This is a genomic window from Streptomyces sp. BR123 (genome assembly GCF_013401435.1).
Lineage (GTDB): Bacteria > Actinomycetota > Actinomycetes > Streptomycetales > Streptomycetaceae > Streptomyces.
Genome location: NZ_JACBGN010000022.1, coordinates 1 through 47,857, shown reverse-complemented (window position 1 = coordinate 47,857; position 47,857 = coordinate 1). Strand labels below are relative to the sequence as shown.

Below are 47,857 nucleotides of genomic sequence, written 5' to 3'. Positions count from 1 at the left end.
GCAGATGTGTATAAGGGACAAGCCCGGCCAGCCCTCGTACGGCCAGGTCCCGCAGCCCTCGTACGGCCAGGTCCCCGGCCAGGTCCCGCAGCCCTCGTACGGCCAGGTCCCCGGCCAGCAGCCGCAGCCCTCGTACGGCCAGACCCCCGCCCCCTACGGGCAGCAGCAGCCCTCCTACGGGCAGGTCCCCGGCCAGCAGCCGCCCCCGTACGGCCAGATGCCCGGCCAGGGCGCCCCGCACGGCGTGCCCGCGGCGGCCGGACCCGGCCTCGGCGCCGCGCTGCAGCCGTACAAGGAGGTGCCCACCGGCGCCCGCTGGACCTCGCAGAACCAGCAGCTCATGCGTGTCGACCTGGCCATGGGCGGCCAGCCCGTCCTCGCCCGCCAGGGCAGCATGGTCCTGTACCAGGGCAAGGTCGACTTCAGCTACAAGGGCGCGGGCTTCGCCGGCCGCATCGTCGGCAACGCCACCGGCCAGGAGATGCAGCTGATGCGCTGCAGCGGCCGCGGCCAGGTCTTCCTCGCCGAGAACGGCGCGCACCTGCACGCCGTCGAGCTCCAGGGCGACGCCCTCTGCGTCTCCTCCGAGAACGTCCTCGCCTTCGACGAGTCCCTCCAGTACGAGGTCCGCCGCGTCGAGGGCCACGGGATCCCCGGCGGGGCCCTGTTCACCATGCAGTTCCACGGCACCGGCACGGTGATCGTCAAGACGCACGGCACGCCCGTCGTCCTGCCCGTCACCCCGACCACCTTCGCGGACGCCAACGCCATCGTCGCGTGGTCGGCGGCCTCCCAGGTGATCGTTTCCAGCCAGGTCCGGGTGCGCCGCAACGCCTACCCCGGCCACAGCGGGGAGAGCGTGAACCTCCAGTTCCGCGGCGCTCCCGGCAACTTCATCGTCGTCCAGCCGTACGAGGTCTGAGGGAGCCCGTCATGAACGCAATGAACCAGCAGCTCGCGGGCTACGCCCCCACCCCCGTCACGGCCCGCATGGAGAACCACGGCCGCGCCATGCTCAAGGTCGCCATGCAGAGCGGCCAGGACCTCTTCGCCCGCACCGGGTCGATGGTGGCGTACGAGGGCTTCATCCAGTACGAGCCCAACCCGCCGGCCATGCGCCAGATGGCCTCCCAGTGGATCACCGGCGAGGGCGCCCCGCTGATGAAGTGCACCGGCGACGGACTGCTCTACCTCGCCGACTACGGCGCGGACGTCGTCGTGGTCAACCTCGACAACGACGCCCTCTCCGTCAACGGCACCAACCTGCTCGCCTTCGACGCCCACCTCCAGTGGGGCGTCGAGCGCGTCAAGGGCATGGCCAAGTTCGCCGGCCAGGGCCTGTTCAACGTGCAGATCGCGGGCACCGGCTGGGTCGCCATCACCTCCCGGGGCACCCCGATCGTCGTGGACTGCGGCCGCGGCGACGACGAGACGTACGTCGACCCGGACGCGCTCGTCGCCTGGTCCCCGAACCTCAAGGTGAAGGGCAAGCGCAGCTTCAAGGCCTCGTCGATGATCGGCCGGGGCAGCGGGGAGGCCTACCAGATGGCCTTCTCCGGCCAGGGCATCGTCGTCGTACAGCCCAGCGAGGACAGCACCGACCGGCTCCGGACGCGGGGCTGAGGGGGAGCGGACAGATCATGCAGAGCTCACTTTTCGGCTACGCCGAGCAGCAGTCCCAGGAGCGGTACACCGTCCAGAACCCGCAGCTGTTGCGGGTCACCCTGGCCGGATCCGACGACGTGCTCGCCCGCAAGGGCGCCATGGTCGCCTACCAGGGCATCGTCGACTTCGACGGCGAGTACCAGAGCGGCAACCAGCGGGACGCCCGCAGCCGCACCGGCGAGGGCCTCGATCTGATGCGCTGCTCCGGGCAGGGCACGGTCTACCTGGCCAACCTGGCCCAGTACGTGCACGTCGTCGACGTCGACCACGAGGGCCTCACCGTCGACAGCAGCTACGTCCTGGCCATGGACTCCAGCCTGCACCCCGAGGTCATCGCGGTGGACAGCCAGTACGGGATCTCCGGATCCGGCAAGTACCAGCTCAACATCACCGGCCGAGGGAAGGTCGCCCTCATGACCTCCGGGCAGCCGCTGATGATTCAGGTCACGCCCGACAAGTACGTCAACGTGGACGCCGACGCCATCGTCGCCTGGTCCACCTCGCTCCGCGTGCAGATGCAGGCCCAGACCCACTCCACCGGCGTCTGGCGCCGCCGAGGCAACACCGGCGAGGGCTGGGAGCTCAGCTTCCTGGGCACCGGATTCGCCCTCGTGCAGCCGAGCGAGGTGCTGCCACCGCAGAACGCCCAGATCGGCCAGGGCGCGGCCGCGCAGTTCGGCATGGGCCAGCACGGCGCCCACGGCCAGAACCAGAACAACGTCTGGAACTGATCCCGGAACCCACTCCGGAACCTCCCGGAACTCCGGAACCTCCCGGAACTCCGGGGCATCCCGGCCTTCCGAGGCATCCCGGAGGGCCGGAGGCGAGAGGCAAAGAGGGGCGGCTCCCCGCGCGGGGAGCCGCCCCTCAAGCCGCCCGTACGGGCGTCACAGCCGCGCCCGCGCCGCCTCCACCAGCCGTACGACCGAGGTGTCGGCCACCGCCGGCACCTCCTCGTACGGGAACCAGCGCAGGTCCACGGACTCCTCGCTGATCTCCGCCACCGCGCCCGCCGGGGCCAGCGCCGCGTACTGCACGTCCAGGTGCCAGTTGCACGGCGCCGGGATCGGGTGCCGGTCGAGCCGCAGCGGGCCGCCGGGCAGGAGCGCCAGCCCGGAGCCGATGCCGGACTCCTCTACGGCCTCCCGCAGCGCGGCGTCCTCGAGCGTGGCGTCCCCGGGTTCGCAGTGGCCGCCCATCTGCAGCCACATGCCGAGCTTCTTGTGCAGCGTCAGCAGCACGCGGCCCCGCTCCGGGTCGACCACGAGCGCGCTGCCGGTGACGTGCCCCGCCTGGCAGGGCTTGTAGACCCCTTCCGGATGCGCCGCGAGGTGCTCCAGGTAGACGTCCCTCAGGGCGCGCTGCTCTTCGTCCCGGCCCTCGTACCCCTTCAGGACGAGGACCGCGTCTTCGTGGAGGCTCACTGCTTCCCCTCGCCCTTGCCGTCGGCCTGCCCGCCCTGGTCGCCCTGGTCACGCCGCTCCGCCGCCTCGCCGAGCATCTTGTCGATCTCGGAGAAGTCCAGCTGCTCGCGGTGGACGAAGCCGTCCGGGTCGTCGAGGTCGGAGGCGGTCGGCAGCATGTCGGGGTGCGCCCACAGCCCGTCGCGGCCGTCCATGCCGCGCGCGTCGGTCAGCGAGGCCCACAGCCGGGAGGCGTCCCGCAGCCGGCGCGGGCGCAGCTCCAGCCCGATCAGGGTCGCGAAGGTCTGCTCCGCCGGGCCACCCGAGGCACGCCGCCGGCGCATGGTCTCGCGCATGGCGTCCGCCGAGGCGAGCCGGGGCTTGGCCGCCTCGTGCACGACGGCGTCCACCCAGCCCTCGACCAGCGCGAGCGCCGTCTCCAGCCGGGCCAGGGCCGCCTTCTGCTCGGGGGTGTCCTGCGGCTGGAACATGCCGCCCTGCAGGGCCTCCTGCAGCTGCTCCGGGTTGGTCGGGTCGATCTGGCCGACCACGTCCTCCAGCTTCGAGGTGTCGACCTTGATCCCGCGGGCGTAGCCCTCGACCGCGCCGAACAGGTGCGAGCGCAGCCACGGCACGTGCGCGAACAGCCGGGCGTGGGCCGCCTCGCGCAGGGCCAGGTACAGCCGCACCTCCTCCGACGGCACGCCGAGGTCCTTGCCGAGGCCCCCGATGTTCAGCGGCAGCAGCGCCGCCTTGCCCGCCGGGCCCAGCGGCAGCCCGATGTCGGTGGAGCCGACGACCTCGCCGGCGAGCACGCCCACGGCCTGGCCGATCTGCTGGCCGAACATGGCCCCGCCCATGGAGCGCATCATGCCCAGCAGCGGGCCCGCCATGGCCTGCATCTCCTCGGGCAGCACGCTGCCCATGGCCGCGCCGACCCGCTCGGCGACCGGGTCGACGAGCTCCTTCCACACCGGGAGGGTCGCCTCGACCCACTCGGCGCGGCTCCACGCCACGGCCGTGGTGGCTCCCGAGGGCAGCGAGGTCACGTCGTCCAGCCAGTGGTCGGCCAGCCGCATGGCCTCCTCCACCGCGGACTTCTCGGCGATGCCGACGCTGGTGTCCTTCACGCCGTCCGGCGTGCCCTGGGAGACCGTCCGGCGGGCGATGTCCTTGGCCATGTCCCAGTTCACGGGACCGCCCTCGTAGCTGAGCATCTGGCCGAGCTGCTGGAAGGCCGCGCCGAGGTCGGCGGGGTTCATCGAACCGAACATCGCGGCGAACGGGTTGTCGGCACCGCCCTGGCCGCCGGCGCCGCCGGGCAGGCCGAAACCGGCGAACCCGAACGGATTCGGGCCGCCCTGGCCGCCCTGGTTGCCCTTCTTCTTGCCCTCGTCGCCGCTCTCCGGCTCCTCCGGCGGAAGGCCGAATCCGAATGGGGTGTCGCTCACGGGTTTCCTCGGCTCGTAGGGCCGCCGGCGGGTGCCGGCGGGCAAGTGGTCCCACAACACCAACCAGCGTAGACACCGGACCCGGTTCCGGGCTCGATGCTCCGCCGACTCCTGGGCTGCGGCAGGATGGACATCACCTGGTGGGTACGCGTTACGACACGTCCCCACTGAAGACAACCGCTGGAGACGCCTGGTGAGTTCCCCGGATCCGCAGTTTTCGGATAAGCACGGCCGAGCGCCGCACGGCGCCGAGGACCGCCCTGAGCACGGTGAGGGCGTTCGCCAGCCGCGTAACCAGGCGGCCGTGCGCCGGCCCGGTCCCGTGATCGCCGTGACCGGCGCCGCATCCGGGGTCGGCGCCGCGCTGGTGCAGCGCCTGACCGCGTCGGACGAGGTCAAAGAGGTCGTCGCGATCGACGAGCGGCGCGGCGACTGCGCCGCCGCCCTGTGGCAGGTCCTGGACGTACGGGACCCTGCCATCGCCGAGAAGCTGCGCGGCGCGGACGTGGTGGTCCACCTGGCGCTGGACCTCGATCTGGAGACCGACCCGGCGGCCCGTACGGCGTACAACGTGCGGGGGACCCAGACCGTCCTGACGGCTGCCGCCGCGGCCGGGGTGCGGCGGGTCGTGCTGTGCACCTCCGCGATGGTGTACGGGGCGCTGCCGGACAACGACATCCCGCTGTCGGAGGACTCCGAGCTGCGGGCCACCGCCGAGGCCACGGGCGTCGGCGACCTGCTGGAGATCGAGCGGCTGGGCCGCCGGGCGCCGCGCGCGCACCCGGGCCTGAACGTCACCGTGGTCCGCCCTGCCGTGCTGGTCGGCGGCACGGACACGGCTCTGACCCGCTACTTCGAGTCCCCGCGCCTGCTCGTGGTCGCCGGATCCCGCCCGACCTGGCAGTTCTGCCACGTCGACGACCTGGTCAGCGCCCTGGAGTACGCAGCCCTGGAGAAGGTCGAGGGCGAACTGGCGGTGGGCTGCGAGGGCTGGCTGGAGCAGGACGAGGTCGAGGAGCTGAGCGGCATCCGCCGCATGGAACTCCCCTCGGCGGTGGCCCTGGGCGCGGCCGCCCGGCTGCACCGGATCGGCCTGACCCCGTCCCCCGCGGGCGACCTCGCCTACACCATGTACCCGTGGGTGGTGAGCGTCAGCGGGCTGCACGCGGCGGGCTGGCGGCCGCGCTGGACCAACGAGGAGGTGCTGGCCGAACTGCTCCAGGAGGTCGCGGGCCGGCACACGGTCGCGGGCCGCCGGCTGGGGCGCAAGGACGCCACCGCCGCGGGCGCCGCGGGGGCGACGGTCGCGCTGCTGGGCGCCGCCGCGGTGGTCCGCCGGGCCCGCAGGCGGCGCGGGATCTGACCGCGCCCGCGGGCCTGCGCGCCCCGCGGATCCGGGTACCGGACCGGCCCCGCGGACCCCGCCGCGGCCCCGCGCACCCGCCGCGGCGGCTCCGGCCCGGCGGTGTGGTTCCGTCTGCCGTCCCCGGCGGCACCCCGACGGTGCGGTCCTGTAGGAGGCTCCACACCCCTGCCCCGTACAGCCGGTCGAACCGGCTATACCGCGACGGGAGGGCGGTGGTGCACGATGGCTGCATGGCACCGCACTTCGACCACCCCGGCGAGCAGGCCGCACCGGACCCGATCCGGCTGCTCGCGATCCGCGAGACCCCGCTCTCGATCGACGAGGTCTTCCAGGCAGTCGGCGACGACGCGACGGGAGGGACGACGCTCTTCGTCGGCACGGTGCGCAACCACGACGGCGGTGCGGACGTCGACTCGCTCGGCTACTCCTGCCACCCGACTGCCGAGGCGGAGATGCGCCGCACAGCCGAGCGCGTGGTGGCGAAGTACCCGGTACGGGCCCTGGCGGCCGTGCACCGCGTCGGCGACCTGGCCGTCGGCGATCTCGCGGTGGTCGTGGCCGTGTCCTGCCCGCACCGCGGCGAGGCCTTCGAGGCCTGCCGGATGCTGATCGACGACCTCAAGCACGAGGTGCCGATCTGGAAGCACCAGACGTTCTCGGACGGCACCGAGGAGTGGGTCGGCGCCTGCTGACCCCCGGCCGCGGCCGTGCCGGTGCGGGGGAGTACTGTCCCACCCGTTCGGCCGCGCAACACGCCCTCGATTTGCGTAACCCCCCCACGGGCAGGAGCGTTGAAGCCACAACGACAGGCACCTTTTCCACGGGGCTGGGAGGCACGTCCATGGCATCACTGGCGTGGTTGCTGATTCCGCTGTTCGCCGCCATCGGAGCGGCGATATGGGGCAGCTGGGCGGCCCGCGACCGCACCCAGGGAGACATATCCGAGCTCGCGGGGTACGCACGATTCCGCGAGGCCATGGACAAGGTCGACCCGAGCAGGGCGAAGGCGGCCGCACACTCCGGTTCCGACCCGGTCTGACGCTCATCCGGCGTCCCGCGGAACCTCCACGGACCCGGGCTCCCGCATGCCCGCGGACCGGCCCCGGCGGCCGTCCGCCAGGCCCGTCCCGTACTGTCGGTCCCATGCCACGCCGCACCGCGACGATGCTCGCCGCCACCCTCATGCTGTTCGGGCTGCTCTGCGCGGGGGTCTTCATCAAGGTCCCGTACTCGGAGATGAGCCCCGGGCCGACCTGGAACACGCTGGGCGACAACCGCGGTGAAGCCGTCATCAGCATCGGCGAGCACCAGACCTACCCGGCCACCGGGCATCTCAACATGACGACCGTCCGCGTCACGGGCGCGGACTACGACATGAACCTGATCGAAGCGGTCTACGGCTGGCTGTCCGGCGACAACATCGTCGTCCCGCACGAGACGCTCTATCCGGACGGCAAGACGGAGGAGCAGTCGACCCAGGAGAACGCCGAGGAGTTCAGCCAGTCCCAGGAGACCGCCAAGGTGGCGGCCCTGAAGCAGCTGGGCGTCGACGTCCCCACCCGCGTCGTGGTCGCGTCCGTGGTCAAGGGCAGCCCCTCGGAGGGCAGGCTGCACGCGGGCGATGTGGTCCGGGCCGTCGACGGAAGCCCCGTCGGCGCCCCCGGGGACGTCGCGAAGCTGGTCACCAAGCACAAGGCCGGCGAGCCGGTCGAGTTCACGATCGTGCCCGCCGCGGAGGCGGCAGAGGCCCAGAAGGCGCACCGCGAGCCCGCCGGCACGACCAAGATCACGATCACCTCGGCCAAGGCGGAGGGCGACGGCCACGCCATCGTCGGCATCCGGGCCGGCACCGCCCACACCTTCCCGTTCCCCATCGACATCCGGCTGGCCGACGTCGGCGGCCCGAGCGCCGGCCTGATGTTCGCGCTCGGCATCGTCGACAAGCTCACCCCGGGCGACCTGACCGGCGGGAAGTTCGTCGCGGGCACGGGCACCATCGACGAAACCGGCAAGGTCGGCCCCATCGGCGGCATCCAGATGAAGACCATCGGCGCCCGCAAGGCCGGCGCCGAGTACTTCCTGACCCCCGCCGAGAACTGCGCCTCGGCCGTCAAGAACGTCCCCCGCGGCCTGACCCTGATCAAGGTCGGCACCATCGGTGAAGCCCGGCAGGCGCTGGAGAAGATCGGCAAGGGGGACAAGGCCGGGCTGCCGCTCTGTGGCAAGCCCTGACCGCCGCCCCGCCCCGCTGCGCACGGGCCGGGTCGTGACGGTCCTTGCCGCCCGGTCCTACTGGAAGGTCGCGGCGAGCGCGTCGGCGAGCCCGGGCACCAGGCCCGCGCCCGTGAGGACCTCGGTGACGGAGTCCTTGTCGCGCAGCCGCACCGCGGACTCGCGCGAGCCGTCGCGCAGCACCGCCACCGTCAGACGCACCTCCTGGCGCTCCGGGTGCCCGGCGACCCACTTGGCGAGCTGCTTGTCGCCGAGCCCCTCCGGTACGGAGGCCTCCGCGGACGGCGGCAGCATCAGCCGCTCCACGGTCAGGGCGCAGCCGACGACCGCGTCGGGCCAGGCGATGGTGCCCAGGAACTTGTCGAGGGCAGTCCCCTTGGGCAGCTTGTCCTGCTCGATCGGCGTCAGGGAGGACCTGCCGGCGTCGTCGGTGTCGACGCCGAGCTGGTGCGCGAGGCGGGGCTCCTGCCGACGCAGCCGGGCCGTGTCGACCAGCGCGAACAGCCGGGCCGGCTGGTCCCAGCCGAGGCCGGCCGCGTATTCGTCGATCTCGAGGCAGGCGCGGGTCAGCGGGCCGGCCGCCATCGGAGTGCCGGGGGAGGGAGAAACGTTGGTCATGGACAACATCCTGCCTCGTTTCCACCCGCCGACGGGAACTGAGCAAAGCCTCAGTAAGTTTTCAGAGTGGGCTCTACGATCGGGGCCCAGCTTGTGACACGTAACCAGACTCAGCTTTCGAGGTGCGCACCTTGGCTTTCCAGATGCCGGACCGCGGCTCAGGCCCCTCGGGGCCACGGATGAGAGTCGGCCGCCCCTCCCGGCGCTCCCGCACTCTCCTGATGACCTTGGGGGTGCTGGCCGTCCTGGGCATGGCGTTCGTCATGTTCGCAGGCTTCTGGACGGACTGGCTCTGGTTCCGCTCCGTGAAGTACTCCACCGTCTTCACCACCACCCTGTGGACGAGGGTCGGCCTGTTCGCCGTCTTCGGCCTGCTCATGGCGGGCGCGGTGGGGCTGAACATCTGGCTGGCGTACCGGCTCAGGCCGCCGCTCAGCGCGATGTCGCTGGAGCAGCAGAGCCTCGACCGCTACCGGATGAGCATCGCCCCGTACAAAAAGTGGCTGCTGCCGGGCATCTCCGCCCTCGTCGGCATGATCGCGGGCGCCTCCGCGGCCGGCCAGTGGAAGACCTGGCTGATGTACGTGAACGGGGTGTCCTTCGGCAGGAAGGACCCGCAGTTCAAGCTGGACGTGTCCTTCTACACGTTCGACCTGCCCTGGTACCGCTTCCTGCTGGGCTTCGGCTTCGCCGCCGTCATCCTGTCGGTGATCGCCGCCGTCGTCGTCCACTACCTGTACGGCGGACTGCGCGTGACCAGCCCGGGCGCCCGGGCCACGGCCGCGGCGACCGGGCACCTGTCGGTGCTGCTCGGCCTCTTCGTCACGCTGAAGGCCGTCGCGTACTGGCTCGACCGCTACGGCCTGGCCGTGAAGTCGAGCGACTTCAAGGCCGCCGACAACTGGACCGGCCTGCGGTACGTCGACGCGAACGCGTACCTGCCGGCCAAGACGATCCTCGTCGCCATCGCCGCGATCTGCGCCGTGCTCTTCTTCGCGACGCTGTGGCGCCGCACCTGGCAGCTGCCGGTGATCGGCTTCGGCCTGATGGTGCTCTCGGCGATCCTGATCGGCGGGCTGTACCCGGCGATCGTGCAGAAGTTCCAGGTCCAGCCCAATGAGCAGGCGAAGGAAGCGCCGTACGTCGAGAAGAACATCAAGGCCACCCGGGACGCCTACGGGATCGACCAGTCCGAGGTGAAGGACTACCCGGGCGTCCCGCAGACCGACGACAAGGCCAAGCTGCGGCAGGCGGCCGGCACCAACGCCAGCATCCGCATCCTCGACCCGAACATCGTCTCCCCGGCCTTCCAGCAGCTCCAGCAGGTCAAGGGCTACTACGCGTTCCCGTCCACGCTGGCCGTGGACCGGTACAGCGGCCAGGACACCGTCATCGGCCTGCGCGAGCTGAACATCGCCGGCATCCCGAAGAACAACTGGATCAACGACCACTTCAAGTACACGCACGGCTACGGTGTGGTCGCGGCCAAGGGCACCACCGTCGACGACCAGGGCGCCCCCGACTTCACCCAGTCCGACCTCCCCTCCAAGGGGCTCTTCGGCACCGACTTCGAGCAGCGCATCTACTACGGTGAGCGGACGACGCAGTACTCGATCGTCGGCGGCCCGCAGAAGGAGCTCGACTACTCGGACGACAAGGGCGAGAAGGAGACCAGCTACCAGGGCGACTCCGGCGTCAACCTCGGCAATCCGGTGAACCGGGCGGCGTACGCGCTGGCCTTCAGCGAGCCCCAGATCCTCTACTCGGGCGCCATCGGCGAGGGCTCGCGGATCCTCTACAACCGCACGCCCAAGGAGCGCGTCGAGGCCGTCGCCCCGTGGCTGACCATCGACGGGGCCCCGTACCCGGCGGTCATCGACGGCCGCATCAAGTGGATCGTCGACGCCTACACGACGACCAACGGCTACCCGTACGCCTCGCGCACCACGCTGGGCCAGAGCACCGCGGACTCGCTGACCAACAGCCAGCGCGCGGTGGTCGCGCAGGAGAACCAGGTCAACTACATCCGCAACTCGGTCAAGGCCACCGTCGACGCCTATGACGGCACGGTCAGCCTGTACCAGTGGGACGCCGAGGACCCGGTCCTCAAGACCTGGATGAAGGCGTTCCCCGGCACGGTCAAGGCCAAGAGCGAGATCTCCAAGCCGCTCATGGACCACCTGCGCTACCCGCAGGACCTGTTCAAGGTCCAGCGCGAGCTGCTGACCCGGTACCACGTCACCGACCCGCAGACCTTCCTCAGCGGCAGCGAGGCCTGGGCCGTCCCGGACGACCCGACGACCAAGGCCGGCACGGCGGTTCCTCCGTACTACCTGTCGATGAAGATGCCGGGCCAGACGGAGAAGGACCAGGTCTTCTCGCTCACCACGACGTTCACGCCGAACGAGCGGGACAACCTCAGCGCCTTCATGGCGGTCAACGCCGACCCGGGCACCCGGGACTACGGCAAGATCCGCATCCTGAAGCTGCCGACCAGCAAGCCAGTCGACGGCCCGAAGCAGGTGCAGAGCAAGTTCCAGTCGGAGCCGAAGATCGCCGAGTCGATCCGGCTGCTGCGCGGCGGCGACTCCGAGGTCGAGTACGGCAACCTGCTCGCGGTGCCGCTCGAAGGCGGGATGCTGTACGTGGAGCCGGTGTACGTCCGCAGCGCCGGCCTGAAGTATCCGCTGCTGCGCAAGGTGCTGGTGACCTACGGCGGCCAGACCGCCTTCGAGGACACCCTGGACAAGGCGCTGAACGTGGTCTTCGGGGCCGAGGCGCCGACGACGCCCGTGAACCCGCCGCCGGGCGAGGGCACGGTGACGCCGCCGACCGCCCAGAACCCGACGGTCAAGGCGGCCCTCGCCGACGCGCAGAAGGCCATCGAGGAGGCCGACAAGGCGATGAAGGCCGGCGACTGGGCGGCCTACGGCAAGGCGCAGAGCGACCTCCAGGCGGCGCTGAAGCGGGCGATCGACGCGGAGGCGAAGGAGTCGGCCCCGAAGCCGGCGGGCTGAAACCGGTAATGGCTCGGTCCCGCGTCGTGATACGGTGGTTTCACCGACGCGGGGTGGAGCAGCTCGGTAGCTCGCTGGGCTCATAACCCAGAGGTCGCAGGTTCAAATCCTGTCCCCGCTACTGAAAGACGAAGGCCCGGATCCTTGGATCCGGGCCTTCGTCATGTCCGCGATCGATACATCGGGGCATGAGGTAGCCGGGGCGGGTGAGTTGGGCCGGGACCGTGTTTGACTTGTCTCTCTGTGGGCATGTCGACAAAACGCTGTAGTGACCTCACAGGCTGCGACATACCAGGTGTACGCGGGTAGCAGGTGATGCGACGATGGGGTATATGGGGGACAGGTCAACTCTGCTGGAGACAGGGCGGTTTGTGAGGGCGGCCGAAGCAGGGTCGGATGCAGCAGTCAAAGAGGAGGCTTGGGTCGTTAACGCGCAGACCCCACTGACCGATGCGGGTTTCGCGGAGGAGGTGTTCGCCGAGGCCGACACGGCCAGCGACACCGAGCTGGAGGCACGCCACCGGGTCGCGGCCGACCGCGGGGACCCCGGGGCGATGAGCGTCCTCGGAGCCCTGCTGCTGCGGCGCGGGGACCTTGACGGAGCCGAGCCGTACCTGCGCGGCGCCACCGCGGAGGGGGACCGCGCCGCCGCCAACAACCTGGGCGTCCTGCTGCTCCAGCGCGGCTACCCCGACGAGGCCGCCGACTGGTGGCGGGTCGCCGCCGTCGCCGGATCCGCCCCCGCGGCCCACGCCCTGGGCCGCCACTTCCGCGAGCGCGGGGACGAGCCCGCCGCCGAGTACTGGTTCCGGCAGGCGGCGGAATCCGGCCACGCCCTCGGCGCGTACGCCCTGGCCGACCTGCTGGAGCACCGCGGCGACAAGGGCATCGAGCGCTGGCTGCGGCAGGCCGCCGAGCAGGGCCACCGCGAGGCCGCGTACCGCCTGGCCCGGCACCTGCGCAAGGGCGACCCCGCCGAGGCCGAGCAGTGGTACCGGCAGGCCGCCGCGCGCGGCCACCGGCGCGCCGCCCTGCACCTGGGCGCGCTGCTGGAGGCCCGCGGCGAGCTCAAGGAGGCCGGGCGCTGGTACCTGACCTCCGCCAAGCAGGGCGAGGCGCGCGCCGCGTGCGCCCTCGGCTTCCTGCTGCGCGACGCCGGGGACGAGGAGAGCGCGATCGCCTGGTGGAACCGGGCCGCGCAGGACGGCGACGGCAACGCCGCCAACGCGCTCGGCGCCCTGCACGCCGCACGGGGCGAGACCGAGACCGCGGAGAAGTGGTACAGGATCGCGATGGACGCCGGCGATCAGAACGGGGCGTACAACCTGGCCCTGCTGTGCGCCGCGCAGGACCGGACCGCGCAGGCCGAGCAGTTCTACCGGCGGGCGGCCTACGCCGGCCACCGCGAGGCGGCCAACGCCCTCGCCATCATGCTGCTCCAGGTCGGCGACGCGGCCGGGGCCGAGCCCTGGTTCTCGAAGGCGGCCGAGGCCGGCAGCGTGGACGCCGCATTCAACCTCGGGATCCTCTTCGCGAGCCGTGACGACGACCGCACGGCACTGAAGTGGTACGAGCGGGCGGCCTCGGCCGGCCACACCGACGCCGCACTGCAGGTCGGCATCGCCCTGGTGCGCGACGGCGAGGAGCGGGCCGCCGAGCGGCACCTGCGGTGCGCGGCCGGCGGCGGCAGCGCGGAGGCCGCGTTCCGGCTGGCCGCGCTTCTGGAGTCGCTGGCCCCGCCGCCGGAGCCGCCGGCCCTGGGCGCGCCCGTCGGCGGCGGCGCCCGCACCGAGAGCGAGGACTGGTACGAGCGGGCCGCCGAGCAGGGGCACCGCCGCGCGCAGGTGCGGGTCGGGATGCTCGCCGCGGCCCGCGGCGACATGGCGGTGGCGGCGCGCTGGTACCGGGAGGCGGCGGAGGCCGGCTCCCGCAACGGCGCGTTCAACCTCGGGCTGCTGCTCGCGCGCGAGGGGAACGAGCCGGAGGCCGCCCTATGGTGGACCCGGGCGGCCGTGGCCGGCCACGGCCGCGCCGCGCTGCGCCTGGGGCTCCTCGCCGCCCGGCACGGTGACCTGGCCGAGGGGCAGAAGTGGTGCGTGCGCGCGATAGAGCTGGGACCGGCCGAGGTCGCGGAGCGCGCCGCCCGGCTGCGTGACGCGCTCGCCGACGAGCTGTCCGTGTAGGGCCGGTCCGGTGCCGCGTTCGTTAAGCGATTTGCATCTGCCGGGCGGCCTCGCGTAAAGTCAGGTTCACCGACGCGGGGTGGAGCAGCTCGGTAGCTCGCTGGGCTCATAACCCAGAGGTCGCAGGTTCAAATCCTGTCCCCGCTACTGATGGCGAAGGCCCGGATCCTCAGGATCCGGGCCTTCGCCGTTTCCGCCGGAAGCCGGATCCAGCACGCCGCGACCTGCATGAAGACACGGGAAAGGCCCGGGGGCAGCCGCTCCCGGGCCTTTCTGCCGTCGTCAGGCGCCGGAGCAGTCCGGGCACACACCGCGGTAGGTCACCTCGACCGCCGACACCACGAAGCCGAACCGCTCTGCGTCCGGCAGGTCGGCCAGCGGGTTGCCCGCCGGGTGCACGTCGCGGATCGCCCCGCACCGGGCGCACACCAGGTGCTGGTGGGGCTTGTGGGCGTTGGGGTCGTAGCGCTTGGCCCGCCGGTCCGTGGAGACCTCCAGGACCTCGCCGAGGGCCACGAGCTCACCCAGGGTGTTGTAGACCGTCGCCCGGGAGATCTCGGGCAGCTTGTCCACGGCGCGCGCGTGTACCTCGTCCGCCGTCAGGTGGACGTGATCACCGTCGAGCACCTCGGCCACGACGCGCCGCTGTGCGGTCATGCGCCATCCGCGGCCGCGAAGTCGTTCCAGCAGGTCACTCATGGACACCAGCCTAACAGCGGGGGACCGGGTGCAATTCCCGAGCCCGTACGGACTTGGATGCTTATTTGAATTAGACAGAGTCCATTGTAGGATCGGGTACGGCATTGGCCGAGGACAGACACAGGCCGGGACAGGACACGGCAGCAATGACGCAGGAGGCGCACGTGACGCAGGGACCGCTCACCACGGAGGCCGGGGCTCCGGTCGCCGACAACCAGAACAGCGAGACGGCGGGCGTCGGCGGTCCGGTCCTGGTCCAGGACCAGCTCCTGCTGGAGAAGCTCGCCCACTTCAACCGCGAGCGCATCCCGGAGCGCGTCGTGCACGCCCGCGGCGCCGGCGCCTACGGCACCTTCACCGTCACGGCCGACGTGACGCCGTACACCCGTGCCGCGTTCCTCTCCGGGACGGGCAAGGAGACCGAGGTCTTCCTCCGGTTCTCGACCGTGGCCGGCAACCTCGGGGCCGCCGACGCCGTGCGCGACCCCCGCGGCTTCGCGCTGAAGTTCTACACCGAAGAGGGCAACTACGACCTCGTCGGCAACAACACCCCGGTGTTCTTCATCAAGGACGCCATCAAGTTCCCCGACTTCATCCACACCCAGAAGCGCGACCCTTACACCGGGTCGACCGAAGCGGACAACGTCTGGGACTTCTGGGGCCTGTCGCCCGAGTCCACCCACCAGGTGACCTGGCTGTTCGGCGACCGCGGCATCCCGGCCTCGTACCGCCACATGAACGGCTACGGCTCGCACACCTACCAGTGGAACAACGAGGCGGGCGAGGTCTTCTGGGTCAAGTACCACTTCAAGACCGACCAGGGCATCAAGAACCTCACCCAGGCCGAGGCCAATGCCCTCGCCGGCGAGGACCCGGACTCCCACCAGCGCGACCTGCGCGAGGCCATCGAGCGCGGCGAGTTCCCCACCTGGACCGTGCAGGTCCAGATCATGCCGGCGGCGGACGCGGCGGCCTACCGCTTCAACCCGTTCGACCTCACCAAGGTGTGGCCGCACGAGGACTACCCGCCGATGGAGATCGGCAGGCTGGAGCTCAACCGCAACCCGGAGAACGTCTTCGCCGAGGTGGAGCAGAGCATCTTCAGCCCGGCCCACTTCGTGCCCGGCATCGGCCCGTCCCCGGACAAGATGCTCCAGGGCCGCCTCTTCGCCTACGGCGACGCCCACCGCTACCGCGTCGGCATCAACGCCGACCACCTGCCGGTGAACCGCCCGCACGCCACCGCGGCGCGCACCAACTCCCGTGACGGCTTCCTCTACGACGGCCGCCACAAGGGTGCGAAGAACTACGAGCCGAACTCCTTCGGCGGCCCGCACCAGACCGACCGCCCGCTGTGGCAGCCGCTCCCGGTCACCGGGGCCACCGGCGACCACGCCGCGCCGGCCCACTCCGAGGACGACGACTTCGTCCAGGCGGGCAACCTCTACCGCCTGATGTCCGAGGACGAGAAGGGCCGTCTGATCCAGAACCTGGCCGGCTTCATCGCCAAGGTCTCCCGTGACGACATAGCCGAGCGCGCGATCGACAACTTCCGTCAGGCGGACGGCGACTTCGGCAAGCGGCTGGAGGTCGCGGTCCAGGCCCTGCGCGGCTGAACCGGCCGCTTGCCGTAGGGGGCGGCGGGCCGGATCCCCGGAGGATCCGGCCCGCCGCCGTTCTCCTGTGCCTATGCCGCCACGGTGCTGCGCCGGGTCGGCACCCAGCAGCGGATGATGTCGCGGACGGACACGATGCCCACGGGGCCACCGTCCTCGACGACGATCAGATGCCGGAAGCCGCCGTGGGCCATTGCCTCGGCGGCATCCTGCAGGGGGGTCTCCGGGGTGCAGAACACGACGTTGTTCGTGGTGTGCGCACCCACGGACTCCCGGTCGGGGTCGTGGCCCGCGCCGATGGAGTTGAGGACGTCCCGTTCGGTCAGGATGCCGATTCCGCTGTGCTCGGGGTCGAGGACGACGGCCGCGCCGACCCGGCGGCCGGACATCAGGCAGGCCGCCTGTCGGATGGTGTGGGCGGGGCCGAGGGTGAGGATCACGGTGCTCATGGCGTCACGGACGAGCATGAAGAGAGCCACCTCCTGGGAGAGTCCTCCGCTTGAGAAGTCATTCACAAGTGCACAAGCGGGGGATTTTCAGATTCCCACGGCCACGAAGGGTCATCAAGAGGGCGCATGCGGTTGTCCGGCCGCAGGTGCGGGCGCAAGCGCGGCCCGCAGCGGTCCGGGGCAGCCGCGGGTCCGCACCGGTGCGGCGCGAGCGCACGCACGGACCCGTGCCGGCCCACCGGCCCGTGCCGGCCCACCGGCCCGTGCCGGCCCGCGGCTCAGGCGCCGGGCCGCAGGTAGCCGAGCATCCGGTCGTGCAGCAGCCCGTTCGAGGCCGCCGCGTTCCCGCCGTGGACGCCGTCCACCCCGTCCAGGCTGGTGAAGCGGCCGCCCGCCTCCTGGACCACGGCCGCGATGGCCGCCATGTCCCACAGGTTCAGCTCCGGCTCGGCGCACAGGTCGAGCGAACCCTCCGCGACCATCATGTACGGCCAGAAGTCCCCGTAGCCGCGGGTCCGCCAGCACTGCCGGGTCAGCTCCAGGAACCCGTCGAGCCGGCCCTGCTCCTCCCAGCCGCTCAGCGAGGAGTACGCGAACGACGCGTCGCCGAGGGAGCCCACCTTCGACACGCCGATGCGCTGCGGCTCGCCGCCCAGCGCTCCGCCCGCGTACGCGCCCCCGCCCTGCGCCGCCCACCAGCGGCGGCCCAGCGCGGGCGCCGAGACCACCCCGACGACGGGTCGGAACACCCCGTCGGAGCCCTCCTCCATCAGCGAGATCAGGGTCGCCCAGACGGGCACGCCGCGCACGTAGTTCTTCGTGCCGTCGATCGGGTCCACGACCCAGCGGCGCGGGCCGCTGCCCTTCAGGCCGTACTCCTCGCCCAGGATGGCGTCCCCGGGCCGTGCCGCCTCGATCCCCGCCCCGACGACCTCCTCGGCAGCCCGGTCCGCCTCGCTCACCGGGGTCATGTCCGGCTTCGTCTCGACCTTCAGGTCCAGGGCGCGGAACCGCTCCATCGTGACGGCGTCCGCCGCGTCGGCGAGCTCCAGGGCGAGGCGCAGGTCATCTTCGTACTCGGGCATGCCCGAACAGTATCGGGAGGCGCGGGGGCGGGCGAGCGGCGTCCACCGTGCGACCGGACAGGCGCCCTTGACAGGATCTGTCGGCCCGTCAACTCTGGCGGAGGAGTCGAGCGGGGAGGCGCGATGCCGGCAGCACGGGAGTCCTTGCTGGAAGCGGCGTCAGTGGCGCTGTCGGCGCGCCCCTGGCCGTCCGTGCGGATGGTCGACGTGGCGGCCGCCGCCGGCGTGTCCCGGCAGACCCTCTACAACGAGTTCGGGGGCAAGGCGGGCCTCGGCCGCGCCCTCGTGCGCCGCGAGGCCGACTGGTACCTCGACGGGATCGACCGGGTGTTGCGCGCCCCGGCCGCCAGCGGGGGAGACCGGCTCGCCTCGGTCGCCGAGTGGACCGTACGGGCGGCCCGCGCGCGCCCCCTCGTACGGGCCCTGCTGACCGGCTCCTGGGACGGCACGCTGCCGATGCCGCCCGGGCAGGACGCCCGGCCCGGCGTGCCCGCGCCCGCCCCCGCAGAGCTCGCCCGGGCGGTGCGGGCGCGGGCGGCGGCCGTGCTCGCACCCGGCGACGGGGGGCAGCGGTGCGAACTGGCCGTGCGGCTCGCGCTGTCGTACGTCATAGCCCCGGCGCGGGAGCCGGGGCTCGGTGAGCTGCTCGGGCTGCTGAGGCTGCTCAGTGAGCCGACCCGGACAGCTGGAGGCCGATGACCCCGAGGATGACCAGCGCGATCGAGACGATCTTGAGGGTGGAGGCCACGTCGCCGAGGAAGACCATGCCGTAGACCGCGGTCCCGGCCGCGCCGATGCCGGTCCACACCGCGTACGCGGGCCCCACGTCCAGCTTCTTCAGGGCCAGGGTCAGCAGGCCGAAGCTGCCGAGCGCAAAGGCGGCGAAGGCGATCGTCGGCCACAGCCGGGTGAACCCGTGGGACAGCTTCAGGCAGACCGCGAACCCGGTCTCCAGGAGTCCGGCGACGACGACCAGCAGCCACGCCATGGCGAATGCCTCCCCGCGTCAGGTGACATCGCGTCACTCAATGCGATTATGCATTCACCGGACCGTGATCCCGGCAAACCCTCCCGGACCCCGCCGGACGATCAGTCGCCCTCGCGCCGCTCCCGCGTCCCCAGCAGCCGCCGCAGCGAGTCCAGCCGGGCCGGGTCGGCGTGTCCCTCCGCCACCCACGCGTCGAGCGCGCAGTCCTGCTCGTCGTGGCTGCACGCGCGCGGGCAGTCCTCCGTACCGGGCACCAGGTCCGGAAAGGCCAGGATCACCCGCGACGGGTCCACGTGGTGCAGGCCGAACGACCGCACGCCCGGGGTGTCGATGACCCAGCCGTCACCGGACGGCAGCGGCAGGGCCAGCGCCGAGGTGGTGGTGTGCCGACCGCGCCCGGTCACCGCGTTGACGCGGCCGGTCGCCCGCTGGCGGCCCTCGCCGACCAGCGAGTTCACCAGGGTCGTCTTGCCGACGCCCGAGTGGCCCACGAAGGCGGTGATCCGGCCGGCCAGCCGCTCGCGCACCCGCTCGGCGGCCTCGCCGGCCGCCAGCTCCTCGCGGTTGGTCACCACGTAGTTGACGCCCAGCGTCGCGTAGATCTCCAGGATCTTGTCGGGGGACGTCAGGTCCGACTTCGTGAGCACCAGCAGCGGCTCCAGCCCGGCGTCGTACGCGGCCACCAGACAGCGGTCGATCATGCGAGGCCGCGGCTCAGGGTCCGCCAGCGCGGTCACGATGGCCAGCTGGTCGGCGTTGGCGACGACCACCCGCTCGTACGGGTCGTCGTCGTCCGCGGTGCGCCGCAGGACGGACCTGCGCTCCTCGATCCGCACGATCCGCGCCAGGGTGTCCTTCTTCCCGGACAGGTCGCCGACGAGCCACACCCGGTCGCCGACCACCGCGGCCTTGCGGCCGAGCTCGCGCGCCTTCATGGCGACGATCGTGCGGTCCTCCACCAGGCAGGTCAGCCGGCCGCGGTCGACGGTGAGGACGAAGCCCTCCGCCGCGTCCTCGTGTTTCGGCCGCTTGCTGGTGCGGGGCCGGTTGCCCTTCGGGTTCGGGCGGGAGCGGATGTCGTCCTCGTCGGTGTGCTTGCCGTACCTGCGCATGACGGCCCTACGCTCCCGAGCCCGCGAGCATGTCCGTCCACATCCTCGGGAAGTCCGGCAGCGTCTTCGCGGTCGTCGCCACGTTCTCGATCTGCACGCCGCCGACGGCCAGGCCGATCACGGCGCCCGCGGTGGCCATCCGGTGGTCGTCGTACGTGCGGAACACGCCCCCGTGCAGCGGGCGGGGGCGGATGTGCAGGCCGTCGGCGGTCTCCGTGACGTCGCCGCCGAGCCCGTTGATCTCCGCGGTCAGCGCCGCCAGCCGGTCCGTCTCGTGCAGCCGCAGGTGCGCCACGCCGCGCAGGGTGGACGGGGAGTCCGCCAGCGCCGCAACGGCCGCGATGCCGGGCGTCAGCTCGCCGACCTCGCCCAGGTCCACGTCGATGCCGTGGATCTTGCCGGTGCCCGTGAAGACCAGGCCCGCATCGGTCAGCTCGCAGGATCCGCCCATCTCGGTGAAGATCCGGCGCAGCTCGTCGCCGGGCTGCGTGGTGCGGTGCGGCCAGTCCGGGACCGTGACCGTGCCGCCCGTGATCAGGGCCGCCGCGAGGAACGGCTGCGCGTTCGACAGGTCCGGCTCCACCACCATGTCACGGCCCAGCAGCGCGCTCGGCGCGACCCGCCACACGTTCGGCTCGCCACCCGCCTCCGGCGTGTCGACCTGGGCGCCCGCCGCGCGCAGCATCTCCACCGTCATCCGGATGTGCGGCATCGAGGGCAGGGCCGCGCCGACGTGCCGCACCTCCACGCCCTGGTTGAAGCGCGGGGCCGCGAGCAGCAGCGCGGAGATGAACTGGGACGAGTTGCTCGCGTCGAGCTCGACCGTGCCGCCCTCCAGCGCCCCGCCGCCCTGCACGGTCAGCGGCAGCGCGCCCCGGCCGCCGTCGTCGATACGGGCGCCCAGCTTGCGCAGGGCGGTGATGACCTGGCCGAGCGGCCGCTCGTAGGACCGCGGGTCGCCGTCGAAGCGGATGTCGCCGTCGGCGAGCGTGGCCACCGGCGGCAGGAAGCGCATGACCGTGCCGGCGTTGCCGACGTCGACGGTGGCCGGGCCGTGCAGGGCCGCCGGGATGATCCGCCATGCCTCGCCGCCCGCGCCGTCGCCGGAGCTGGACGAGACGGTCTCCTCGATGCCCACGCCCATCGCCCGCAGGGCGTCCGCCATCAGCTGCGAGTCCCGCGAGCGCAGCGGGCGGCGCACCCAGCCGGGCTCCGCCGAGAGCGCCGCGAGGACCAGGGCCCGGTTGGTCACCGACTTCGACCCGGGCACGGTGACGGTGGCGTGGACGGTGCCGTCGGCGTGCGGGGCAGGCCAGAGGGCGGGGAGCGCGGGGGTCTGGGTCATGGCCACCACTTTAGTGGCTCCGCCCGGGCGCTGATCGTGATCGAGCCGCGCCCCGGGGCCCGGTCTCAGAGGGTGAGAAGCCAGCGCGCGCCGCCGATCAGCGAGCACAGCGCGACGGCGTGGAAGAGGAACAGCCACAGCACCGGGTGCGTGTGGGTGAGGCGGCCCAGCTGGTCCGCGTCCGAATCCGGTGCGCCGCCGTGCCGCCGCTTGGCCCCCAGCTCGAACACCGGCCGGACCCCGCCCAGCAGCAGGAACCACACGGCCGCGTACGCGAACGCCGCCTGGACCTCGGCCGGGGCGAGCCAGGACACCAGGACGAACGTGCCGCCGGCCAGCACGACCGTCAGGGCCCCGTACGCGTTGCGGATCATGACCAGCATCGCCAGCAGCAGCGCTGTCGCCGCCCACAGCAGCAGCGTGATCCGGTGCGCCGACAGCAGCGTGGCCCCGCCGAGCCCCAGCAGCGAGGGCGCCGTGTACCCGGCGGCCGCCGTCAGGATCATCCCGAGGCCGGTCGGCTTGCCGCGGCTGACGGTGACCCCGCTGGTGTCCGAGTGCAGCCGGATCCCGTCGAGCCGCCGCCCCGTCAGCAGCGCCAGCAGGCCGTGGCCGCCCTCGTGCGCGATGGTCACGGCGTTGCGGGAGACCCGCCACACCGGGTGCGGCGCCACGAGCGCCAGTGCGGCCAGGCCCGTCACTATCACCAGCCACAGGGCCGGCGGGGTCTGTATGCCCGTGAGCCGGTCCCACAGGCCGGCCGGCGTGGTGCTGTCCATAAAGCGGCGGACTCCTTGCGGTGAGGGTCGGAGGGCACCTCCCGGCGGTGGCCGGGGGCGACATGGCAGTGTGACAGCCATGTGCGGACGGTATGCAGCGGGCCGCGGGCCCGAGGACCTCGCCCGGATCTTCGGGGTCGAGCGGTGGGAGCCCGAGGAGACCCTGGCCCCCGATTGGAACGTGGCGCCGACGAAGGCGGTCCACGCCGTCCTCGACCGCCCCCTCAAAGACGCCCCGAGCCCGCGCCCGGTTCGCCAGCTGCGCGTCCTTCGGTGGGGCCTCGTCCCGTCCTGGGCCAAGAACCCCGACGGCGCCGCCCGGATGATCAACGCCCGGTCCGAGACCCTCGCCGAGAAGCCGTCCTTCCGCCGCCCCTTCATGCAGCGCCGCTGCATCATCCCCGCCGACGGGTACTACGAGTGGGTCACCGCCCACGACGAGCGCCGCCTGGAGGTCGAGGGGAAGCGGAAGCGGGCCCGCAAGCAGCCGTACTTCGTGCTCCCCGCCGACGGCTCCGTCTTCGCCATGGCCGGCATCTACGAGTTCTGGCGCGACCGCACCCTCCCCGACGAGCACCCGCAGGCCTGGTGGGCGACCTGCTCGGTGATCACCGCCGAGGCCGAGACCGCGCCGCTGGCCGTCGCCCCCGCCGACGGGCCGCGCGCCCTGTGCGAGATCCACCCCCGGATGCCGCTGATGCTCACCCCGGACCGCTGGGACGCCTGGCTGGACCCGGCGAACACCGACGCCGACGGCTCGCTGCAGAAGCTCCTCGCGCCGCCGCCGGGCGGGCTGATGCGCGCCTTCCCCGTCTCCACCGCCGTGAGCAACGTGCGCAACAACGGCCCCGAGCTGCTGCAGGAACTGGACGCGCCGGAGGAGGGCACCCTCTTCTAAGACTTGATCCGCAATTCACCAGAGGGTGAGCTGTGGACTGCACGCGGGGCGGGGAACGGGCGTTCCGGCGTGGTCGCGCACGGGGCGCGGCTCATCCGGGGTTGCTCGGTTATTCCTGGTTTCGAAGATGCCCGTCAGGCAGCGGCCCGGCTCAAGGTGACCGTCCAGCACGTCTACAACCTCAACTCCAGCCGCGACGACTTCCCCAAGGCCGTGTACGTCGGCCGCACCCCACTGTGGCCGGTCGACCGGCTCGACGCCTGGCGAGCAGCGCACCCGAAACGGGGGGATTAACCGACCTTTTCTCGGACGGGAAGTAGGCGACCCCGTGGGTTGTTGCGTCCGTCCGTGTCGAAGATCAACGTCGCCAACCTGCGGCCCCGCTCGCTGCTGCACTGGACCGCCCCCCGGCAAGGCGTTCCTCGTCCTGGTCGCCCGCGTCGCCGCCCTCCTCCCTCCGAGACCCGGCGCGGGCGGCCGTGGACGCTCCTGCTGGACAACCACGTCCTGCCGGCCGCCATCGCATGGCGCACCGACCTCACGCACCGCCAGCTCGCCGACCTCTTCGGTGTCGGCGCTGCCACCGTGCACCGCATCATCGACCGACTGACGACCCTCGTCGCCGGACTCCTCGAACCGCCCGACGGGTCCCGCTCGGACCTGTGGGTCGTGGACGGCACCCTCATCCCCGTCGAGGACCAGTCGCAGACGAAGTGCTCCAAGAACTACCGGCGCTCGGTGAACGTGCAACTCGTCTTCCGCGCAGCTCTTAGCCTTGTCCCGCCTGAGCGCTTCGCGGGAGTGCTGTGATGGGCCGGCGGTCGCCTGCGGGCCCGCTGGGGGCTGGTCGCGCAGTTCCCCGCGCCACCACCCCGGCGGCGGGCAGGATGGGGGCATGACCACGCGTACGCGCACCGAGAGCGTCCCCACCCCGGCGGGCGAGGCCCGCATCACCTGGCACACCGCGCCCGGGGCCCGGCTCGTCCTGGCACTCGGCCACGGGGCGGGCGGCGGCATCGAGGCGCGCGACCTGCAGGCGCTGGCCGCCGCCCTGCCCGCCCGCGGGACCACCGTGGCCCTGGTCGAGCAGCCCTGGCGGGTCGCCGGCAAGAAGGTGGCCGCCGCACCCAAGGTGCTCGACGAGGGCTGGCACGGGCTGTGGCCGGCCCTGGAGCGGCCCGGACTGCCCGTGGTGGCGGGCGGCCGCAGCGCCGGGGCCCGGGTGGCCTGCCGGACCGGCGCCGCACTGGGCGCGGCCGGGGTGCTGGCGCTGGCGTTCCCCCTGCACCCGCCGGGCAGGCCCGAGAGGTCCCGGGCCGGGGAGCTGACCGGAGCCGGGCTGCCCACCCTCGTGGTCCAGGGCGGCCGGGACCCGTTCGGGCGCCCGCAGGAGTTCCCGCCGCCGGCCGGGCCAGAGCCGTACGGGATCGTCGAGGTGGCGCACGGCGACCACGGCTTCGCCGTGCCGAAGAAGGCGGACGTGACGCAGGAAGAGGCCCTCGCGGTGATCGCCGAGGCCGTCGCCGCCTGGCTGGAGGCACTGCCCCGCTGAAGCCCGCCCGCTGTGCGACCTGACACAGACCGCGACCGTACGTGCCCCCTCGGGAATGCGCGGCACGACGCTTCTGTTGTGCCGGATGTCGGAACGCACGGGAACTCGTCGGAGGAGAGGGAGCGCATGACCCAGGTCATCGGCCAGGACCGTCCGCAGGCTGCCGGTCTGGAATGGACGGTCCTCCCCGCGCCCAAGCGCAGCCCGCTCCGGGCGGCGGACGGCCGGGACGGTCGACTATTCTCCGATTCGAGCGGGTCCGATTTCGGAGCCGTCGCGCAGTCGGAGGAGGTGGGTCCTGTCGCTGGGACCGAGGAAGGCCACGCGGAGGAGACGACCGCCGAGCGCAACGCGCGCTTCGAGCGGGACGCCCTCGGTTACCTCGACCAGATGTACTCGGCCGCGCTGCGCATGACGCGCAATCCGGCCGACGCCGAGGACCTGGTCCAGGAGACGTATGCCAAGGCGTACGCGTCCTTCCACCAGTTCCGCGAGGGCACCAACCTCAAGGCGTGGCTCTACCGCATTCTGACCAACACCTTCATCAACTCCTACCGCAAGAAGCAGCGCGAGCCGCAGCGCAGCGCAGCGGAGGAGATCGAGGACTGGCAGCTGGCGCGCGCCGAGTCGCACATGTCGACGGGACTCCGTTCCGCCGAGTCGCAGGCGCTCGACCACCTGCCCGATTCCGACGTGAAGGAAGCCCTTCAGGCCATTCCGGAGGAGTTCCGCATCGCGGTCTATCTTGCCGACGTAGAGGGCTTTGCGTACAAGGAGATCGCGGACATCATGGGTACACCCATCGGTACGGTCATGTCGCGACTGCACCGTGGCCGCCGTCAACTCCGCGGCCTGCTGGAGGACTACGCCCGTGAGCGCGGGCTGGTCCCGGCGGGAGCGGGAGAGTCGAACGACCTGAAAGGCTCGGGCTCATGAGCTGCGGAGAGCCGCACGAGACGGAGTGCTCGGAGGTGCTTGACCACCTCTATGAGTTCCTGGACCACGAGATGCCGGACAGCGACTGCACGAAGTTCGAGACGCACTTCGGCGAGTGCAACCCCTGTCTTGAGAAGTACGGCCTGGAGCAGGCCGTGAAGAAGCTGGTGAAGCGCTGCTGCGGCTCGGACGACGTCCCGAGCGACCTGCGCTCCAAGGTGATGGGGCGGATCGAGCTGATCCGCTCGGGACAGGCGGTGCCCGACCACGACGTCACCGCCGATCCCGCCGCCGGCTGACAGGACGGCGACCGAGGACGACCACGCCCCCGGGGAAGGCCCTTCGTTCACCCGGAGGAGCCGGTCCCCGGGGGCGTCGGCCTGTGGGCGGCCGGGTACAGGGCACGCCCGACGGGGTCCCCGGTACCCGAGGGACGTGACAGAGTTGACCCGCTCCCGCCTGGGTAACCCATGGGTAATGAGCGGCCGTCCGAGTGGGCATGGTTGGATGCCAGTAGGAGCGTCCGTGAGGGTGTCCGCAAGGCTGCACCGTTGTCCCCCAGCCACCGCTGGGGGCCCCCAAGCAGGCGGGAATCGTGAGGATCTTCGGGAAGGTACGGCATAGGCCCTCCGCCTCGTGGCGGCAGGCCACCGACCGCGCGTTCACGCTGATCGGCGACGGCCGGTACGAGGACGCGGGTGCGCTGCTGACCAGGGCCGCCGACCTGGAGCCCTGGCTGTCGGAGTCCTGGTTCAACCTGGCCCTGCTGCACAAGTTCCGGCACGACTGGGAGCAGGCGCGGGCCGCCGGGCTGCGGGCCGTGGCCCTGCTGGACCGCGAGACCGGCGCCCCGGACTGGTGGAACGTCGGCATCGCCGCGACCGCGCTGCAGGACTGGCCGCTGGCCCGGCGCGCCTGGCAGGCGTACGGGCTGAAGGTTCCCGGGGACCCGCACGGCAAGGGCGGCGAACCCGTCGGCATGGAACTCGGCAGCGCCGCCGTCCGGCTGTCCCCGGAGGGCGAGGCCGAGGTGGTCTGGGGCCGCCGGCTGGACCCGGCGCGCATCGAGGTGCTGTCCATCCCGCTGCCCTCCTCCGGGCGGCGCTGGGGCGAGGTCGTCCTGCACGACGGGGTGCCCAACGGCGAGCGGGTCACCGCGGCCGGCCCCGCCTACCCCGTCTTCGACGAGATCGAGCTGTGGGCGCCGTCCCCGGTGCCGACCTGGGTGGTGCTGCTGGAGGCCGCCACCGAGGCCGACAGGGACGCCCTGGAGCAGCTCGCCTCGGACGCGGGCTTCGCCGCCGAGGACTGGTCCTCCTCGGTGCGGCTGCTGTGCCGGACCTGCTCGGAGAGCGTCATGCCGAGCGGCGAGGGCGACGGCGAGCACCTGGACCCCCACGACCACAGCGAACCCGGCCACCCCGGCCCGCTGGGCCACCGCACGGCCGGCTCCGGCTCCCTGTGGGTCCCCGAGCGCGAATGCGGCATCGCCGCACCGGCCGGCCTGGTCCGCGGGCTGCTCGACGGCTGGGTCGCCGACAGCCCGGACACCCGGGAGTGGCGGGATCTCGAAGAAGTCTGCTGAGCGGGCACCGTAGGCTGTACCGGCACATTGTGAACGGGTGGACTTACGGAAGGCGTACGGCGGACATGGCGCAGCAGGAGAACGAGGTCATCGCGGTGGACGACGACGGTTACGTCGTGGACACCGAGGACTGTGCGGCGCGCGAGCTCGCCCACCGCGAACGCGGCACCGCCCGTCCCATCACGGTGGTCGGCAACCCGGTGCTGCACAGCGAGTGCAAGGACGTCACCGAGTTCGGCGACGAGCTGGCGCAGCTGATCGACGACATGTTCGCCAGCCAGCGGGCCGCGGAGGGCGTGGGCCTGGCCGCGAACCAGATCGGCGTCGATGCCAAGGTCTTCGTCTACGACTGCCCGGACGACGAGGGCGTGCGCCACACCGGCGTCGTGGTCAACCCGAAGCTCGTGGAGCTGCCGGCCGCCTCCCGCGTCCTCGACGACTCCAACGAGGGCTGCCTGTCCGTCCCGACCGCGTACGCCGCGCTGGCCCGCCCGGACTACGCCGAGGTCACCGGCCAGGACGCCCGGGGCAACCCGATCAAGGTGCGCGGCACCGGCTACTTCGCCCGCTGCCTCCAGCACGAGACCGACCACCTGTACGGCTACCTGTACATCGACCGGCTCTCGAAGCGGGACCGCAAGGACGCCCTGCGCCAGATGGCCGAGGGCACCCCGCGCTACGAGACCGTCCCGAACGAGTAGCCCGCCCGCCGCGCGGTCCGCGCGGACCGGGGCCACAGTGGAGGTATGGACACCGTCCTCGGCTGCCTGGCGGTCCTGGCCATGATGGCCGTGGTACTCGCCCCGGCCCTGGTCGGCCTCCGGCACGAGCGGGTGGTCGACCGCCTGCTGCGCGAGGCGCGCAGGCACCCGCCGGGCGACCCCGTGTACGGCCTCGGCCCGCGCCTGGGCCGTGTCCCGCGCCCGCACCCCCCGCAGGACTGAGGCGCCCCGGGACGGAGGCGGTCCGCTCCGCCCGACGGAACGCGCGAGGGCCCCGGCAGCCGATCACGGCTGCCGGGGCCCTCGCGCACGTACCGGGACGGGCCGACCGGACTCAGAAGTCCTCGTCCAGGTCGACCGTGCCCTCGACGGCGACCTGGTAGGCCGACGGGCGGCGCTCGAAGAAGTTCGTCAGCTCCTGGACACCCTGCAGCTCCATGAAGGAGAACGGGTTCTGGGAGCCGTACACCGGCGGGAAGCCGAGACGGACCAGGCGCTGGTCGGCGACGCACTCCAGGTACTCGCGCATCGACTCGGTGTTCATGCCCGGCAGGCCGTCACCGCACAGGTCGCGGCCGAACTGCAGCTCCGCCTCGACGGCTTCCTTCAGCATGTCCGTGACCTGCTGCCGGAGCTCGTCGTCGAAGAGCTCGGGCTCCTCCTTGCGGACCGTGTCCACGACCTCGAACGCGAAGTTCATGTGCATGGTCTCGTCCCGGAACACCCAGTTGGTGCCGGTGGCCAGGCCGTGCAGCAGACCGCGCGACCGGAACCAGTACACGTACGCGAAGGCGCCGTAGAAGAACAGGCCCTCGATGCACGCCGCGAAGCAGATCAGGTTCAGCAGGAAGCGGCGCCGGTCCGCCTTCGTCTCCAGCCGCTCGATCTTTTCGACCGAGTCCATCCACTTGAAGCAGAACTGGGCCTTCTCCCGGATCGACGGGATGTTCTCGACCGCGGCGAACGCGGCGGCGCGGTCCTCCGGATCGGGCAGGTAGGTGTCCAGCAGCGTCAGGTAGAACTGGACGTGCACGGCCTCCTCGAACAGCTGGCGCGACAGGTACAGGCGCGCCTCCGGGGAGTTGATGTGCTTGTACAGCGTCAGGACCAGGTTGTTCGCCACGATCGAGTCGCCCGTCGCGAAGAACGCGACCAGTCGGCCGATCATGTGCTGCTCGGCGGGCGTCAGCTTCGCCAGGTCGGCCACGTCCGAGTGGAGGTCGACCTCCTCCACCGTCCACGTGTTCTTGATCGCGTCCCGGTAGCGCTCGTAGAAGTCCGGGTAGCGCATCGGGCGGAGCGTCAGCTCGAAGCCCGGGTCGAGGAGGTTCTTGTCGGCAGTGGCTTCCGGCGCGGAGCGCCGTCCATCAGGGGTGGTGGCCGGGTGACGGGTGGGCATTACTGGCAGGCCTCGCAGGACTCGGGGTTCTCAAGGGAGCAGGCCAGCGCCTCGGCGTCGAGGGCCTGCGGGAGGGGCGTGGCGGTCGCCGGGACGGCGGCCGGGACGGCGGTGCCGGACGCGGCGCGCGCGATCCTCGTCGCGGGGCGCGAGCGCAGGTAGTACGTGGTCTTCAGACCCTGCTTCCAGGCGTACGCGTACATCGACGACAGCTTGCCGATGGTCGGCGTCTCCATGAAGAGGTTCAGCGACTGCGACTGGTCCAGGTACGGCGTACGGGCCGCCGCCATGTCGATCAGGCCGCGCTGCGGGATCTCCCACGCCGTGCGGTACAGCTCGCGGACCTCGGCCGGGATCCAGCTGAAGCCCTGGACCGAGCCGGAGGAGTCGCGCAGCGCCTCGCGGGTCTGGGCGTCCCACACGCCGAGCTTCTTCAGGTCCTCCACCAGGTAGCCGTTGACCTGGAGGAACTCGCCCGACAGCGTCTCGCGCTTGAACAGGTTGGACACCTGCGGCTCGATGCACTCGTACACGCCGGCGATCGAGGCGATCGTCGCGGTCGGCGCGATGGCCAGCAGCAGCGAGTTGCGCATGCCGGTCGTCGCGATCCGGGCGCGCAGCGCGTCCCAGCGCTCCGGCCAGGTGAGCTCGACACCGTAGTGGTCGGGGTGCAGCACGCCCTGGGCGGTACGGGTCTGCTCCCAGGCCGGGAGGGTGCCGTGCTTCTCGGCGAGGTCGGCGGAGGCCTCGTAGGCCGCCAGCATGATCCGCTCGGCGATCTTCGTGGAGAGGGCCTTGGCCGCGGCGGAGTCGAAGGGCAGGCGCAGCTTGAAGAAGACGTCCTGCAGGCCCATCGCGCCCAGGCCCACCGGGCGCCACTTGCCGTTGGAGCGGCCGGCCTCCTCGGTCGGGTAGAAGTTGATGTCCACGACCCGGTCGAGGAAGGTCACGGCGGTCCGGACCGTCTCGTCGAGGCGCTCCCAGTCCATCTCGCCCGTCTCGGCGAGCACGAAGGCGCCCAGGTTGACCGAGCCGAGGTTGCAGACGGCCGTCTCGCCGTCGTTGGTGACCTCGATGATCTCGGTGCACAGGTTGGAGGAGTGGACGACCGTGCCCGGCAGGGCGGTCTGGTTCGCGGTCCGGTTGGAGGCGTCCTTGAAGGTCATCCAGCCCTGGCCGGTCTGCGCGAGGGTGCGCATCATGCGGCCGTACAGCTCGCGGGCCGGCATGGTCTTCTTGGCCAGGCCCGCCTGCTCGGCCTTGACGTAGGCGGCGTCGAACTCGTCGCCGTACAGGTCGACCAGCTCGGGCACGTCGGCCGGGGAGAACAGCGACCACTCGCCGTCGGAGTTCACGCGGCGCATGAACTCGTCCGGGATCCAGTGCGCCAGGTTCAGGTTGTGCGTACGCCGGGCGTCCTCACCGGTGTTGTCGCGCAGCTCCAGGAACTCCTCGATGTCCGCGTGCCAGGTCTCCAGGTAGACGGCGGCGGCACCCTTGCGGCGGCCGCCCTGGTTCACGGCGGCGACGGAGGCGTCGAGGGTCTTCAGGAACGGGACGATGCCGTTGGAGTGGCCGTTGGTGCCGCGGATCAGCGAACCGCGGGCGCGGATGCGGGAGTACGACAGGCCGATGCCGCCGGCGTGCTTCGACAGGCGCGCGACCTGGTGGTAGCGGCTGTAGATCGAGTCGAGCTCGTCCAGCGGGGAGTCCAGCAGGTAGCAGGAGGACATCTGCGGGTGCCGGGTACCGGAGTTGAAGAGCGTGGGGGAGGACGGCAGGTAGTCGAGGCGGCTCATCAGCCGGTACAGCGAGGCCACTTCCTCGACGGCCGCGACGCTGTCGTTCTCGGCGAGGCCGCAGGCCACGCGCAGCATGAAGTGCTGCGGGGTCTCGATGACCTGGCGGGTGATCGGGTGGCGCAGCAGGTAGCGGCTGTGCAGGGTGCGCAGGCCGAAGAAGCCGAAGCGGTCGTCGGCGCCCTCGGCGAGCGTGTGCTCGACCAGCGCGTCCAGCCGGGCCGCGTGCGTGCGCACGAACTCGGCGGTGCGGTCCGCGATCAGGCCCTCGCGGTGGCCGACCTCGACCGAGGCGGAGAAGGAGGTCGCGCCCTGGCCCGCGGCCTCCTCGGCGACGGCGATCGTCAGGAGCCGGGCCGCCAGCCGCGAGTACGCCGGGTCCTCGGAGATCAGACCGGCCGCGGCCTCGGTGGCCAGCCCGCGCAGCTCGGCCTCGTCGGCGGTCGCGCTGCGGCCGCGCAGGGCGGCGGCGGCGACCCGGCCCGGGTCGGTGTCGGGAAGGTCGGCGGTCAGCTCGGTGAGGGTGCGCAGCAGCGCGGCCCCGGGGCCCCCCTCAGTTCCGTTGTCGGACGGGTCGGACTCGGCGCGCGGTGCGGAAGGCGCGATGGTCACGGGGGGAGCTCTCCCTCGCTCGGCTCCGGGACGGCGGCGGCGCGGGCGCGAGCGGGCGCGCGCGGGCAGGGGCCCCGAGGGCAGCACCGCGCGGCGTCCGCCGGCCCTACCTCGAGGCCCGGACGTGGTCGGCACCCGGTTCGGTCGAGCCGGGCGCGCCGTCGGCAGGTCGTCGGACTTCGGTGACACCGATGGGTGTACTTCATACCGTTGCGGGACAGTTCCGGATTCGCACCGGATTCCCCTGCGGCGACAGCGAGGACGAGCATACATGTGGGGGGAGGTTTCTGTGCGACCCCCTAGATGTTGTGTCCCGGGCCTTTGCTGAGCGTGGCCTCACAGCTCCAGTCGGTAGGTGAGCAGCGTCAGTGCGGGGATCGGGGACCAGTCCAGTTCGGGGGTGCGGACGAAGCCCAGGCGCGCGTAGATCCGCTGGGCGCCCCGCATCGTCGGCTGGGTGGACAGGGTCAGTGCGGTGACCCCGTCGAGGGCGCGGGCACGCTCGATGCACGCCCGTACGAGGGCCTCCCCGACGCCCCTCCCGCGCGCCTCGGGTGCGACGGCGAGCATGCGGAACTCGGCCTCGTGCGGCCCGGCGACGTCGGCGAGCGGGCTCCCGGGCGGGGCGAAGGTCACCCCGCCGAGCACCTGCCCGTCCCGTACCGCGACCAGCACCTCGCCCGCGGCGGCCCGGCCGGCCACATCGCGCAGGACGTTCAGGTAGGTGTCGTCCTCGTTCCGGTCGAGCAGCCCGTCCCCGGTGTAGGCCTGCCCGGTGATCTCTCCCAGCCGTTCGTACTCGGTGGGCACGGCCGCCCTGATGTCGATGTCCATGCCGCCGAGTGTGCCGGACGGGGGCAGGCGCCCGGCGCTATCGTCTGGAGTAGCACCGTCGAGGAAGGCGAGCGAGGCATGACCGTGATGACTGACCGGCCCCACATGCTGTCCGAAGAATTCGAAGCCCTCGCGCGTATAGGCGCCCGGGAGATCGAGGGACTGCGGCTGGAATTCATCGACGGTGTCATCAGGAGCAAGGCCATGCCGGACGGGGACCACGGGCGGATCATCCAGTGGCTCACGCGGATCTGTATCCAGCACCAGCCTGAACTCTGGTTGCACCAGGGGATGGGGATCAAGGCGCAGGAGTACCGGACCGGGCGGGCGATCCCCGACGCCGTACTGGCACACGAGGACGCTTTTGTGGGGCAGGGCGACTGGGCTGACCCCGAGCCGATCCTCATGGCCGTCGAGGTCACATCCTGGGATTCGGACACGCACCGGCGTGACCACGTCGAGAAGCCGCGGGCCTACGCGCAAACAGGCATCCCCGTCTACCTGCTTATCGACAGGGCCAAGTGCGAGGTCTCCGTTTACAGCCAGCCGAACGGCCGCCGGTACGAGAGCGTTCACATCGTGCCGTACGGGTCGGACATCATCCTCCCGGAGCCTGTCGGCATCACCCTGCAGACTGAGCCCCTCAAGGACTGGGTGCGCTGAGGTCACGCACAACGAAGGGGCCCGCCGGACGACCGGCGGGCCCCTCCACAGCGGCAGCCCTCAGCAGCAGCGGAAGCCCTCCCGGGGATCCGCCTCGCGGGCGTCGGTGCGGGCGTGTTCGAAGGCGCGGCGGGTCATGACCTCGGCGTCCGGATCGTGGGAGCGGGCATGTGCGACGTACCGGTCGTACGCCGCCTCGCCGGAGAACTCCCGCACGTAGAACCGCGCCTTCGCCAGCGCGCCGCGCACCCCGCCGGCGCTCATGCCACCGGCTCCTTCGCACGGCCGCCGCCCGAGTCGAGCCCGGCGGCGGCGAGTTCGGCCCGCTCCTGCGGCGTCGCGATGAGCCCGGCCGGGGCGATGATCTTCGACTCGGTCCACGGGACCTCGGTCAGCCGGACCGTCCCGGGGCTGCGGACGGCCCGGATGCAGGTACGGGCCGCGTCCAGCAGCACGATGACGATCAGGGCGGCGAAGAGTCCGGCCAGGACGCCGTCGACGGTGGCGTTGGTGACCACCGTGTGCATCTCGTCCATGTTCTTCGCGGGTGCGAGCACCTTCCCCGCGTCGATGCCGTCCTGGTACTTGTCGCGCTGGGCGAAGAAGCCGACCTTCACGTCGTCCGAGAAGATCTTCTGCCAGCTCGCGGTGAGGGTGACGGCCACGTCCCACACCAGCGGGACGCCGGTCACCCAGGCCCACTTCAGTCGGCCGGACTTGACCAGCAGGGTCGTGCAGACGGCCAGGGCCACCGCCGCGAGCAGCTGGTTCGCGATGCCGAACAGAGGGAAGAGCTGGTTGATGCCGCCCAGCGGGTCCTTGACGCCGACCCACAGGAAGTAGCCCCAGCCGCCGACGACGAGGGCGCTGGCCAGCCAGACGCCGGGCTTCCAGCTGACGTCCTTGAAGGACCTGTGCACGTTGCCGAGGGTGTCCTGGAGCATGAACCGGCCGACGCGGGTGCCCGCGTCCAGCGTGGTCAGGATGAACAACGCCTCGAACATGATGGCGAAGTGGTACCAGAAGGCCTTCATGCCGGCGCCGCCGACGACGGCCGAGAAGATTTCCGACATTCCGAGTGCGAAGGTCGGCGCTCCGCCCGTACGGGACAGCAGGCTGGTCTCCTCGACGTCCTTCGCGGCCTGGGCGAGGAACTCGGGGGAGACGGAGAAGCCGAAGTTCGTGACCGCCTCCGAGGCGGTCTGGACGGTGGTGCCGACGACCCCGCCGGGGGAGTTGACCGCGAAGAACAGGCCGGGCTCGATGATGCACGCGCAGATCATCGCCATCACGGCGACGAAGGACTCGGTCAGCATGGAGCCGTAGCCGATGACCCGGACCTGGGTCTCCTTCTGGATCATCTTCGGGGTGGTGCCCGAGGAGACCAGGGAGTGGAAGCCGGACAGCGCCCCGCAGGCGATGGTGATGAAGACGAAGGGGAACATCGACCCGGCGAAGACCGGGCCGTCCCCGCGGGCGGCGAAGTCGGTGACCGAGGGCATCTTCAGCGTCGGCATGGCGATGACGACACCCAGGGCGAGCATCGCGATCGTGCCGATCTTCATGAAGGTGGAGAGGTAGTCGCGGGGTGCGAGCAGCATCCACACCGGCAGCACCGAGGCGATGAAGCCGTACGCGACCATCCAGATGATCAGCGTCTCCTTCTCCAGGGTGAAGGTGGACGCCAGCGAGGACTCGGCGACCCAGCCGCCCGCGACGATGGCGAGCAGCAGCAGGGCGACGCCGATGACGGAGACCTCGGTGACCCGGCCCGGCCTCAGCACGCGCAGGTAGAAGCCCATGAACAGGGCGATCGGGATGGTCATGCCGATGGAGAACACGCCCCAGGGCGAGTGCGCCAGGGCGTTGACGATGACCAGGGCGAGCACCGCCAGCAGGATGATCATGATGGCGAACACGGCGACGAGGGCGGCGGCTCCGCCCACGGGGCCGATCTCGTCCCGGGCCATCTGGCCGAGCGAGCGGCCGTCGCGCCGGGTGGAGAAGAACAGGGTGACCATGTCCTGGACGGCACCCGCGAAGATCACGCCGGCGACGATCCAGATGGTGCCGGGCAGGTAGCCCATCTGTGCGGCGAGCACCGGGCCGACGAGCGGTCCGGCGCCGGCGACGGCGGCGAAGTGGTGGCCGAAGAGCACCCGGCGGTCGGTCGGGTGGAAGTCGACACCGTTGTCGAGGCGTTCGGCGGGGGTGGCCCGGGTCTTGTCGACCCGCAGGACCCGGTGCGCGATGAAGCGCGCGTAGAAGCGGTAGCCGATGGCGTACGAGCCGAGGGCGGCGGCGAGCAGCCAGGCGGCGGAGATCTCCTCGCCGCGGGAGAGTGCGAGCACGGCCCAGCCGACGGCCCCGATGAGGGCGATGAGCACCCACACGGCGATCGACTTCGGGGTCATGCGGGCTGATGCGGAGGGCGAGTCAGGTACCGGGCCCGAACTCGCCGCGTGCCGCTGGGTGTCTGTTGCTTCCGGTTCCGGCATGATCCTCGTCCCCTCGTTGATCATCTGCGCAAGCGCAGGGAATCTACGGGGGCCTGACCGGTGAACATAAGCCCCCGTCCGCATGGCGGAACGAAGTCAACTACGGATCACACGGCGGGGCGCTGGAGTCGGGCAACGAACTTGTATCGATCTCCGCGGTAGACCGAGCGGACCCATTCGACCGGCTCCCCGTCGGCGTCCAGGGAGTGCCGGGACAGCATCAGCATCGGCAGGCCGACGTCCGTGCCGAGCAGTCCTGCCTCGCGGGGGGTGGCCAGGGAGGTCTCGATGGTCTCCTCGGCCTCGGCGAGCCGCACCCCGTACACCTCGGCGAGGGCCGTGTAGAGCGAGGTGTACTTGGCCAGGGAGCGGCGCAGGGCGGGGAAGCGCTTGGCCGACAGATGCGTGGTCTCGATGGCCATCGGCTCGCCGCTGGCCAGGCGGAGCCGCTCGATGCGCAGGACGCGCCCGCCCGTGGCGATCTTGAGCAGTCCGGCCAGGGTGTCGTCGGCGGTCACGTAGCCGATGTCCAGGAGCTGTGAGGTGGGCTCCAGGCCCTGCGCCCGCATGTCCTCGGTGTAGGAGGACAGTTGCAGCGGCTGGGAGACCTTGGGCTTGGCCACGAAGGTGCCCTTGCCCTGGATGCGCTCCAGCCTGCCCTCGACGACGAGCTCCTGGAGGGCCTGGCGCACGGTGGTGCGGGAGGTGTCGAACTCGGCGGCGAGGGTGCGCTCGGGAGGGACGGGTGTGCCGGGCGGCAGCGTTTCCGTCATGTCGAGCAAGTGCCGCTTGAGTCGGTAGTACTTGGGCACGCGTGCGGTGCGCGTGGCCGCACCACCCTCCGGCTCGGTGGTCGCCCCTTCGGTGGCCATCGCCGCCCGCCTTCCCGACTCCAGTTTCGCTGCCGTCACCGGCTCCTCCGATATGTGCGGTCACATGGTGACACGGGTGGGGGGACGGGCCTGAAGTCCTCCCCCAGGTGTCGGTCCGGTAACGGACGCGGCACCCGATCATTAGACCCTTGACACCCCTAAAGGTCTAGGCCAAGCTCCGGTTACTGGTCTACACCAATATGGATCGGATCCCGGCCCCACGGGCAGTACGCGTGAAGTACTCGGTGCATCACCGCGGCGGGCGAGGGAAGTTGCAGGCAGCATCCCTGAGGAGGGTGGCGTGAAGCGCAAGCTCATCGCGGCGGTCGGTGTCGCGGGCATGATGGCCGGTGCAGCGGCGTGTGGCAACGGTGGCGGCGACGAGGGCACGGCCGATGCGGGCGGCGCCAAGGAGATCACCGTCTGGGTGATGGACGGCTCCGCGCCGAAGGCCTGGATCGACGAGGTCAACAAGGAGTTCTCGGCCAAGCACCCCGGGGTCACCGTCAAGGTCGAGGTCCAGGCGTGGAAGGGCATCCAGGAGAAGGTCACCACGGCCCTCTCGGAGAACACCCCGCCGGACGTCCTGGAGCTCGGCAACACCCAGAGCGCCGGCTACGCGGTCACCGGCGGTCTCGCCGACCTGACCAAGGAGAAGGGCAAGCTGGGCGCCGACGCCTGGCAGAAGAGCATGCTCGCCTCCGCCGAGTACGAGGGCAAGCTCTACTCCGCCCCCTGGTACGCGGCCAACCGCGTCGTCGTCTACGACAAGAAGGCCTTCGCCAAGGCCGGCGTCACCCCGCCGACGACCCGTGACGAGTGGATCGCCGGCCTGGAGAAGCTCAAGGCGGCCGACCCGTCCACGCAGCCGATCCACCTCCCCGGCCAGAGCTGGTACGTCCTCGCGGGCCTCATCTGGGACGAGGGCGGCGAGCTCGCCGTCAAGGACGGCGGCAAGTGGAAGGGCGGGCTCGGCACCCCGCAGGCGGCCTCCGCGATGGAGTTCTACAAGAAGCTGCAGTCCTACTCCACCGCCCCGAAGGACAAGGACGAGGCCACCCCGCAGCAGTCCACCGACATCGTCCCCAAGGGCGGCGTCGCTTCCTGGATCGGTCTCGGCTGGGAGGCCGGCGGCGCGGAGAAGGCCCTGAAGGAGGCGGGCAAGGAGGCCGACTTCGGCTACTTCCCGATCCCGGGGAAGACCGCCGACAAGCCCGGCACCGTCTTCCTGGGCGGCTCGAACCTCGCCGTCGCCGAGCGCTCCAGGAACAAGGAGCTCGCCAAGGAGTGGCTGGCCCTGGCCACCGGCAAGGACCAGATGACGAAGTACGCCGCCGAGATCAAGGGCGCGTCGCTGCCGAACCAGGCCGCCGCCCAGTTCACCCCGGCCGCCGGCTCCTTCGCCGAGGCCATGGGCAAGGCCGGCGTCAACGGCAGGATCACCCCGGTCACCCCGGGCTGGGCGAACGTCGAGACCGAGCCCAACCCGATCAAGGAGTTCATGACCAAGGTCCTCAAGGGTGAGGACGCCGCCAAGGCGGGCGCGGACGCGGACAAGGAAATCGCGAGCCGCATCAACAAGTAGCACCGCTCCACACCTGCACCGGGGGGTGCGGCGGACGCCGGCTGCGCCCGCCGCACCCCCGGCCGCACGGACAGCCGTACGCGACGCCCGCCCGCTGCCGACCCGGGTGCGACGGACGCCGGTCGCCCCAGCCAACCGCGAGGAAACCACAACATGACCGTGCACTCCCAGGGAGCGGCGCCCGCTCCACAGGGCGCACCACACGAGTCCGGCGGGCGGCTGCGCACGTCGGGGGCGCCTCAGCAGCCGCAGCCCACCGGGGCCGGGGGGCAGGGCCCCGCGAAGGGCCCCACGAAGGGCCCCACGAAGGGCCCCAAGGGATCGGAGAAGACCTCGAAGAAGGCCCCGTCTCCTCGCGGTGCCGCATCCTCGCCGCCCTCGGGCCGGCTGCCGTACCTGCTGATCGCGCCGGCGGTGCTCAGCATGGCCGCGCTGCTGCTGTACCCGCTGGCCAAGAACGTCATCCTGTCCTTCCAGAAGGTCGACAGGATCGAGTTCATCCAGCGCAGGGCGCCCTTCCACGGCGTCGAGAACTACACCCAGCTGCTGGGCGACGGGCACTTCTGGACCGTCGTCGTCCGCACTTTCGCCTTCACCGCCGCCAACGTCGCGCTCATCATGGCGGTCGGCAGCCTCCTCGGCCTCCTGCTGAACCGGCTGGGGAAGTGGATGCGCCTGGTCCTGTCGATGGCCCTGGTGATGGCCTGGGCCATGCCGATCGTCGCGTCCGTGACGGTCTTCCAGTGGCTGTTCGACGAGCAGTTCGGCGTCATGAACTGGGTCATGCGCACGCTCGGCTTCTCCGGCTACGAGCAGCACAACTGGTTCGAGACCGGCTGGTCGACCCTGGTGATCATCACGGTCCTGGTGGTCTGGGGATCCGTCCCCTTCGTCGCCCTCAACATGTACGCCGGCCTGACCACCGTCAGTGCCGAGCTGTACGAGGCCGCGCGGATGGACGGCGCGAACGGCTGGCAGACCTTCTGGCAGGTCGTCTTCCCCAACCTCAGGCCGTTCTTCCTCGTCACCACCTTCCTTGAGGTGATCTGGGTGTTCAAGGCCTTCACCCAGGTCTACGCGATGAACCGCGGCGGCCCCGACCGCGCCTCCGAGACCCTGCCCGTCTTCGCCTTCGTCGAGGGCCAGAGCCAGGGCCACTACGCGCTCGCGGCAGCGATCTCCGTCCTGACGATCGTGATGCTCGTGGTCGTCATGTCCTTCTACTTCCGCCTGATCCTGAAGCAGGAGGAGGAGCAGTGAGCACGAGCCCCGCCCCCAAGCCCGCGCCGCGGCTGCGCACCCGCCGTCCGCTCCGCCCGGGAGCCGTCGCGAAGAACCTCGCCGCCCTCGTCCTGGCCGCGGTCTTCGTCTTCCCCGTCTACTGGATGTTCTCCTCGGCCCTCAAGCCGTCCGGCCAGATCCTCACCAAGGACCCGGTCTTCGCCTTCACGCCGACGTTTCGCAACTTCACCAAGGCCACCGGCGTCGAGTTCTTCTGGACGTACGTGCAGAACAGCCTGCTGGTCACCGTCGGAGCCGTCCTGCTGGCGCTGCTCGTGGCCCTCGCCGCGAGCTTCGCGATCGCCCGCATGAAGTTCAAGGGCCGCAAAGGCCTCGTCCTCGGCGTGATGATGGCGCAGATGGCCCCCTGGGAGGTCATGGTCATCGCGATGTACATGATCGCCCGCGACGCCGAGATGCTGAACAGCCTCGCGCTGCTGACCGCGATCTACTTCGTGATGGTCCTGCCCTTCACCATCTGGACCCTGCGCGGCTTCATCGCCGCCGTCCCGGTGACGCTGGAGGAGGCCGCCCAGATCGACGGCTGCACCCGCGGCCAGGCCTTCCGCAAGGTGATCCTCCCGCTGCTGGCCCCCGGCCTGATGTCCACCTCGCTCTTCGGCTTCATCACCGCCTGGAACGAGTTCGCCATGGTCCTGATCCTGAACAAGGAGAAGACGGCGCAGACCCTGCCGCTGTGGCTGACCCAGTTCCAGACCGCCTTCGGCAACGACTGGGGCGCCACCATGGCCGCGTCCTCCCTCTTCGCGGCCCCGGTCCTGGTCATCTTCGTCTTCCTCCAGCGCAAGGCCGTCGGCGGCATGACCTCCGGCGCCGTGAAGGGATAACGGCCCATGACTGTCCTTGCGCACCGCACCGACACCCTGACCCGCGACGCGCTCGCCGTCCTCCAGCCGGGCTTCGAGGGCACCACCGCCCCCGCCTGGGTGTTGCGCCGGGTCGCCGAGGGCCTCACCGCCGTCGGCCTGTTCGGCCGCAACATCGCCTCGCCGGAGCAGCTCGCCGCGCTGACCGCGCAGCTGCGGGCCGAGCGGGACGAGGTCCTCGTCGCCATCGACGAGGAGGGCGGCGACGTCACGCGCCTGGAGGTCCGCGGCGGCTCCTCCTTCCCCGGCAACCTGGCCCTGGGCGCCGTCGACGACACCGGCCTGACCCGCAGTGTGGCCCGCGAGCTGGGCCGCCGCCTCGCCGAGTGCGGGGTCAACCTCAACTGGGCCCCGTCCGCCGACGTCAACTCCAACCCCGACAACCCGGTCATCGGCGTACGGTCCTTCGGCGCCGACACCGGCCTCGCCGCCCGGCACACCGCCGCGTACGTCGAGGGCCTGCAGGCCGCCGGCGTCGCCGCCTGCACCAAGCACTTCCCGGGCCACGGCGACACCAGCGTCGACTCGCACCACGCGCTGCCGCGCATCGACGTGGACCTTCAGACCCTGGCCGTACGCGAACTGGTCCCGTTCCGGGCCGCCATCGAGGCCGGCACCAAGGCCGTGATGAGCGCGCACATCCTGGTGCCCGCCCTCGACCCCGCCCGGCCCGCCACCCTCAGCCCGCAGATCCTGACCGGACTGCTGCGCAAGGAGCTCGGCCACGAGGGCCTGATCGTCACCGACGGCATGGAGATGCACGCCATCGCCGGGACGTACGGCATCGAGCGCGGCTCCGTCCTCGCCATCGCCGCCGGTGCCGACGCGATCTGCGTGGGCGGCGGGCTCGCCGACGAGGCCACCGTGATCCGCCTCCGCGACGCCCTGGTCACCGCCGTGCGCGAGGGCACGCTCCCCGAGGAGCGGCTCGCCGACGCGGCAGCCCGGGTCCGGGCACTGGCCGAGTGGACCCGCTCGGCCCGGCCCGCCTCCGCCGTGCCGGGCGCGCCGGAGGGGGGCGCGCCCGGCATCGGCCTGGAGGCGGCCCGCCGCGCGCTGACCGTCTCCGGCGGCGGGGCGCCCGTCTCCGTCCCGTACGTCGCCACGCTCGCCCCCGTCGCCAACATCGCGGTGGGCGACGAGACCCCGTGGGGCGTGGCCGCCGAGCTGGCCGCGCTGGTGCCGGGGACCGGCTCGGGCCTGTACCCGCGGGGCGCCGCGGCCGCGGACATCCTGGCGGCGGCCGGCGACCGCACGGTGGTCGCCGTGGTCCGCGACGCGCACCGGCACCCGTGGATGGCCGAGGTCCTGGACGCGCTGGTCGCGGCCAGGCCGGACACGGTCGTGGTCGAGATGGGGCTGCCGCGGGCCGAGCCGCGCGGGGCCCTGTACATCGCCACCCACGGCGCCGCACGGGTGTGCGGGCGCGCGGCGGCGGAGGCCATCGCGCGCCGGTAGCCGGGGCGCTGCCCGCTGCCCGCTGCCGGCCCTGTCCGTCCGCCCGTCCGCCGGTGCGTGGGGCGCCGGCGGACGAGCGGCGCCGGACGGCCGGAAGGCCGGGCCCTGTGGAGGGGGCCCGGCCTTCCGGCCTTTCCGTCCGTCCTTCGTCCGCCGTCCGCCGTCCGCCGTCCGCCGTCCTGCGGCCTTCCGGCCTACAGGCCCTGCCAGGCCGGCTTGTTGGCGTAGGTGTGGCGGAAGTAGTCCGCGAGCTTCAGCTCGGAGGCGGCGGCCTCGTCCACGACGACGGTCGCGTGCCGGTGCAGCTGCAGCGCGGAGGCCGGGACCAGCGCGGACAGCGGGCCCTCGACGGTCTGCGCGACGGCCTCGGCCTTGCCCGCACCGGTGGCGAGGAGGACCAGGTGGCGGGCGTCGAGGATGGTGCCGATGCCCTGGGTGATCACGTGGTGCGGCACCTGCTCCAGGTCGTCGCCGAAGAAGCGCGCGTTGTCGACGCGGGTCTGCTCCGTCAGAGTCTTGATGCGGGTGCGCGAGGAGAGCGAGGAGCACGGCTCGTTGAACCCGATGTGCCCGTCGGTGCCGATGCCCAGCAGCTGGAGGTCGACACCGCCGGCCTCCGCGAGCGCGCGGTCGTATTCCTCGCACGCGGCGACCAGGTCCTCGGCGGACCCGTCGGGGCCCATGAAGGAAGCCTCGGCCAGGCCGAGGGGCTCGACGACCTCGCGGAGCACGGTGGCCCGGTAGGACTCCGGGTGCCCGGCCGGCAGGCCGACGTACTCGTCGAGCTGGCAGACGCGGGCCCGGGCGGCGTCGACCTCGCCGGCCCTCACCTTGGCCGTCAGTGCCTCGTAGACGGGCAGCGGGGTAGAGCCGGTCGCCACGCCGAGCAGGGCGTCGGGCTTGCGGCGCAGCAGCGAGGCGATGGCCTCCGCGATGAGCTCTCCGCCTGCCTTGGCGTCCGGGACGATGACAACTTCCACGCGATGCCTGCCGATCTGGAGTGCGGGTATGTGGTATAGACCAATCTAGCAGAGTCGGGGCCGCTCCGGCCGCGGAATGCGCCTCGGATCCATGGTGGTCCGACCGTTCCCCCGTCGGTGCTCCGGAGTGGGACTGCGGCCCCTCGTACGCCTCCGGAGCGGCGGGCGTGCCGGGCCCCACGACCCGCGCGCCGGGATCGGCACACCCCTCCGCTCCGTCCGACGCCCCGGCACCGTCAGAGCAGGGCCAACTGGAGGCCTCCCGTCGCGTCCAGGTGCTGGCCCGTCACCCAGCGGGAGTCCGGCGAGGCCAGGAAGGCCACCACGTCCGCGACCTCCTCCGCCGTGCCCAGCCGGTGGAAGACCGACCGGGAGGCGGCGTGCGCCCGCGCTGCGGGGTCCGCCAGCCAGGCGGCGTTCAGGTCGGTGTCCGTGATGCCCGGGCCCACCGAGTTCACGGTGATCCCGCGCGGGGCCAGCTCGGCGGAGAGGGAGCGGGTCAGCGCGTTGACCGCGCCCTTCGCCGCGATCGTGGCCAGGATCGCCGGCAGGGCGATGTCCGGGGTGCCGGTCACGTTGACGATCCGCCCGCCGTCCCGCAGCCGGGCCAGCCCGTGCCGGATCACGAAGAACGGCGCCTTCGCGTTGAGCGCCTGCACCCGGTCGTAGGTCTCCTCGTCCGTCTCCGCGATGCCCGCGAAGGCCGGGGCGCCCGCGTTGTTGACCAGGATGTCCACCTCCGCGGTGTGCAGCGGGTGGGCCTCGTACGCCGCCCAGAGCGCCTCGGCGTCGCCCGGCACCCCGAGCTCCGCGCGGATCGCGAACGCCCGCCCGCCGGCCGCCGTGATCGCCGCCACCGTCTCCGCGGCCGCCGCCTCGTTCTGCCCGTAGTGCGCCGCGACCAGCGCGCCGTCCCGCGCGAGCCGCTGCGCGATCGCCCGTCCGATGCCCCGGCTGCCACCCGTGACCAGTGCCGTCTTTCCTGTGAGCACGCCCATGGCGCGCCCCCCTTCGCATTCAGTAGTGGTCGCTACAGAAACGGACCGTACCAGATTCCATAGCGGCCGCTATAGAATCCGGGCATGGTGACCGGACAGCGGGGCAGGCCCCGCTCCTTCGACCGCGACGCCGCTCTCGACAAGGCGATGCTCGCCTTCTGGGAGAACGGCTACGAGGCGACGTCGATCTCCGACCTGACCGCGTCGCTCGGGATCAGCGCGCCCAGCCTCTACGCGGCCTTCGGGGACAAGCGCAAGCTCTTCGACGAGGTGGTGGTCGTCTACGGCGGCCGGTACGCGGACTTCGCGAGCATCGCGCTGGCCGAGGAGCCCACCGCCCGCGCCGCGATGGAGCGCATCCTGCGCGAGGCCGCCGAGGTGTACACCGACCCGGCGCACCCGCCGGGCTGCATGGTGATCAGTGCTGCCGTCAACACCACCTCGCCGGAGGTGGCGGAGGCACTGCGCGAGCGGCGCGCGGCCAGTGTGGCGCTGTTCGAGGGCCGGATCCGGGCGGACGTCGCGGCCGGGGTGCTGCCCGCGGACACGGACGCGCGGGCGCTGGCCAGGTACGCGGCGTCGGTGCTCCAGGGGATGTCGCAGCAGTCGCGCGACGGGGCGACCCGGGAGGAGCTGGAGGCGGTCGCGAAGGTCGCGGTGCGCGCCTGGCCGCAGTAGCCGCACCGGCGGATTCCTCTGGGCCACGGTGCCGGGGCGGGACCCTCAGCCCGCCCGGCACCGTAGCCCGGAGTACTTACGGCCGGCGGGTGTGCGGTTCCCGGCGGCCGGTTGGGAGGTTGCCTGCGCGGTCAGGGCAGAGCGCGTGGCCCACCTCGATCCGTCCTCCTGTGCGGGGAGGGCGGAAGCTTACGTCAATTGTGGACTAGACCATTCTGTTCTGTCCATCCAATGTCGGGCACCGGAAACCCGTGACTTCCTCCAACAGTACGCGGAGTGGACCCTTCCTGGATACTCCCCGGTAGTCGCCGTGGGGAAAGTCATGGCCCGAGCCCGGGGTACGCTCGCCACGTGCCCTCCATGAACGACCTCGTACGCCAGCACACCGCTCTCGGTGAAACCGACCTGGAGTGGCTCCACCTGCTGGTCTCGGAGTGGCAGCTGCTCTCCGACCTCTCCTTCGCCGACCTCGTGCTGTGGGTGCCCACCCTCGACGGCACCCGGTACGTCTCGGTCGCGCAGATGCGCCCCAACACCGGGCCCACCTCGTACCAGGACGACATGGTGGGCCACCTGGTGCCGCGCGGCCGGCGCCCGCTGCTCGACGCCGCCCTGGACGAGGGCCGGATCGTGCGCGAGGGCGACCCGGAGTGGCGCGAGGAGGTGCCCGTCCGCGTCGAGTCCATCCCGGTGCGCCGCGAGGGCCGGGTCCTGGGCGTGATCGCACGGAACACCAACCTGCTCACTGTGCGTACACCCAGCCGGCTGGAGCTGACCTACCTGCAGTCCGCCTCCGACCTGGCCCAGATGATCGCGGCCGGGTCCTTCCCGTTCCCCGGGCAGCAGGTCGACATGGACGCCTCCCCGCGTGTCGGGGACGGCCTGATGCGGCTCGACGCCGACGGGGTCGTCACGTACGCGTCCCCCAACGCGCTGTCCGCGTACCACAGGCTCGGCCTCGCCTCCGACCTCGTCGGGCAGCACCTGGGCACCATCACCGCCGAACTCGCCCCGTCCCGCGGCCCGGTGGACGAGGCGCTCGTCAAGCTCGCCAGCGGCTGGGCCCCGCGCGAGACCGAGATCGAGGGCAACGGCGGGGTCATCCAGCTGCGGGCCATCCCCCTCAAGCCGAAGGGCACCCGGATCGGCTCCCTCGTCCTGTGCCGCGACGTCACCGAACTGCGACGTCGCGAACGCGAACTGATCACCAAGGACGCGACCATCCGGGAGATCCACCACCGGGTGAAGAACAACCTCCAGACCGTGGCCGCACTGTTGCGGCTGCAGGCCCGGCGGATGGATTCGGATACCGGTCGCGAGGCGCTCAACGAGGCCGTGCGCCGGGTCGGTTCGATCGCGATCGTGCACGAGACCCTGTCCCAGAACCTCGACGAGCGGGTGGAGTTCGACGAGATCGCCGACCGCGTGATCGCGATGGTCGCCGAGATCTCGCCGGGCAAGGTGGACTGCCGCCGCATCGGCCGGTTCGGGATCCTGGACGCGGAGGTGGCCACTCCGCTGTCGATGGTGCTGACCGAGATCCTGCAGAACGCCCTGGAGCACGCCTTCACCCAGGGGGAGGGCGGCACGGTGGAGGTCACCGCGGTCCGCAGCGGCTCCGGCCGGGCCGACGGCCGGCTGCTCATCACGATCCTCGACGACGGCTCCGGCCTACCCGAGGGCTTCGACCCGCAGAAGGCCGGCAACCTCGGCCTGCAGATCGTCCGCACCCTCGTGGAGGGCGAGCTCGGCGGCACCTTCGACATGGTGCGGGCGGAGCCCCGCGGCACCAAGGTCGTCCTCGACGTCCCCGTCAGCCCGCAGAAGTAACGCGACGACCCCGTCACGGAGCGTGACGGGGTCGTGGGCTGTCGGCTGCCGGCGGCGGAGCGCCGCGGACAGCACTGAGCCCCGGAGGGAACTTCCGGCGGTGGCCGGTGACGTTCCCGTCCGGGGCTCAAGAGCACGTTGCTGAGCGCTACCAGGTGTTACTACGCGCTGCGGCTCGAGGCTCGAAAGTCAATGTCAGGCGCTGGCGTTGCGCGCCCGGTTGCGGGCGGCGCGGCGCTTCATGGCGCGGCGCTCGTCCTCGCTGAGACCGCCCCAGACGCCGGAGTCCTGGCCGGACTCGAGCGCCCACTGCAGGCACTGCTCCATGACGGGGCAACGGCGGCAGACGGCCTTGGCTTCCTCGATCTGCAGCAGCGCAGGACCGGTGTTGCCGATGGGGAAGAAGAGTTCCGGGTCTTCCTCGCGGCAAACGGCGTTGTGACGCCAGTCCATGGCTGCTCCATCTCCTTGTATTGCGGGCAGGTTGCTTGTGAATGTGAACGCTTTCACGAATCCCCCCGTAAGGGAAGGGCGACCGCCCAGGGGTGGCGGGTGGTCAGTCAAGGACTCGTGGTGGGGTTCTGGCGTCTTCGGGAGCCGGTTCTGCGGGCTGTCCCGATCGCCATGAAGAGATTCGCAAACCTCGGACGGGGATACAACCCCTTCCGGAAAGTTTTTTTTGATTCGTCGGTGTCTACTAGGTCACAGCCCTACATCCTGAGGGTGGATCGACGCGTAAACGTTCGACTAGAAGGAGTTTCGGGCCTTCTACTCACACAATCACACGCAGTGCACGGCGAACGCCTGTGAACCGAACGCTGGTCCGCAATCCGAGGTGGTCTCCGTCCATCTGGAAGGGAAGCGGCACCTTCGAATGCAAGGTGAAGTCGGTCAGATCGTGCAGTGTCACGGCGTGCTTGCCATGCGGGCCGCGCTCAGGAGTCGAGGTCAGGAGCTGTGTGGCGTAGCGCGCGACGGCCGGAGTTGACAAACGGCTGAGCGCCAATACGTCAAGCGCGGTGTCGAAGGAGGCCTCGGGAGACGCGTACAGGGGCCGATTGCCCAGGTAGGTCCAGGGAGAGGTGTTGCAGACTATGGACAGCACCAGGTCCGTCACCGGATCCGCGCCCGGGCGCTCCAGCGTCACCGTGCCGCGCCGCCGGTTCGGCTCCTCCCAGAACTGGCGCATGAGCTGTCGTACATAAAGGGCGTGCGTCGAACGCTTGCCCCGCTCCCGCTGCTGCTCCACCCGCCCCACCACACCCGCGTCGAAGCCGAAGCCCGCGCAGAAGGTGAACCAGCGGGCCGGGACGGACTCGTCCTCCGAGCCGGGCGCGCCGGCCGCCAGCCCCAGGCCCACCGTGCGCTCGCGGTGCTCGCGCAGCGCGTCGAGCAGGGCGCCCGTCGCCTCCACCGCATCGTTGGGCAGGCCGAGCGCGCGGGCGAACACGTTCGTCGAGCCGCCCGGCACCACCGCCAGCCTGGGCAGCCGCTCCGGATCGGGGCCGTTGTGCAGCAGGCCGTTGACCACCTCGTTGACGGTGCCGTCGCCGCCCAGCGCCACCACGAGGTCGAGGCCGCTCTCGGCCGCCCGCCGGCCCAGGTCCCGGGCGTGCCCCCGGTACTCGGTGGTCACCGCCTCCAGCTTCATCTCGCTGGCCAGGGCGTGGATCAAGACGTCGCGCGTGCGCGCACTGGTGGTCGTCGCTGCTGGGTTGGCCACGAGGAGTGCACGCATGACCGCCAGCCTACCGACCCGTTCATACGGGTCCCATACCGCCC

47 protein-coding genes, 2 tRNA genes and 1 riboswitch are annotated in these 47,857 nt (G+C 71.5%); of the genes, 29 read left to right on the top strand and 20 right to left on the bottom strand.

The features are described 5' to 3' along the window. From HYE82_RS06095 to HYE82_RS06085, 3 genes are all read left to right on the top strand, one after another. On the top strand, nt 1-922 hold a 922-nt coding region (locus tag HYE82_RS06095), incomplete at its 5' end, for an AIM24 family protein (RefSeq protein WP_179172885.1). A 20-nt stretch (nt 923-942) separates the two neighbouring features. Then, complete coding sequence (locus HYE82_RS06090; RefSeq protein WP_179172891.1) at nt 943-1,623, top strand: AIM24 family protein; 681 nt, start codon at nt 943-945, stop codon at nt 1,621-1,623. A 17-nt stretch (nt 1,624-1,640) separates the two neighbouring features. Continuing rightward, nucleotides 1,641-2,396 carry an AIM24 family protein gene (locus HYE82_RS06085; protein ID WP_179172884.1) on the top strand — a complete coding sequence of 252 codons (756 nt, stop codon included), beginning with the start codon at nt 1,641-1,643 and terminating at the stop codon, nt 2,394-2,396. A 156-nt stretch (nt 2,397-2,552) separates the two neighbouring features. Here the strand turns inward: HYE82_RS06085 and HYE82_RS06080 are convergent, their stop codons facing one another. Together HYE82_RS06080 and HYE82_RS06075 are read right to left on the bottom strand one after the other, a co-directional pair. Next, nucleotides 2,553-3,089: an NUDIX hydrolase gene (locus HYE82_RS06080; protein WP_179172883.1), complete on the bottom strand. Its 537-nt coding sequence runs from the start codon at nt 3,087-3,089 to the stop codon at nt 2,553-2,555. Next, complete coding sequence (locus HYE82_RS06075) at nt 3,086-4,519, bottom strand: zinc-dependent metalloprotease (RefSeq protein WP_179172882.1); 1,434 nt, start codon at nt 4,517-4,519, stop codon at nt 3,086-3,088. Before HYE82_RS06075 ends, HYE82_RS06080 begins: the two co-directional genes overlap by 4 nt. Nucleotides 4,520-4,823: 304 nt before the next feature. On the opposite strand from HYE82_RS06075, the gene HYE82_RS06070 reads away from it, so the two are divergent. From HYE82_RS06070 to HYE82_RS06055, 4 genes are all read left to right on the top strand, one after another. Then, nucleotides 4,824-5,882 (top strand): SDR family oxidoreductase, encoded by a 1,059-nt coding sequence (locus HYE82_RS06070; protein WP_179172881.1) that lies wholly within the window; start codon nt 4,824-4,826, stop codon nt 5,880-5,882. Between the two features lie 233 nt (nt 5,883-6,115). Further along, nucleotides 6,116-6,577, top strand: coding sequence for a molybdenum cofactor biosynthesis protein MoaE (locus HYE82_RS06065; RefSeq protein WP_179172880.1), 462 nt, complete (start codon nt 6,116-6,118; stop codon nt 6,575-6,577). Nucleotides 6,578-6,726: 149 nt separating this feature from the next. Further along, nucleotides 6,727-6,924 carry a hypothetical protein gene (locus HYE82_RS06060; protein WP_179172879.1) on the top strand — a complete coding sequence of 66 codons (198 nt, stop codon included), beginning with the start codon at nt 6,727-6,729 and terminating at the stop codon, nt 6,922-6,924. 104 nt (nt 6,925-7,028) lie between these two features. Then, the gene (locus HYE82_RS06055; RefSeq protein WP_179172878.1) at nt 7,029-8,117 is read left to right on the top strand and encodes a PDZ domain-containing protein; all 1,089 of its coding nucleotides are present in this window, start codon (nt 7,029-7,031) and stop codon (nt 8,115-8,117) included. A gap of 57 nt (nt 8,118-8,174) precedes the next feature. On the opposite strand, the gene HYE82_RS06050 is transcribed toward HYE82_RS06055, so the two are convergent. Beyond that, a complete protein-coding gene (locus HYE82_RS06050; protein WP_179172877.1) occupies nt 8,175-8,744 on the bottom strand; it encodes a PPA1309 family protein in 570 nt (189 codons plus the stop codon). Nucleotides 8,745-8,878: 134 nt separating this feature from the next. Between HYE82_RS06050 and HYE82_RS06045 the strand changes: the two genes are divergently transcribed. The 4 genes from HYE82_RS06045 (at nt 8,879) to HYE82_RS06030 (ending at nt 14,082) form a co-directional block, all read left to right on the top strand. Then, nucleotides 8,879-11,752: a UPF0182 family protein gene (locus HYE82_RS06045; protein ID WP_218782299.1), complete on the top strand. Its 2,874-nt coding sequence runs from the start codon at nt 8,879-8,881 to the stop codon at nt 11,750-11,752. A gap of 47 nt (nt 11,753-11,799) precedes the next feature. Continuing rightward, a tRNA-Met gene (locus HYE82_RS06040) sits at nt 11,800-11,873 on the top strand. A 202-nt stretch (nt 11,874-12,075) separates the two neighbouring features. After that, nucleotides 12,076-13,935 carry a tetratricopeptide repeat protein gene (locus HYE82_RS06035; protein WP_179172875.1) on the top strand — a complete coding sequence of 620 codons (1,860 nt, stop codon included), beginning with the start codon at nt 12,076-12,078 and terminating at the stop codon, nt 13,933-13,935. A gap of 73 nt (nt 13,936-14,008) precedes the next feature. Continuing rightward, nucleotides 14,009-14,082 (top strand) — tRNA-Met (locus HYE82_RS06030). A 135-nt stretch (nt 14,083-14,217) separates the two neighbouring features. On the opposite strand, the gene HYE82_RS06025 is transcribed toward HYE82_RS06030, so the two are convergent. Further along, nucleotides 14,218-14,634, bottom strand: coding sequence for a Fur family transcriptional regulator (locus HYE82_RS06025; RefSeq protein ID WP_179172874.1), 417 nt, complete (start codon nt 14,632-14,634; stop codon nt 14,218-14,220). Nucleotides 14,635-14,780: 146 nt separating this feature from the next. Here HYE82_RS06025 and HYE82_RS06020 point away from each other — a divergent pair, with 146 nt between their 5' ends. Then, nucleotides 14,781-16,250, top strand: coding sequence for a catalase (locus HYE82_RS06020; protein WP_179172873.1), 1,470 nt, complete (start codon nt 14,781-14,783; stop codon nt 16,248-16,250). 71 nt (nt 16,251-16,321) lie between these two features. Here HYE82_RS06020 and HYE82_RS06015 read toward each other — a convergent pair whose 3' ends face one another. After that, complete coding sequence (locus HYE82_RS06015) at nt 16,322-16,717, bottom strand: cyclic nucleotide-binding/CBS domain-containing protein (RefSeq protein WP_179172872.1); 396 nt, start codon at nt 16,715-16,717, stop codon at nt 16,322-16,324. 260 nt (nt 16,718-16,977) lie between these two features. Continuing rightward, nucleotides 16,978-17,784, bottom strand: a complete 807-nt coding sequence (hisN, locus tag HYE82_RS06010; RefSeq protein WP_179172871.1) for a histidinol-phosphatase — start codon at nt 17,782-17,784, stop codon at nt 16,978-16,980. A 123-nt stretch (nt 17,785-17,907) separates the two neighbouring features. Between hisN and HYE82_RS06005 the strand changes: the two genes are divergently transcribed. Then, entirely contained in the window at nt 17,908-18,483 is a 576-nt protein-coding gene (locus HYE82_RS06005) for a TetR/AcrR family transcriptional regulator (RefSeq protein WP_179172870.1), read from the top strand. Here HYE82_RS06005 and HYE82_RS06000 read toward each other — a convergent pair. The 4 genes from HYE82_RS06000 to HYE82_RS05985 all read right to left on the bottom strand — a co-directional run bounded on the left by HYE82_RS06000 (nt 18,449) and on the right by HYE82_RS05985 (nt 22,008). Continuing rightward, the gene (locus HYE82_RS06000) at nt 18,449-18,772 is read right to left on the bottom strand and encodes a multidrug efflux SMR transporter (protein ID WP_179172869.1); all 324 of its coding nucleotides are present in this window, start codon (nt 18,770-18,772) and stop codon (nt 18,449-18,451) included. The genes HYE82_RS06005 and HYE82_RS06000 overlap by 35 nt on opposite strands. A 101-nt stretch (nt 18,773-18,873) precedes the next feature. Further along, on the bottom strand, nt 18,874-19,884 hold the full coding sequence (gene rsgA / locus HYE82_RS05995; protein ID WP_179172868.1) for a ribosome small subunit-dependent GTPase A: 1,011 nt from the start codon (nt 19,882-19,884) through the stop codon (nt 18,874-18,876). 7 nt (nt 19,885-19,891) lie between these two features. Beyond that, nucleotides 19,892-21,229, bottom strand: a complete 1,338-nt coding sequence (gene aroA / locus HYE82_RS05990; RefSeq protein WP_179172867.1) for a 3-phosphoshikimate 1-carboxyvinyltransferase — start codon at nt 21,227-21,229, stop codon at nt 19,892-19,894. Between the two features lie 65 nt (nt 21,230-21,294). After that, the gene (locus tag HYE82_RS05985; protein ID WP_179172866.1) at nt 21,295-22,008 is read right to left on the bottom strand and encodes a M50 family metallopeptidase; all 714 of its coding nucleotides are present in this window, start codon (nt 22,006-22,008) and stop codon (nt 21,295-21,297) included. Between the two features lie 79 nt (nt 22,009-22,087). Between HYE82_RS05985 and HYE82_RS05980 the strand changes: the two genes are divergently transcribed. The 9 genes from HYE82_RS05980 to HYE82_RS05940 all read left to right on the top strand — a co-directional run bounded on the left by HYE82_RS05980 (nt 22,088) and on the right by HYE82_RS05940 (nt 27,923). Further along, a complete protein-coding gene (locus HYE82_RS05980; RefSeq protein WP_179172865.1) occupies nt 22,088-22,906 on the top strand; it encodes an SOS response-associated peptidase in 819 nt (272 codons plus the stop codon). A 156-nt stretch (nt 22,907-23,062) separates the two neighbouring features. Further along, the gene (locus HYE82_RS05975; protein ID WP_218782295.1) at nt 23,063-23,200 is read left to right on the top strand and encodes a hypothetical protein; all 138 of its coding nucleotides are present in this window, start codon (nt 23,063-23,065) and stop codon (nt 23,198-23,200) included. Nucleotides 23,201-23,254: 54 nt separating this feature from the next. Beyond that, nucleotides 23,255-23,716, top strand: coding sequence for a transposase family protein (locus tag HYE82_RS05970; RefSeq protein ID WP_179172864.1), 462 nt, complete (start codon nt 23,255-23,257; stop codon nt 23,714-23,716). Nucleotides 23,717-23,801: 85 nt separating this feature from the next. Continuing rightward, entirely contained in the window at nt 23,802-24,458 is a 657-nt protein-coding gene (locus HYE82_RS05965; protein WP_179172863.1) for an alpha/beta family hydrolase, read from the top strand. 291 nt (nt 24,459-24,749) lie between these two features. Next, nucleotides 24,750-25,394, top strand: coding sequence for a sigma-70 family RNA polymerase sigma factor (locus HYE82_RS05960; RefSeq protein WP_179172889.1), 645 nt, complete (start codon nt 24,750-24,752; stop codon nt 25,392-25,394). Beyond that, nucleotides 25,391-25,693, top strand: coding sequence for a mycothiol system anti-sigma-R factor (rsrA, locus tag HYE82_RS05955; protein WP_179172862.1), 303 nt, complete (start codon nt 25,391-25,393; stop codon nt 25,691-25,693). The genes HYE82_RS05960 and rsrA overlap by 4 nt, the downstream gene beginning before the upstream one ends. Nucleotides 25,694-25,989: 296 nt before the next feature. Further along, entirely contained in the window at nt 25,990-26,979 is a 990-nt protein-coding gene (locus tag HYE82_RS05950) for a hypothetical protein (protein ID WP_179172861.1), read from the top strand. 65 nt (nt 26,980-27,044) lie between these two features. Continuing rightward, on the top strand, nt 27,045-27,680 hold the full coding sequence (gene def / locus HYE82_RS05945) for a peptide deformylase (RefSeq protein WP_179172860.1): 636 nt from the start codon (nt 27,045-27,047) through the stop codon (nt 27,678-27,680). 45 nt (nt 27,681-27,725) lie between these two features. Then, nucleotides 27,726-27,923 (top strand): hypothetical protein, encoded by a 198-nt coding sequence (locus tag HYE82_RS05940; RefSeq protein ID WP_179172859.1) that lies wholly within the window; start codon nt 27,726-27,728, stop codon nt 27,921-27,923. A gap of 112 nt (nt 27,924-28,035) precedes the next feature. On the opposite strand, the gene HYE82_RS05935 is transcribed toward HYE82_RS05940, so the two are convergent. From HYE82_RS05935 to HYE82_RS05925, 3 genes are all read right to left on the bottom strand, one after another. Continuing rightward, nucleotides 28,036-28,992 carry a ribonucleotide-diphosphate reductase subunit beta gene (locus tag HYE82_RS05935; RefSeq protein WP_179172888.1) on the bottom strand — a complete coding sequence of 319 codons (957 nt, stop codon included), beginning with the start codon at nt 28,990-28,992 and terminating at the stop codon, nt 28,036-28,038. Nucleotides 28,993-29,099: 107 nt separating this feature from the next. Continuing rightward, a complete protein-coding gene (locus HYE82_RS05930) occupies nt 29,100-31,505 on the bottom strand; it encodes a ribonucleoside-diphosphate reductase subunit alpha (RefSeq protein ID WP_309144216.1) in 2,406 nt (801 codons plus the stop codon). A gap of 151 nt (nt 31,506-31,656) precedes the next feature. Continuing rightward, nucleotides 31,657-31,797, bottom strand: a riboswitch (cobalamin riboswitch). 50 nt (nt 31,798-31,847) lie between these two features. Continuing rightward, nucleotides 31,848-32,345, bottom strand: coding sequence for a GNAT family N-acetyltransferase (locus tag HYE82_RS05925; RefSeq protein ID WP_179172857.1), 498 nt, complete (start codon nt 32,343-32,345; stop codon nt 31,848-31,850). A gap of 78 nt (nt 32,346-32,423) precedes the next feature. Here HYE82_RS05925 and HYE82_RS05920 point away from each other — a divergent pair, with 78 nt between their 5' ends. After that, nucleotides 32,424-33,008: a Uma2 family endonuclease gene (locus HYE82_RS05920; protein ID WP_179172856.1), complete on the top strand. Its 585-nt coding sequence runs from the start codon at nt 32,424-32,426 to the stop codon at nt 33,006-33,008. Nucleotides 33,009-33,068: 60 nt separating this feature from the next. Here the strand turns inward: HYE82_RS05920 and HYE82_RS05915 are convergent, their stop codons facing one another. The 3 genes from HYE82_RS05915 to HYE82_RS05905 all read right to left on the bottom strand — a co-directional run bounded on the left by HYE82_RS05915 (nt 33,069) and on the right by HYE82_RS05905 (nt 36,378). Next, nucleotides 33,069-33,272 carry a YbdD/YjiX family protein gene (locus tag HYE82_RS05915; protein WP_179172855.1) on the bottom strand — a complete coding sequence of 68 codons (204 nt, stop codon included), beginning with the start codon at nt 33,270-33,272 and terminating at the stop codon, nt 33,069-33,071. After that, complete coding sequence (locus tag HYE82_RS05910) at nt 33,269-35,422, bottom strand: carbon starvation CstA family protein (RefSeq protein ID WP_179172854.1); 2,154 nt, start codon at nt 35,420-35,422, stop codon at nt 33,269-33,271. Before HYE82_RS05910 ends, HYE82_RS05915 begins: the two co-directional genes overlap by 4 nt. 191 nt (nt 35,423-35,613) lie before the next feature. Next, entirely contained in the window at nt 35,614-36,378 is a 765-nt protein-coding gene (locus HYE82_RS05905; RefSeq protein ID WP_179172853.1) for a GntR family transcriptional regulator, read from the bottom strand. A gap of 301 nt (nt 36,379-36,679) precedes the next feature. Between HYE82_RS05905 and HYE82_RS05900 the strand changes: the two genes are divergently transcribed. The 4 genes from HYE82_RS05900 to HYE82_RS05885 all read left to right on the top strand — a co-directional run bounded on the left by HYE82_RS05900 (nt 36,680) and on the right by HYE82_RS05885 (nt 41,589). After that, nucleotides 36,680-37,963 (top strand): extracellular solute-binding protein, encoded by a 1,284-nt coding sequence (locus HYE82_RS05900; protein WP_179172852.1) that lies wholly within the window; start codon nt 36,680-36,682, stop codon nt 37,961-37,963. 153 nt (nt 37,964-38,116) lie between these two features. Continuing rightward, nucleotides 38,117-39,223 carry an ABC transporter permease subunit gene (locus tag HYE82_RS05895; protein WP_179172851.1) on the top strand — a complete coding sequence of 369 codons (1,107 nt, stop codon included), beginning with the start codon at nt 38,117-38,119 and terminating at the stop codon, nt 39,221-39,223. A 32-nt stretch (nt 39,224-39,255) separates the two neighbouring features. Then, a complete protein-coding gene (locus HYE82_RS05890) occupies nt 39,256-40,092 on the top strand; it encodes a carbohydrate ABC transporter permease (RefSeq protein WP_256986955.1) in 837 nt (278 codons plus the stop codon). Between the two features lie 6 nt (nt 40,093-40,098). Beyond that, a complete protein-coding gene (locus HYE82_RS05885) occupies nt 40,099-41,589 on the top strand; it encodes a glycoside hydrolase family 3 protein (RefSeq protein WP_179172850.1) in 1,491 nt (496 codons plus the stop codon). 194 nt (nt 41,590-41,783) lie between these two features. Here HYE82_RS05885 and nagB read toward each other — a convergent pair whose 3' ends face one another. Next, complete coding sequence (gene nagB, locus HYE82_RS05880; RefSeq protein WP_179172849.1) at nt 41,784-42,569, bottom strand: glucosamine-6-phosphate deaminase; 786 nt, start codon at nt 42,567-42,569, stop codon at nt 41,784-41,786. A gap of 236 nt (nt 42,570-42,805) precedes the next feature. Continuing rightward, entirely contained in the window at nt 42,806-43,567 is a 762-nt protein-coding gene (locus HYE82_RS05875; protein ID WP_179172848.1) for an SDR family oxidoreductase, read from the bottom strand. An 84-nt stretch (nt 43,568-43,651) separates the two neighbouring features. Between HYE82_RS05875 and HYE82_RS05870 the strand changes: the two genes are divergently transcribed. After that, nucleotides 43,652-44,245 carry a TetR/AcrR family transcriptional regulator gene (locus HYE82_RS05870; protein ID WP_179172847.1) on the top strand — a complete coding sequence of 198 codons (594 nt, stop codon included), beginning with the start codon at nt 43,652-43,654 and terminating at the stop codon, nt 44,243-44,245. A gap of 360 nt (nt 44,246-44,605) precedes the next feature. Further along, nucleotides 44,606-46,075, top strand: coding sequence for a sensor histidine kinase (locus HYE82_RS05865; RefSeq protein ID WP_179172886.1), 1,470 nt, complete (start codon nt 44,606-44,608; stop codon nt 46,073-46,075). 195 nt (nt 46,076-46,270) lie between these two features. On the opposite strand, the gene HYE82_RS05860 is transcribed toward HYE82_RS05865, so the two are convergent. After that, nucleotides 46,271-46,528: a WhiB family transcriptional regulator gene (locus tag HYE82_RS05860; protein ID WP_003953983.1), complete on the bottom strand. Its 258-nt coding sequence runs from the start codon at nt 46,526-46,528 to the stop codon at nt 46,271-46,273. Nucleotides 46,529-46,847: 319 nt separating this feature from the next. Continuing rightward, on the bottom strand, nt 46,848-47,813 hold the full coding sequence (locus tag HYE82_RS05855) for a diacylglycerol kinase family protein (RefSeq protein ID WP_179172846.1): 966 nt from the start codon (nt 47,811-47,813) through the stop codon (nt 46,848-46,850). Between the last annotated feature and the right edge of the window lie 44 nt (nt 47,814-47,857).

Coding starts and splice junctions, on each gene's coding strand:
- HYE82_RS05885 (WP_179172850.1), top strand. CDS start 40,099: ATGACTGTCCTTGCGCACCGCACCGACACCCTGACCCGCGACGCGCTC.
- HYE82_RS05875 (WP_179172848.1), bottom strand. CDS start 43,567: ATGGGCGTGCTCACAGGAAAGACGGCACTGGTCACGGGTGGCAGCCGG.
- HYE82_RS05860 (WP_003953983.1), bottom strand. CDS start 46,528: ATGGACTGGCGTCACAACGCCGTTTGCCGCGAGGAAGACCCGGAACTC.
- hisN (WP_179172871.1), bottom strand. CDS start 17,784: ATGCCCGAGTACGAAGATGACCTGCGCCTCGCCCTGGAGCTCGCCGAC.
- HYE82_RS05905 (WP_179172853.1), bottom strand. CDS start 36,378: ATGGCCACCGAAGGGGCGACCACCGAGCCGGAGGGTGGTGCGGCCACG.
- HYE82_RS06045 (WP_218782299.1), top strand. CDS start 8,879: ATGCCGGACCGCGGCTCAGGCCCCTCGGGGCCACGGATGAGAGTCGGC.
- HYE82_RS06020 (WP_179172873.1), top strand. CDS start 14,781: ATGACGCAGGAGGCGCACGTGACGCAGGGACCGCTCACCACGGAGGCC.
- aroA (WP_179172867.1), bottom strand. CDS start 21,229: ATGACCCAGACCCCCGCGCTCCCCGCCCTCTGGCCTGCCCCGCACGCC.
- HYE82_RS06055 (WP_179172878.1), top strand. CDS start 7,029: ATGCCACGCCGCACCGCGACGATGCTCGCCGCCACCCTCATGCTGTTC.
- HYE82_RS06015 (WP_179172872.1), bottom strand. CDS start 16,717: ATGCTCGTCCGTGACGCCATGAGCACCGTGATCCTCACCCTCGGCCCC.
- HYE82_RS06000 (WP_179172869.1), bottom strand. CDS start 18,772: ATGGCGTGGCTGCTGGTCGTCGTCGCCGGACTCCTGGAGACCGGGTTC.
- HYE82_RS06050 (WP_179172877.1), bottom strand. CDS start 8,744: ATGTTGTCCATGACCAACGTTTCTCCCTCCCCCGGCACTCCGATGGCG.
- HYE82_RS05965 (WP_179172863.1), top strand. CDS start 23,802: ATGACCACGCGTACGCGCACCGAGAGCGTCCCCACCCCGGCGGGCGAG.
- HYE82_RS05925 (WP_179172857.1), bottom strand. CDS start 32,345: ATGGACATCGACATCAGGGCGGCCGTGCCCACCGAGTACGAACGGCTG.
- HYE82_RS05980 (WP_179172865.1), top strand. CDS start 22,088: ATGTGCGGACGGTATGCAGCGGGCCGCGGGCCCGAGGACCTCGCCCGG.
- HYE82_RS06035 (WP_179172875.1), top strand. CDS start 12,076: ATGGGGTATATGGGGGACAGGTCAACTCTGCTGGAGACAGGGCGGTTT.
- HYE82_RS05985 (WP_179172866.1), bottom strand. CDS start 22,008: ATGGACAGCACCACGCCGGCCGGCCTGTGGGACCGGCTCACGGGCATA.
- HYE82_RS05870 (WP_179172847.1), top strand. CDS start 43,652: ATGGTGACCGGACAGCGGGGCAGGCCCCGCTCCTTCGACCGCGACGCC.
- rsgA (WP_179172868.1), bottom strand. CDS start 19,884: ATGCGCAGGTACGGCAAGCACACCGACGAGGACGACATCCGCTCCCGC.
- rsrA (WP_179172862.1), top strand. CDS start 25,391: ATGAGCTGCGGAGAGCCGCACGAGACGGAGTGCTCGGAGGTGCTTGAC.
- HYE82_RS05910 (WP_179172854.1), bottom strand. CDS start 35,422: ATGACCCCGAAGTCGATCGCCGTGTGGGTGCTCATCGCCCTCATCGGG.
- HYE82_RS05865 (WP_179172886.1), top strand. CDS start 44,606: ATGAACGACCTCGTACGCCAGCACACCGCTCTCGGTGAAACCGACCTG.
- HYE82_RS05895 (WP_179172851.1), top strand. CDS start 38,117: ATGACCGTGCACTCCCAGGGAGCGGCGCCCGCTCCACAGGGCGCACCA.
- HYE82_RS06090 (WP_179172891.1), top strand. CDS start 943: ATGAACCAGCAGCTCGCGGGCTACGCCCCCACCCCCGTCACGGCCCGC.
- def (WP_179172860.1), top strand. CDS start 27,045: ATGGCGCAGCAGGAGAACGAGGTCATCGCGGTGGACGACGACGGTTAC.
- HYE82_RS06005 (WP_179172870.1), top strand. CDS start 17,908: ATGCCGGCAGCACGGGAGTCCTTGCTGGAAGCGGCGTCAGTGGCGCTG.
- HYE82_RS05915 (WP_179172855.1), bottom strand. CDS start 33,272: ATGAGCGCCGGCGGGGTGCGCGGCGCGCTGGCGAAGGCGCGGTTCTAC.
- HYE82_RS05920 (WP_179172856.1), top strand. CDS start 32,424: ATGACCGTGATGACTGACCGGCCCCACATGCTGTCCGAAGAATTCGAA.
- HYE82_RS06060 (WP_179172879.1), top strand. CDS start 6,727: ATGGCATCACTGGCGTGGTTGCTGATTCCGCTGTTCGCCGCCATCGGA.
- HYE82_RS05940 (WP_179172859.1), top strand. CDS start 27,726: ATGGACACCGTCCTCGGCTGCCTGGCGGTCCTGGCCATGATGGCCGTG.
- HYE82_RS06085 (WP_179172884.1), top strand. CDS start 1,641: ATGCAGAGCTCACTTTTCGGCTACGCCGAGCAGCAGTCCCAGGAGCGG.
- HYE82_RS06025 (WP_179172874.1), bottom strand. CDS start 14,634: ATGAGTGACCTGCTGGAACGACTTCGCGGCCGCGGATGGCGCATGACC.
- HYE82_RS05935 (WP_179172888.1), bottom strand. CDS start 28,992: ATGCGCTACCCGGACTTCTACGAGCGCTACCGGGACGCGATCAAGAAC.
- HYE82_RS06065 (WP_179172880.1), top strand. CDS start 6,116: ATGGCACCGCACTTCGACCACCCCGGCGAGCAGGCCGCACCGGACCCG.
- HYE82_RS05855 (WP_179172846.1), bottom strand. CDS start 47,813: ATGCGTGCACTCCTCGTGGCCAACCCAGCAGCGACGACCACCAGTGCG.